A 55,098-nucleotide genomic window follows, 5' to 3' on the forward strand; every position below is an offset into this window, starting at 1 on the left:
CGCATTGCGTGGCCGCGATGCGCCGACCCTCCGTCACCTGGGGGTTCACCCGAGACGGACTGACCACTCCGTCACGAACCGACCGAAAGCGGTGACTCCTCTTGGCCCTCCCCCACAGCGCTCAGAGTGCCCCTCGAGTGCCCGGACAGGCAGTGTCCGCCGCCTCGCGGCACGCCACCGGAATGGCCACACTCGCCCCCGACCTCCATGTGGTGGCCGGGGACGAGGACTTCTTCCGACACTTCGGCGCCTCGTCCGCCGAGTTGTGCGGCCGCAGCCTGTTCGACCTGCTGCACCCCAGCACCCCCTCCGTCCTGCGGGAACACTTCTCGCGGCTGCACGACGGGCGGCGCACCCGCTTCACCGAGCGCGTCCTCGGCTACCACTCACGGGGCCAGGTGTTCTCGGGCAAGCTGACCGGCACGGCCATCCAGGGCCGGTCCGACCGACTCGCGGCCATCGTCGTGATGGTCAAACCTGATGCCGAACGACCAGAGGAGGAACCGACCCCCACCAGCCAGAAACTGCTGTCGCCGCTGGAGGCCCGCATACTCGAGGGCGTGGCCACCGGCGCGTCGACCGTGCAGATGGCCGCCAAGCTCTATCTCAGCAGACAGGGCGTCGAATACCACGTGGGATCCATGTTGCGGAAGATGAAGGCACCCAACCGGGCGGCCTTGGTCTCGCGCGCCTACGCGGCGGGCATGCTGACCGTCGGCACCTGGCCGGCCCGCGTTCGCCCGGAATTCATCAAGTGACACATATCATGTGACGCCACGTCACACCGAACAGGCCCGGGGCGGTGCCGCCCCGGGCCTGTTCGTCTTCGGCGCCCCGGCCGCCGCGTCATGACTCCCGCGGTCCGGCCGATACCTCACGGCTCCCACGGCCCGGCCGAACCTCACGGGTCCGGCGTGGCACGCCTCCGTCGCTCAGTAGGCTGAGACGGCCATGCGTTCACTCCCCACCGGATCGCGCACCGCGCGACGCCGCCCCCGCCCCAGGCCGCCCCGCGCCCTCCTGCCCGCCGTGGTGGCCGCGTGCGCCGCCGTGACCGCCGCGGGCTGCGCGGCCCAGGCGGGGGTGCGGGACGACGGCTCGGCGCCCTCGCTCTCGGCACCGGCCAGCGCGGTTCCGCTCTGGCCCCGGTACACCCCCTCGGCCGTGACCACGCCCCGCGAGAAGCCCGACTTCGCCCGCTATCTGCCGGTGGACAAGGTCAAGGTGCCCTCGGGCGGACTGGCCGCCCTGTCCGCCAAGAACCTGCTGCTCCACGACCCCAATGTGCCGGCGGTGGTGCAGAAGGAGGTCTCGCTGTGCCCGGACGGCGGCTACTGCCCGCTGCGGGACACCGTCCACCGCGATCTGACCGGTGACGGCCGGGACGAACTGGTGGTGGCGGCCGATCTGCCGGCGTTCGAGCGGACGCTGCTTCAGGTCTACACCGCCTCGGGCCGCACGGTCCGCCCCGTGCTGATCTACTGGGGCCCTCCCGGGCTCACCGGCGAAACCTTCGGCCGTGATCTGCTGATCTCCGCGATCGGCGGGGACGGCCGGGTCACCACCCGCTTCCGCTGGAACGGCACCGTCATGGCGGCCGTGACGCCCGATGGCGGCACGGCCACCCGGACCCCCGTCCCGGAGGACGGCGCGGCCACCCGGCCGCCGGTCCCGGGGGAGGGCGCGGCCGCCCGGACCGCCGACCCCGGCGCCGCACCGGAGCCCGTGCCGAGCAGCACCGGCACAGCCGCCGACACGGGTACCCGTACCGGTACCCGTACGGAGACGAGGACGACGCGATGACCACCGCCTTCACCCCGCCCGGCCCCGGCTCCCCGACCGAGGCGCATCTGCTGCTCGTCGAGGACGACGAGGTGATCCGCAATACGGTGCGGATGGCCCTGGAGCGGTACGGCTTCACCGTGTCCACCGCGGGCGACGGCCTCACCGGGCTGGAGATCTTCCGCGAGAGACAGCCCGATCTGCTGCTGCTTGATGTGATGCTGCCCGAGCTGGACGGCATCGGACTGTGCCGCAGGGTCCGCGAGTTCAGCCTGGCGCCGATCCTGATGATGTCCGCGCGCGGTGACTCCCTGGACGTGGTCTCCGGTCTCGAGGCGGGCGCCGACGACTATGTGGTCAAGCCGTGCGAGAGCGCGGTCCTGGTGGCCCGTATCCGCTCGCTGCTGCGCCGCGCCTCCTTCACCCCCGTGGCCCGCGCCTCGCGCGCCGAGGCGCGCGGCGGGGCACCGGAGGCGGACGGCGCGGCCGGTCCCGACACCCTCGTCTTCGGCGATCTGACCATCGACACCCGCGGCATGGAGGTGCGCCGCGCGGGAGAGCCGCTGGCCCTGACCCCCACCGAACTGCGGATGCTGCTGGAGTTCGCCGGCTCGCCCGGTGTGGTGCTGGAGCGCCGTACGCTGCTCAGCCGGGTCTGGGACCACGCGTGGCAGGGCGACACCCGTGTGGTCGACCTCCATGTGCAGCGGCTGCGGGCCAAGATAGGCGCCGAACGGATCGAGACGGTCCGCGGCTTCGGTTACAAGCTGCGGCGCTGACGATGACGCTGAGATGGCGGATAGTCGCCCTGGTGGCGGCGGCGACCTGTGCCGCCGCGGCCGCGGTGGGCGTCCTGGTGCACCACGCCTCGCGCGAGCGCGAACTGTCCCAGGCGCGCGACGGGGCGCGGACCACGCTCGACCGCGCCGCGGTCATCTACGCCCGCACCGGCGCCGTCCAGGGCTCCGGGGCGGTGCTGGACGCACCCGGGCTCCCCGGTGATCTGCGGCGCCTGGTGGGAAAGGGCCATCAGGGCACCGAGTTCACCACCGGCCCGGGCGGACCCGCGATGTGGGCGGCCCGGCCCGCCGACGACCAAGTCCTGTCCGTACGCCTCGACATGAGCACCGCGATGCGCGACATCGGCGCGCTGGACACCAACATCATCCTGGCCGGGCTGATGACCACCGCCGTGGTGCTGCCGCTGGGCGTGCTGACCGCCGAGCGGATGAGCCGGCGGCTGCGGCTGGCGGCGGCCACCGCGCGGCGGATCGCGGCCGGGGACCTGGACGCCCGGATCTCCCCCGCCACCCGCCCGCACGACGAGATCGCCGAGATCTCCGGGGCCGTGGACTCGATGGCCGCCGCGCTTCAGGAGCGGCTGCTCGACGAGCAGCGGTTCACCGCCGATGTGGCGCATGAGCTGCGTACCCCGCTGATGGGTCTGGTCACCGCCGCCGAGCTGCTCCCGCCGGGCGAGGCGGCAGGGTATGTGCGCGACCGGGTGCGGGTGCTGAGCACGCTGGTCGAGGAACTGCTGGAGATCTCCCGGCTGGACGCGGGGGCGGAGGAGGCCGATCTGTCCCCCTGCCCCCTGGGGCCGGTGCTCGAGGAGGCCATCGCGGGCACCGGGCTGTCGGCACGGCTGCGGACCGGCGCGGCGGAGGACACCGGGCAGCGGGACTGCGAGGACACCCGGCAGCAGGACGTCACGGACGGCCCGAAGGTGTGGACGGACCCCCGCAGGCTGACCCGTATCGTCGCCAATCTCGTGGTCAACGCCCATCGCCATGGCCGCGAACCGGTCGAGGTGACGGTGGCGGCGGACGGCCGGACCGTGACGGTCCGCGACCACGGCACCGGCTTTCCGGACGATCTGCTGGAGAAGGGCCCGCAGCGGTTCCGCACCGGGGTCCGGGAGCGGGGCCGGGGCCATGGTCTCGGGCTGACCATCGCGGCCGGCCAGGCCCAGGTCATCGGCGCCACGCTGGAGTTCGGCAACGCACCGGACGGCGGCGCGGTCGCCACGCTGCGCCTGCCCGAGCGGCCCGAGCAGCCCGAACCGCCGGAGCCCGGACCGATACACGGCTGATACACCGTCGAGCGGAAGTCGAGACCCGGCCGAGCCCCCGCCGAGACCGTCCGTTGCGGTTCCGAAGACCTTCGCTGAGGAGGATGGCGCCGACCCGCGCGAAACCTCGCGGCCGGGATCGACGGAGGAGCAATCGGCATGGCAGGTCCCCTGACGGCACTACGCGTACGGTTCACACCGGACTCGGAGCAGACGCCGCGGGACACCAGACCCCCGGGCCGGCGGCGCGGAGCCAGGGGACGCGGCAAGCGGAAGCGCACCGGCATCCGGCGGTTCTTCACCTGGCGGAAGCTGCTCGCCTATGTGGCCGCCCTCTGCGCCCTGCTGATCGGGGCGTTCACGGTGCTCTACTACTCGATCGACATCCCCAGGGCCAACGCGCAGGCGAAGGCGCAGAGCAACGTCTACAAGTTCAGCGACGGCACGATCCTCGCCCGCACCGGCGAGATCAACCGCGAGATGGTCACCCTCGACCGGGTGCCCACCGGTGTGCAGCACGCGTTCGTCGCGGCCGAGAACAAGTCCTTCTACAAGGACTCCGGCGTGGACCCGATGGGCATCCTGCGGGGGCTGGTCAACACCGTGACGGGCAAGGGCACTCAGGGCGGCTCGACCATCACCCAGCAATACGTCAAGAACTACTACCTGAGCCAGGAGCAGACCGCCACCCGCAAGATCAAGGAGCTGGTGATCTCCCTCAAGGTCGACCAGCGCAACTCCAAGGAGGACATCCTCGCGGGGTATCTGAACACCAGCTACTTCGGCCGCGTCGCCTACGGCGTCCAGGCCGCCGCCCGCGCGTACTACGACAAGGACGTGGACGACCTCACCGTCGAGGAGGGCGCGTACCTCGCCGCGCTGGTGCAGGCCCCCAGCCAGTACGACTGGGCCGTCGCGAGCCCCAAGGCGAAGCGCCTGGTCATCCGGCGCTGGAACTACGTGCTGGACAACATGGTGGACATGCACTGGCTGGACCCCGCGGAGCGGAAGCGGATGCGCTTCCCCGTGCCGGTGGCCCCCGAGCCCGCCCCCGGCCTCGGCGGACAGGCCGGGTACCTCGTGGACGCGGCCCGCAATGAGCTGATCGCCTCGGGCGTCAGCGAGCAGGAACTCGCCGCGGGCGGCTGGACCATCACCCTCAACGTCGATCCGGCCAAACAGCGGGCGCTGGAGGAGACGATGCACCAGGGCCTCGACGGCTCCGCCAAGGGCAAGCGGGCCCGTGCGGACGCGGCCGCCACCCAGGGCGGCGCGGTCTCGGTGGACCCCAGGAACGGGCGGATCGTCGCGCTCTACGGCGGCCGGGACTACACCCGGCACTATCTGTCCAACGCGACCCGCGGCGACTACCAGGTGGGCCCCGTCTTCGAACCGGTCAGCGCCGCCGCGTCCCTGGACGCCAAGATGCGGGACGGGGCCACCGCCGGCGGACTGCCGGAGGTCAAGCACACCGCCGGGGCGCTGGGCATGGACACCGACGGCGGCGGCTTCGCCACCAAGGAGTCGGTCGGGCTGGGGCTGATGGGTTCGAGCCCGCTGAGGATGGCCGGTGTCTACGCCTCGTTCGACCACCAGGGCAAGCGGGTCACCCCGAGCATCGTGAGGTCCGCCCGGCGCGGCGACGAGACGGCCGGGCCGCCCAAGGCGGTGGGCGACCAGGCGATCGCCCCCGCGGCCGCCCAGCTGATCACCCAGAGCCTCGTCGAGGACGGCGGAGCGACCGCGGTACGCGCCGTCAAACGGCCCTCGGCGGGCAAGGGCGGGGTCTCCGACGACAAGAGGGCGGCCTGGTACGTCGGTTACACCCCGGACCTGGTCACCGCGGTCGCCCTCTTCGGCGAGGACGCCAAGAAGCGGAAGCAGATCCCCTTGACGGACGCCCGTGTCCAGCGGGTCGCCGGGCTCTGGAGCCACTACACCGGCCAGGCCCTGGGCGACGCGCCCCCGGCCTGGTTCGACTTCGGCCCCGCCGGGTCGGGGGTGGTTCCGGTCCCGACCGAGACGGGGCCTACCGCACGGTGAGGGCGGCGGCGAGGCCGCCGGAGAGGGCTCCGGCCCCGAGGAGACAGGCCAGCAGCAGCCGGCGGCGCAGCGTCCGGTAGACCTCCTGGTACTCCGCCCGCATCTCCTCGCAGCGCCGCACCACCGTGCGCAGGGTCTGCTCGGTGACGGCCAGCTGGTCCTGGAGGTAGACCCGCTCGACCTCCGCCCGCTGGGCGGAAGTCAGCCAGTCGAGCCGGCCGGTGAGGCGGCGGGCCCGCTCCCGGGCCGCGTCCCGCTCGCCCCGCAACAGCAGGTAGCCCTCGATCTGGTTGATTCCGGCGGCGATACCGGGGGGCTCGGCGGCTCTGGCCATACTCACGCCACACTCTCCTTCTGGCCGACATCGGGATGGTGCAGATCGAACGCGGGGGATTCGGAACGGATCTTCGGCAGGCTGACGAAGTTATGGCGCGGCGGCGGACAGGAGGTCGCCCATTCCAGCGAACGTCCATAGCCCCAGGGATCGTCGGTGACGACCTTCTCGCCGTACTTGGCAGTCTTCCAGACGTTGTAGAGGAACGGCAGGAACGACAGGCCGAGGACGAAGGAGCTGATGGTCGAGATGGTGTTCAGGGTGGTGAAGCCGTCGACCGCCAGGTAGTCGGGAATTCTGCGCAGCATTCCCTCGGCGCCGAGCCAGTGCTGCACCAGGAACGTGCCGTGGAAGCCGAGGAAGAGGGTCCAGAAGGTGATCTTTCCCAGCCGTTCGTCGAGCATCTTGCCGGTGAACTTGGGCCACCAGAAGTGGAATCCGGCGAACATGGCGAAGACCACGGTGCCGAAGATGACGTAGTGGAAGTGGGCGACCACGAAGTAGGTGTCCGAGACGTGGAAGTCCATCGGCGGCGAGGCCAGGATCACGCCGGTCAGACCGCCGAAGACGAACGTGATCAGGAAGCCGACCGCCCAGAGCATCGGGGTCTCGAAGCTCAGCGACCCCTTCCACATCGTGCCGATCCAGTTGAAGAACTTGATGCCGGTGGGCACGGCGATCAGGAACGTCATGAACGAGAAGAACGGCAGTAGCACTCCGCCGGTGACATACATGTGGTGCGCCCAGACGGTGACCGAAAGGCCCGCGATGGAAATCGTCGCCGCGATGAGCGAGACATAGCCGAACATCGGCTTCCGGGAGAACACCGGAATGACCTCGGAGATGATGCCGAAGAACGGCAGCGCGATGATATAGACCTCCGGATGACCGAAGAACCAGAAGAGATGCTGCCAGAGCAGCGCCCCGCCATTGGCCGCGTCGAAGACATGCGCCCCGAATTGGCGGTCCGCCTCCAGGGCGAACAGCGCCGCCGCGAGCACCGGAAAGGCCAGCAGCACCAGCACACCGGTCAGCAGCACGTTCCAGGTGAAGATGGGCATGCGGAACATCGTCATGCCCGGGGCGCGCATACAGATGATCGTGGTGATGAAGTTGACCGAGCCGAGGATGGTGCCGAACCCGGACAGGGCCAGACCCATGATCCACATGTCCGCGCCGACACCCGGCGAACGGACCGCGTCCGACAGCGGGGAGTAGGCGAACCAGCCGAAGTCGGCCGCGCCCTGCGGGGTCAGGAACCCGCCCACCGCGATCAGCGAGCCGAAGAGGTACAGCCAGTACGCCAGCATGTTCAGCCGAGGGAACGCCACATCGGGCGCACCGATCTGGAGTGGCATGATCCAGTTGGCGAACCCCGCGAACAGCGGGGTGGCGAACATCAGCAGCATGATCGTGCCATGCATGGTGAACGCCTGGTTGAACTGCTCGTTCGACATGATCTGGATACCCGGACGGGCCAGTTCGGCGCGCATCAGCAGCGCCATCACCCCGCCGATGCAGAAGAAGGCGAACGAGGTGATCAGGTAGAGCGTGCCGATCGTCTTGTGATCGGTGGTGGTCAGCCATTTCACGGCCGTGGCCCCCGGCCCGGGGCGGCGCGACGGCGGGGCGGCCGGCGCCGCCGCGACAACGGTGTTGTTCCTCATGACCGCTAGGTGTCCGGCGCCCCGTGGATCGTCACTCCGACGGCCGGTCAAGATTGCCCGGCGCGAGGTGTGATGATCTGCGGTGTGCCGGACACCTTCGGATCATGAGCACCGACGACGCCTTCGACGCCGCCTACCGTGAGCATTACTGGGCGGTCAGCCGTTTTGTGGCACGGCGGCTGGACGACCAGGCTTGGGACGTCGAGGAAGTGGTCGCCGAGGTCTTCGCGGTGGCCTGGCGGCGCCGGGACGAACTCCCCGAGTCACCGCTGCCGTGGCTGTACGGGGTGGCCCGGCACTGCCTGGCCAACACGGTGCGCGGCAAGGGCCGTTACCGCAGACTGCTGCTCAAACTGGGCCACCATGAGGTGACGCGCGGCGGGCGCACCGTGGCGAGCCCGGACGCGGAGCGGCCGGGCTCCTGGGTGCTGGAGGCGCTGGCCCGGCTCGCCGAGGCGGACCAGGAGGTGCTGCGGCTGACGGCGTGGGAGGAGCTGACCGTCGAGGAGCTCGGCACCGTGCTGGGGTGCGGCCGGTCCGCCGCGGCGATGCGGCTGCACCGGGCCCGGCGGCGGCTGCGGGAGCAGATAGAGACCCTGCGCCGGGACGACCGGGTCTCGCTGGGGTGCACGAGCGGCAAGAGCGACAGGTCCCAGAGGGCTGACAGGGCCGGCAAGGATGGACACGCATGACCGACGAACTGGATCTGCTCCGCGAGGCCGACCCCGTGTCCGCCGACACCGGCCCCTGGCGGGACCGGCCGCTGGACGCGCGGGCCGAGCTGCTGCTGCGGCGGCTGCCGTCCCGGGACCGGCGGCGCCGTACCGTCCGGCGGCGCGCGGTCTGGAGCCTGGGGGCCGCGGCTGCCGCGACGGTCGTCGCCCTGGCGCTGACCGTCTCGGGCACCGGCTCCTCCCCCGCCGTGGCCGCGCCCAGGCCACTGCCGCTGGTGGCGCATGTCTCCCGGGCAGACGTATCGATTTCCGAGATCGCCCGGCGGGCGCGGGCCGCGGCCGAGGAGTCCCCGGGGAAGAGCGAGCGGGGCAGCCATTTCCAGAGCTGGGCGCTGAGCATGAAATCGGGTGAGGACGCGGTGACACTGCCCCGGGAGTCGCTGACCCGCTGGAACGCGGACGGCAGCGGTTCCACGCTGGAGGTGGCCACCGACCCGCGCCATCCGGGCCGCCCGGTGATCGAGGACGGTCCCCCGCCGCGTACGGTCCACGACGGCAAGGTGCTGAGCGAGGAGCACTATCCACCCGGTATCAACGGCGCCAACCAGAGCTACTTCGAGGACCCCCCGGCCGGTGCCTCCGCGCTGCGCGAGTATCTCGCCGTCTGGTCCCCGGGCGCCGACCGCGACCCGGAAGAGCTGCTCTCGGCCATCGGGTCCTTCCGCACGGTGTGGACCCCGGGACCGCGCCAGAGGGCGGACATCGTCACACTGCTCTCCGGGCTCGAGGGGCTTCGCCCGGCGGGCAGGGTCACCGACCGGCTCGGCCGGGAGGGACAGGGATTCCGGTTCACCAGCACCCCCGGGAGCCGTTACCTGATCGTCCTCGACCCGGACGACGGCGGGGTGCTGGACATCGAGGAGACCTTCACCCGGGACGATCCCGAGTACCGGGTGAAGGCGGGCGATGTGATGTCCTACACGGCCTACCTCTCCTGACCACCGGCCACGGCGGGAGGGGCAGGCGGGACGCGGGGGCGCGGGTGGCCCGGTCGGGCGTCAGGCGTCCTCCCGCTGGCAGTGGGGGCACCAGAGGCTGGTCCGCCCGGAGATCCGGCCGCGGCGCAGCGGATTGCCGCAGCGGGGGCAGTGCGGATCCGGATCGTCGCGCCGCCCGGTGAGCCAGTCCGGGTCGTCCGGCACCCGCCCCGCCCGTACCGAGGCGCGCAGCACCTCGCGCAGCGCGCTGTGGAGCCCATGGCGCTCGTCGTCGGTCAGCGCGTTCACCGGCCGCCGCGGATGGATCCGGGCGTGCCACAGGATCTCGTCGCCGAGCAGATTGCCGAGTCCGGCGATCACGGCCTGGTCGGTCAGGGTGGCCTTGACGCGTCCGCGCCGCCCCTCCAGCAGCCGGTCCAGATCGGCCCGGCTCAGCGAGAGCGCGTCCGGGCCCTGATCGCCGATGATCCGGTCGATGTCGTCGTCGGTGGCGGCGAGCCAGATGCCCTTGAGTTTGCGCTGGTCCTCGTAGCCGAGGCGGTGGCCGTCGTCGAGATCGAAGGCGACGCGCTGGAACCGGCCGGCCGGTTCGGAGTCCGCCCCGCAGACCAGCCGCCCGGTCATACCGAAGTGGAGCACGACGGTGGGCCCGTCGGTGGGGGCGATCAGCCACTTGCCGTGGCGGCGCGGTGCCGCGAAGCGGCGGCCCTTGAGGTCGCGCTTCAGGCGCTGCGCGGTCACCCCGTGCAGCACCCCCGCATCGGCCACCTCCGCCCGTTCGACGCGGTGGCCCTGGGCGCAGGAGGCGAGCGTCCGCCGGAACCCCTCGACGTCCGGAAGCTCGGGCATAGCGTCAGGCTACGCCCGGGGCTTCCGTAGCGCGTTGTGGAGAGCACCCCCGTTCGGGAGCCTTCATCGGATAAAGTACCCAATTATGCGATTCATGCGCGCCGCCCCAGGGGTGAGCGGTCGCAGCCAGAAACTGTTCGCGATCACACGGTGTCTGCCGTTCCTGGTCCTGGCCGCGGTACTCAGCATCGAGCTCTCCCCCGCGCACACCCTCTACACCGGCCCCCTGCTCTCCCCGGCGCCGGCGCTGGCGGCGGTGACCATGGGGCCGGCCGGCACCGTCGGGGTGGCGGTGCTGGCGGGCGTGGTCAGCGCGATCACCGCCATCCACAACGACGCCTGGGGCACCCCGCAGGTGTACACGAATCTGCTGGCCCTGCTGGTGGTGACGGTGGCGAGCGTGGCGACCAGCGCGGTGCGGGTGCGCCGGGACCGCGAGCTGGCCCATATCCGCCGGATCGCCGAGGTGTCCCAGAACGTGGTGCTGCGGCCGCTGCCCGCCCGGATGGGCCTGGTGAACACCGCCAGCGTCTATCTGGCGGCCGAGCGCGGTGCGCAGATCGGCGGGGACCTCTACGAAGCGATGTGCACCCGCTACGGAGTGCGGCTGATCGTCGGCGATGTGCGGGGAAAGGGGCTGGCCGCGGTGCGGTCCGCCGCGGCCGTCGTGGGCGCCTTCCGGGAGGCGGTGCACTACGAGCAGGACCTCGCCGAGGTGATGCACCGCTGTGCGGCCGCGCTGGCGCGCGAGTACGAGCTGCTGGACCGCTCCCAGCTACAGGATCCGCAGGAGCTGGAGGAGCAGTTCGTCACCGTGCTCCTCGCCCAGGTGACGGACGAGTCGCTGATCCAGCTGATCAACCGCGGCCATCCGCCGCCCCTGGTGATGCGCGAGCGCCAGGTGCGCTCCCTGGACCCGGCGCGCCCGCTGCCGCCGCTCGGCCTCGAGGAGTTCCTCGGCCCGCCCGCGATCGGCGTCGAGACCTTTCCGTTCCTGCCCGGTGACCGGGTGTTGCTGCACACCGACGGGGTGATCGAGGCCCGCAACGACGACAACGAGTTCTTTCCGCTGCACCGGACCATGGAGACGCTGGACTGCGCCACCCCCTCCGAGTACCTGGACGGGCTGCGCCACGCCCTGGTCCGGCACACCGAGGGACGGCTGGCGGACGACGCGGCCATGGTCCTCATCGAGCGGGACACCGGCGGCCCGGACCGGCCGTTCCGCTGAGCCGGTCGCGCCACCGCCGAGCCGGTCGCGCCGGGGCGCCGTACATCCGCCGTACCGCCGGGCGGTGTTGACCGCTCCGGCATGGGTTGACGCCCTCGCGGAGCGCGACGACACTGTCAGGGACGGTCACGATTGTCAGCGCCCACCGTGCGGAACCCCCGCTCAGGTGGGTCATCGGCCCCGGCTCGTTGACAGGCAACCCTTCTCCCGCGACGGGGTGCCCCCGGGTGACGACCAGGTTCCGTCGGCGTGGACGGGACAAGCGCGGTCTCGCTGCCTCGCGAGCCCCCGATGATGGGATCGGTGGAGATGCCCAGGACCGACAGCCACGGGGACGGCGCCCGCCGGTGTCCCCGTCCGTTGTCCCCGCTCCACCGGCTCCACCTCCTGACCAGACGGCTGCACATCGATCTGCTGCGCATCTGCAGCGCCTCCAGTCCAGCTCTCTGAGTCGGCCCGAGCCGACACGGTCACCGAGCGCGGTCCCGCGCCGCCGGGGGTCGGGTGTGTCCCGGCACCGTCCAGGCGGGCGCCCCGCGCGGGCTTCCCTTCCGTCGTGCCATCGGCGCCGCCCTCGACCGGCGGTGGCCGGGGCCTTTCGTCACTGCCCTGGAGAGCCATGTCCGAGACGTTTCCGGTCAGTTCAGGTCCCGCCGCTCTTCTCGACCCCGACCCCTGCTCGCCCCGCCCCCGGATCGCCCCACCCGCGCCACCGCACCGCTTCCGCAGCCGCATCGGCGTCGACCTCGCCGGTGGCTTCTATCCGGTGCCGCACCGCTATCGGCTCTATCTCTCCGCGAGCTGTCCGCTCTCACTGCGCGTCTCCATCACCCTCGATCTGCTCGGGCTGCGGGACACCGTGGCCACCACCCTCGTCGGGCTCCCGGACGACACCCCCGAGGCGTACGCCGCACTGCGCGGGGCCTACGAGGCCACCTGGCACCGCTACGGCGGACCGGTGGACGCGCCCGCGCTGTGCGACCGCTGGACCGGACGCGTCGTCAGCAATCACACGCCCGACATTCTGCGCGACCTCGCCGGCCATCTGAGCGACGACAGCGGAACCGGACGCCCCCCGCTGCGTCCGGCGGCCCTCGCAACGGACATCGACGCCCTCCGCGACCTCATCGACGCGGACATCATCCACGCCGCCCGGCAGGCCGGGACGGCAGCCGAGGCGGAGTGCCGGCAGACGGCGCTGGAGCGGCTGCTGACCGCCCTCGGCCGGCTCGACCGCCGGCTGACGGCCGCGCCGTACGCCCTGGGCGAGGAGCTGACCGCCGCCGATGTGGACCTGTGGGTGGCCCTGGTCCAACTGGACACCGAGCACCGGCTCCTCCTGGACGCCCACGCGGCCGACCGGGTCTCCCGCCATGGGCGGCTGCGCGCCTACGTACGGCGGCTGCACGCCCACCCGGCCTTCCACACCACGCTTCCGGAGGCCCTCCAGGACGAGGTGTCCTGAGAGGGCGTCGAGGCGGCCCCGGCCCCGGCCCCGAGAGGACGTCCAGGTGTCCTGAGAGGGCGTCATGGTGCGCCGTCAGGCGGCGGTCCGGGGCCAGTCGTCCAGGCTCTGGTGGTGGCGCACCGCCTCTTCCAGCGCCCGTATCCCGAGGTCGATCAGCGGGTTCCGCAGGCTGCCCCGGCGTACGCAGGTGAGGATCCGCCGCGTCGGCATGTTCTCGCCCGCCACCGGCACCCGCGCCACCGCCTGGCCCGCCGGGCCCTCGGCCAGCCGCGGGATGAGCGAGACGCCCAGCCCGTTCCCGACCAGCGACCAGACCGCCGACCAGTGGGTGGCGGCGTGCACGATCCGCGGCGAGAACCCGGCCGCCGCGCACAGCATCCGCACCCGCTGGGCGTGGTCGCAGGTGCCCGCGTCGGCGACGATCCAGTCCTCGGCCGCCGCGTCCTCCAGCCGCACCGAAACCGCCCCCGCCAGCCGGTGGTCGGCCGGCACCAGCATGATGTGCGGCTCCTCCAACAGGGGGCTCTGCTCGAACCGCGCGTCATCCGGCGGCGGCCCGCCCTCGATGGGTTCCACGACCGCGAGATCCACCTCGCCCGCCACCAGCAGGTCCATGCTCTCCTCGGTGTCGCACTCGCGCACCCGCACCAGCAGGTCGGGGTGGCTGCGCCGCAGCCGCCCGGCCGCGGGGGCGATCAGGCCGCTGATCGCGGTGGTGAAGCCCGCGATGCGCAGCGGTCCCGTCATGCCCGCCCGGTAGGACTCCAGCTCCGCCCGCGCCTCCTCCCACCGGGCCAGCAGCGCGTCGGCGTGCTCGATGAGCAGGTGCCCGGCCGGGGTCAGCCGGACGCCGCGGCCGTGCGGCTCCAGCAGCGGGACCCTGAGCTCGCGCGCGAGCTCGCGCATGTGGTGGGAGACCGCGGACGGGGTGAGGTGCAGGGCCTCGGCGGCCGCGGTGACCGTGCCCTGCTGGCGCACCACGCGGAGCATATGAAGCCGACGGAGGTCAATCATGAAATCATTTTGCACACATGACCAGGAAAACGTGCAATGGACCTCAACGGTCGTCCGGCGTCATCCTGCTGCCATGAACACCGATACGCACACCATCGTTTCCCGGCACACCACCAGCGAGGGCGTCGTGGTCTGGAGCCGCTGCGCCTGCGGACGGCTCCAGATGGTCCTGGTTCCCTACGGCGCCGGCGGCAAGGGGATCGCCGCGGGCGGACATGACTTCCAGTGCCCCCGCTGCGGCCGTTAGGGCCGCTCGGCGGCGTGGCGAACGGCCCGGCGCTCAGGACAGCGCGGTCCGCGCGTCGCCGAACTCGCCCATCGCCCCGGCCACGATGGCCTCCAGACGGGCGTGGTGGGCACCGCGCCAGTAGACCCGCTCACAGACCGTACAGCGTGCGAAGACGTCGTACGTACGCTGGGTGCCGTGCCGCAGCTCCTCCCGGACCGTCTCCTTGTCGGCGTCCTCCAGCGGGCCGTTGCAGGCGGTGCAGCGGGTCCAGGGCGCCAGGTCCGGGGTGAACCGGCCGAGGACGTCGCGCAGTTGCTCATCGGGGCGGTCGCTGTAGACATATGCCCCGGCCCACAGCTCGCGGCGGCGCAGCAGCCCCCGGTCGCGGGAGAGCAGCACCCGGCGCTGGGCGGCGGAGCGCGCGGCCAGCTCGGGGTCGCCGATGTCCTCGCTCTCGTACGCGGCGTCCACGCCCAGCAGCCGCATCCGCCGCGCGAGCGTGCCCAGGTGCACATCGAGCAGGAAGCGCAGCGGCGCGCCCGGCACCCGCTGCGGGCGGACGACCGGCTGGACCTCCACGGTCTCCTCCGCGCCCGGCACATGCGAGACGGCGGCCTCCTCGCCGTTCACCAGCAGCCTGCCCACCTCGGTGAGCGGCACCCCCAGCGACTCGACCACATGGCCGAGAGTGGAGACGCCGTCGGTGGCGACCGCCGTCCAGGGGCGGCGCCGCTCGGGAACGGCGAAGAATCGCAGTTCAGGGGCGAGGCTGAGGTGGATCTCAGGTCCGTTCACACCGCCAGCATGCCAGGCGGCCCCGGCCCGGTGCGACGGCGTTTCGGGGGTCAGCGGCAACCCCGCGCCGACCACGTGGCCGTCTCGGGAAAGACCGCGCGGGCCGGGGCGTCACCCCGGCGGTTCGGCCGCCTTGGCCCGGTCGCGGCGCCGCTTGCGGCGCCAAGCCACCATCCGCAGATAGTCCTCGTGCAGCACCCGCCCGACGAGCGCACCGCCGAAGACCACGAAGCCGACGCCGACCAGCCAGGACTGGACGACCAGGACGGTGCCGACCGGGCCGTAGGAGACCGTGCTGGAGGCGATCAGCGGGGAGAACACCAGCTGGGAGAAGACCCGCAGCCCCAGCAGCCCGACGCTGGTGGCGAGCGCGCCGGGCAGCAGGGCGCCCCAGCTGATCCGCCCGCCGAGCAGCAGCCGCTGCGACCACCAGAAGAACAGCACCGTGCCCAGCACCGCCACCAGCACGCGGGAGAGGCCCGGCTCCAGATGGGCGGAGAGCAGCAGATAGCAGATCAGCACCACGAGCCACACCAGATGGCGCCAGACGGTGTGCCAGCGGCCGGCCGGCAGCTCCCACACCTTCTCGTAGCCGACCTGGAGCACCGTGCCGAAGCGCAGTCCGAAGACGGCCAGCGTGGCCAGGCCGAAGGCGGTGGTGGACTCCAGCGCCTGCTTGGGCGGGGCGAACAGCCGCTGCACCTCGTCCCGCGAGGTCGAGGTCAGCCCGAGGCCCTCGGCCAGCCACTGGGCGAAGCCGAGCCGGTTCACCGGATCGGCCGCGGCGACCACGATCAGCAGGGGCACCAGGGTGAGAAAGCCCAGGGCGGCGAAGCCCATCGAGCGGTGCAGCAGCTCGAATTCGCTGCCCCGGCGCCATCCGCGTCCGATCGCGGACCGGTCGAACGCGCCCTCCAGCCGCTGCCACCAGGGCCAGGACCGGGGCCCTCGGGAGCCGGACGCGGTCCGATTCTCGGACATACCCACTCCCCTACTCGCGCCACCGGCTCGACCTGGGCAGTGCCGTCCAGGCTACTCGGGGTGGTGACGTTCCGCCGGGAGTTCCGCCGGGACTCCCCCCGGAACACATGTGCGGCGCCCGGACCGCCGTCGGTGCCCGTTCGGCGGGCCTCACGCCGTGGCCATGACCGGGGCCCCGCTGTCCGCGTCGATGACGCTGACCCGGACGGCGGGCTCGCGCACCGTGTCCAGGCTGGCCCCGGCGTCCACCGCGAAGAGCACCAGCACGGGCCTCGCGGCCGGGCCGCCCCCGTACACCCCGGCGAACTGGAGGATGCGCCAGCCGCCGTCGTCCCAGTGGTCCAGCAGCGCGGAGCGCACCACACGGGAGACGCTCTGCCAGGCGCGCGAACGCTCCAGCAGTTCGACGGTCGCGGCTACCGGGACCGCCGTCCGCGCTCCGGTCGCGGCGAGCGGATGCCCGCTGATCCGCAGCCGCAGCCGACGTAGCGGCATCCGCCAGCGGCGGTCCGGATCGGCGGACAGGGCCGTCAGGGCCGCCGCGGCGGCCAGGACCACGCACAGCGCCGCGGCCGGACGGCGGCTCGCCACGGTCCACCAGGGCTGCTGGGCCAGGGCCGCCGTGACCCCGCCCGCGAGGACCGCGGCCGCACGGACGAAGGCGCGCCAGGTGAGGGGGGCGTCCCGCCGCGCCGTACAGCCGCACGAGGAGCCGGGCGCGGCGGCGCGGGCGTAGCCGAGGTAGCCGAGGAAGCCCGCGCCGAGGAGGGCGGCCGCCGTGCCCGGGAGCGGGGTGAGGGGCGGTGCCGGCAGCGCGGCGGCGAGGAGGAGCTCGACCGCGCCGAGGACGCGGAGGGCGAGTGCGGCCCGGCCGCCGTCGCGCAACAGCCGGGCGAGCGCGGTACGCGGCGCCTGCCGGGCGGCGCCCCGGCCGAACAGCTTGCCCGCACCGGCCGGTCCCAGCACCCCGGCGAGCACCAGCGGGGCGAGGTCGCGGACCAGGGCGCTCACCGCCGCCTCCCAACGCCGGGGGCGACCGCGACCCGGACCAGGTCCACGGAACCGTCGGACGGCCGCCACGCGCCCAGCACCTGGGCGCTCTGCCCGATGGTGAGCCGGGACAGGTCGGCGGTGGGCGAGGCGGTGCCGTACGCGGCGCTGGTGGTCTCCGCCATGAGGTTGCCGACGATCTCGTGCTGCCCGTGGGCGAGGTGCAGCCGGGTCTTCTCGATGCCGCGGATGGTGGCGTGGAGGTTCACGATGTTGACCCACACCGCGTCGGCGGCGAGGGACCCGTCGGGCAGGGGGACGCCGCGGGCGTAGAGGCCGTCGCCGGTCTCGATGTCGGCCGCGGTGGTGGCCCGGGCCTTCCAGACGCTGGTGGCGCCCGTGACCCGCACCCTGGAGTGGTCGCCGTAGGAACCCGCGACCGACAGGACGTCGTCGTTGATCGCGGTGATCCGCCCCTCGGCGAAGGCACTCTCGGCGACCGCGGGATCCAGGGGGCGTATGGGCGCCGCGAAGGCGGCGTCGGCGTCCACGGCGCCCAGGGCGGTCGCCCCGACGACGGTGGCGCCGTGGAGGGCGGCGGTGGTGAGGAAGCGACGGCGGTCGAGTCGGTCGCCGGTTCGGTACGCGCTCATGGCCGGGCCCGCCTCATTCGAAGATGGAGACCGGCAGGGTGCCGGAGCTCAGACTGCCGATGGCGGAGAAGGCGGCGGGGGTGAGGTCGATGACCCGGTTGGTGCGGCAGACCCCGTCGCAGCAGGTGGACTCGGAGCAGAAGCTACGGGTGCGCGGGCCGCAGTCGCTGACGGTGACGCAGACGCTCGCGCCCGAGCAGTCATGGCGCACCTTCATCACCGAGCCGCAGCCGCGACGGGGTATGGCCTCGCCGCACAGGTCCGGCCGGGTGATGTCCCAGCACGCCTTGGAGGCGTTGGGCCAGGCGGCCTGCAAGGCGCTGGACCGGCAGGTGCCGCACGCGCCGCCGCCCGCGGAGGCGCACGGACCCCAGGCGCTGCCACAACAGAACCAGGTGGCCTCGCCGTTCCAGAGCTTGGTCGATCCGCACGCCATGGCACTGTCCTCCCGGCCTCGGTCCCGCCCTCGGAGCAGCACCATCATCTGCGGGGCCGGGCGCGGTCGCCACGGGAAGGCGTCCGGTCGGAGTCCTCACAACCGCTCGACGATCGTGACGTTCGCCTGGCCGCCCCCCTCACACATCGACCCCCACCTCCACGGCCCCCTCGCACCGCTCGGCCCTGGGGGCCTCACGGGCTTCGGGCGGCTGCGCCGGACTCCGTCCGTCGAGGCGGTGGTCGCGGTTCTCACAACCGCTCGACGATCGTGACGTTCGCCTGGCCGCCCCCCTCACACATCGTCTGCAGGCCGTAGCGGCCGCCGGTGCGCTCCAGTTCGTGCAGGAGGGTCGTCATCAGCTTGGCGCCGGTGGCGCCGAGCGGGTGGCCCAGGGCGATGGCGCCGCCGTTGACGTTGACCCGCTCGGGGTCGGCGCCGGTCTCCTTCAGCCAGGCCAGGACGACGGGGGCGAACGCCTCGTTGATCTCGACCAGGTCGATGTCGCCGATGGTCAGCCCGGTCTTCTTCAGCGCGTGCGCCGTCGCCGGTATGGGCGCGGACAGCATCCGGATCGGGTCCTCGCCGCGCACCGACAGATGGTGCACCCGGGCGCGCGGGGTCAAGCCGTGTTCCCGTACGGCCTGTTCGGAGGCGAGCAGCAGGGCCGCGGCGCCGTCGGACACCTGGGAGGAGAGCGCGGCGGTGAGCCGCCCGCCCTCGATGAGCGGCTTGAGCGCGGCCATCTTCTCCAGGCTGGTGTCCCGGCGCGGCCCCTCGTCCACCGAGACGTCCCGGAACGGGACGGTCTCGCGGTCGAAGCGGCCCTCGTCGATGGCGCGCAGCGCCCGCTGGTGCGAGCCCAGGGCGAACTCCTCCATGGCCTCTCGGGTGATGCCCCACTTCTCGGCGATCAGCTCGGCGCCGTAGAACTGGCTGACCGGCCGGTCGCCGTAGCGCGCCCGCCATCCCTCCGAGCCCGCGAAGGGGCCTTCGGTCAGCCCCAGGGGCTCACCGGCCTTGCCGCTCGCGAAGCCGATGGGCACCATCGACATGTTCTGCACCCCGCCCGCGACCACCAGGTCCTGGGTGCCGGAGAGCACCGCCTGCGCGGCGAAGTGCAGGGCCTGCTGCGAGGAGCCGCACTGCCGGTCGACGGTCACGCCCGGCACCTCCTCCGGGAGCCCGGCGGCCAGCCAGCAGGTGCGCGCGATGTCCCCGGCCTGCGGGCCCACGGTGTCCAGACAGCCGAAGACGACGTCCTCGACGGCGGCCGGGTCGGCGCCCGAGCGCTCCATCAGCGTGCGCAGGACATGGGCGCCGAGGTCGGCGGGGTGGACGGAGGCGAACCCGCCCTTCCGCCGCCCCACCGGCGTCCTTACCGCTTCCACGATGTATGCCTCGGGCATGGCAGCTCCTTGAGGTCCCTCAGGTCATGACGGTCTTACGGTCGTTGTGTCTCGCGCTGGGTCTCGCGTGGTGTCTTTTGGCTGTGTCCGGTCTCGATGTGTCTGTTCTTCTCGCGGCGTGATGCCGTCCAGGACCATCGACAGATACTGCCGGGCGATCTCCTCGGCGCTGTGCTGTCCGCCCGGCCGGTACCAGGAGGCGGCGACCCACACCGTGTCGCGCAGAAAGCGGTACGCCAGCCGGATGTCGAGGTCGGCGCGGAAGGCCCCCTCGGCCACCCCGCGCTCCAGCGCGCCCAGCCATGCCCGCTCGAACCTCCCCTGTGATTCGGCGAGATAGCGGAAGCGCGGCTGGGTGGAGAGGTGTTTGGACTCCTTCTGGTAGATCGCGACGGCGGCGCGGTGCCGGTCGATCTCCCGGAAGGACTCGGTGACGAGTGCCTCGACGGTCTCCCGGGGGCCGAGTCCGGCGCCGAGCACCTCGTCATACCCGGCCCAGAGCTCGTTCAGGAAGGTGGAGAGGATCTCGTCGACCATCGACTCCTTGGAGTCGAAGTGGTAGTAGAGGCTGCCCGCGAGCATCCCCGCCTCGTCCGCGATCCGGCGGACGGTGGTCGCGTTGTACCCCTGGGCGGCGAAGACCTCCGCCGCGGTCGAGAGCAGTTCGCGCCGTCGCTCGGGGGACGGGGTCACGGTCGTCTTCTTCTCGCTGTTCTTCGCACTGTTTCCGGTGGAAGCGCGGTTCCTGGTGGAATTCGGCACGTTCTCATTCTCGCCTCATGGGTGCTGGCTGCTCACGGACACCGTCTCGCCCGTCATGTACGACGAGTAGCCGCTGGCCAGGAAGACGATGACGTTGGCCACCTCCCAGGGCTCGGCGTACCGGCCGAAGGCCTCGCGCTCGGTGAGCTCGGCCAGCAGTTCGGGGGTGGTGACCTTCACCAGATGCGGATGCATGGCCAGGCTCGGCGAGACCGCGTTGACCCGCACCCGGTACGCGGCGGCCTCCACCGCGGCGCAGCGGGTGAGCGCCATGACGCCCGCCTTGGCCGCCGCGTAGTGGGCCTGGCCGGCCTGGGCGCGCCAGCCGACGACCGAGGCGTTGTTCACCACGACGCCACCGTGGCCACCCGCCTTCATCCGGCGCAGCGCGGCGCGGGTGCAGCGGAAGGTGCCGTTCAGGGTGACGTCGATGACCTTGTCCCACTGTTCGTCGGTCATCTCGGTCAGCAGGGCGGTGCCACCGAGCCCGGCGTTGTTGACCACCGCGTCCAGCCGTCCGTGGCGCTCCTCGGCGAGGTCGTACAGCGCGGCGATCTGGGCCTCGTCGGTCACATCGCTGACGCGTCCGGCGACCCGCTCCTCGCCGAACTCCCCGGCGAGCGTGGCCACTGTCTCCTTCAGCCGGCGCTCATGGGCGTCACCGAGGACGACGCGCGCGCCCTCCTCGAGGAACCTGCGGGCCGTGGCGCCGCCGATTCCGGTGCCCGCGGCGGCGGTGATGACGGCCGTGCGACCGGTAAGGAGGCCATGGCCGGGGACGTACGGCGCCTTGTTGTCCATCACGACGCCACGGTAACCTACCAAACACTTGTTAGGGAACCGCCAGAGAGCCGATGGAGGAGGTGGTGCCCCGATGGACCTCGATCTCACCGAGCGGCAGTCGGCGTTCCGGGCCGAGGCCCGGCGGTGGCTGGCCGCGCACACACCCGCCGCTCCCCTCGCCTCCCTGGAGACCGCCGAGGGGTTCGCGGCGCATCGCGCCTGGGAGCGCACCCTCGCGGCCGACCGCTGGTCGGCGGTGACCTGGCCCGAGGAGTACGGCGGCCGGGGCGCGTCGGTGATCGAGTGGCTGCTGTTCGAGGAGGAGTACTACGCGGCGGGCGCGCCCGGCCGGGTGAGCCAGAACGGGATCAGCCTGCTCGCCCCCACTCTCTTCGAGCACGGCAGCGCCGAGCAGCGCGCCCGGATCCTGCCGCCGATGGCGCGCGGCGAGACGATCTGGGCCCAGGCGTGGTCCGAGCCCGAGTCGGGCTCCGACCTCGCCTCGCTGCGCTCCACCGCCCGCCGCACCGACGGCGGCTGGCGCTTGAGCGGACAGAAGACCTGGTCGTCCCGGGCCGCCTTCGCGGACCGGGCCTTCGGCCTGTTCCGCAGCGACCCGGCGGCGGACGCACCGCACCGGGGGCTGACGTATCTGATGTTCGCCCTGGACGCGCCCGGTGTGACCGTGCGCCCCATCGGCCGCCTCGACGGCAAGCCCGCCTTCGCCGAGCTCTTCCTGGACGAGGTGTTCGTCCCCGACGAGGACGTCATCGGCGAGCCGGGGCAGGGCTGGCGCATCGCGATGAGCACGGCGGGCAACGAGCGCGGGCTGACCCTGCGCAGCCCCGGCCGGTTCACCGCGGCGGCGCGGCGCCTGGTGGCGCTGTGGCGGGAGCGGGCGGACAAGGCCGGGAGCGATGCGGGGACCGAGGCGGCCGCGCTGCGCGACCGGGTCGCGGACGCCGTGATCGGCGCCCGCGCGTATGAGCTCTTCGCCTACGCGGGCGCCTCCCGGCTGGCCGCCGGGGACTCGCTCGGGGCCGAGTCCAGCCTGAACAAGGTTTTCTGGTCGGAGCTGGACATCGCCCTCCACGAGACGGCCCTGGACCTGCTGGGCCCCCACGGCGAACTGTCGGACGCCGCCGGCGACCCGGACGCCCCCGGCCCGTGGTCCGACGGCTACACCTTCGCCCTGGCGGGCCCCATCTACGCGGGCACGAACGAGATCCAGCGCGACATCATCGCCGAGCGGCTGCTGGGCCTGCCGAAGGGACGCCGGTGAGGGTGAGGGGCCCGTGGCCGCGGCCGGGGCGGTGCGTCCCGTGGCAGGTGACGGGCCCATTGGTTGACGAGGGGGCGCTCGGATGAGGTTCCTGCTGGATCAGGAGCAGACGGACTTCGGCCGCACCGTGGACCGGATGCTCGGCGGGGCCGACACACCGCACGCCATCCGGGCCTGGGGGCGCGGCGAGCACGCGCCGGGGCGCGCGGTGTGGAGGCGGCTCGCCGACGCCGGGGTGACCGGGCTGGCCGTACCGGAGGCGTACGAGGGCGTCGGGCCGCTGTCCGTCGAGCTGGGCGTGGCCTTTGTCGCGGCCGGTCGGCACGCCGTGCCGGGGCCCCTGGCCGAGACGGCCGCCGCCGCGGTGCTGCTGGGGGCGCTCGCCGAGGGCGGCACGGCACGGAGTGGGCAGGTGGCCAAGGACTGGCTGCCCCGGATCGCCGACGGACGGGCGCTGGTGACGCTCGCGGCGGCCGACGGCGGGCCGTACGCGCTGGACGCGGACGCCGCCGACGCCGTCTTCGCCGTCGCGGGCGAGGAACTGTGGCTGGCCCCGGGGCATGGGCCGGTCCAGCCCTCGTTCGACCCGGCCCGGCGGCTGGCCCGGCCGCTGCCCGGCGGTGAGTTGCTCGCCCGGGGCCCGGCCGTGGCCGCGGCCGCCGCGCGCGCCGCGGACTGGGCCGCCTTCGCCACGGCCGCGCTGTCGCTCGGCACCGGGCTCGCGCTGGTGGAGCGCACCGCGGCGTACGTCGGGCAGCGCACCCAGTTCGGCCGCCCGATCGGCTCGTTCCAGGCGGTGAAGCACCGGCTGGCGGACGCGCTCATCGGCCTGGAGTTGGCCCGGCCACTGCTGTACGGGGCCGCGGTGGCGCTCGCGTGGGGGCCCACAGGCGGCACCCACACGCCTGGGCCCACAGGCGGCACCCACGCGCCTGGGCCCACGAGCGGCGCGCACGCGTCGGAGCCCACGGGTAACGTCCGGGCGGAGGTCGCCGCGGCGAAGGTGGCCACCGGCGAGGCCGCGTACACGGCGGCGCGCACCGCCCTCCAACTGCACGGCGCGCTCGGCTACACCGACGAGTACGACCTCTCGCTGTGGATCCGCAAGGCCCGCGCCCTGCGCTCCGCCTGGGGCTCCCCGTCGGTTTGCCGCGCCCGCGTCCTCGCGCCCTGACCGGTCTTGATCCATGCTGTATCGACCCGTCAGTGAGCGAACAGCGAGGTATGCGCGGATGCACCGGCCCCGGCCCACCCTGGAGAGCGTGGCGCGGCGCGCGGGTGTCTCGCGCGCCACCGTCTCCCGCGTCGTCAACGGCTCGACCAAGGTCGGTGAGGACAGCCGTGAGGCGGTTCTGAGCGCCATCCAGGAGCTGGGCTACATCCCCAACCAGGCGGCCCGCAGCCTGGTCACCCAGCGCACCGACTCCTTCGCGCTGGTACTCCCCGAGGAGCCGGGCCGGGTCTTCTCCGACGACCGGTTCTTCCCGGGCGTGGTGCGCGGGGTGAGCCAGGAGCTGGAGGCCGCGGACAAGCAGCTGGTGCTGATGATGGCCCGCTCCGCCGCCAGCCGTGACCGCATCGAGCGCTTCGCGCTGGCCCGCCATGTGGACGGGGTCATGGTCGCGTCGATGCACGGCGCCGATCCGCTGCCCGCCGCGCTGACCCGGATGGGCATCCCGGTGGTCTGCAACGAGCGGGTGCCGGGCCCGGCGTCGCCGCCGTACGTGGGGGTGGACAACGCGGCGGGCGCGGCACTGGCCGTGGAGCATCTGATCCGCTCCGGGCGCACCCGCATCGCCACGGTCGCGGGCCCGCAGGACATGGTGGCCGGAATGGACCGGCTGGCGGGCTACCGGGCGGCGCTGGACGGGGCGCGGCTGGCGGCGCGTGTCGCGGTCGGGGACTTCACCCAGGAGTCGGGGGCGGTCGCGATGCGGGAGCTGCTTGACCGGGAGCCCCGGCTGGACGGGGTGTTCGTGGCCTCCGACCTGATGGCGATCGGGGTGCTGCGGGCGCTGCGCCGCGCGGGCCGACGGGTGCCGGACGATGTGGCGGTGGTGGGCTTCGACGACATAGAGCCCGCGCGCTACACCGAACCCCCGCTGACCACTGTCCGCCAGCCGATAGGCGGCATCGGCCGCCGTCTGGCCCGCCAACTGCTGCGCCTGACCGCCGGTGAGAGCATCGAACCGGCGCTGGTCCTCCCCACGGAGCTGGTGATCCGCGATTCGGCGTAGCCGGGCGCGGGGCGGCGTCCCGCCCCCAGGGGCCACCGCCGTGGTCAGCCGCCCGCGTATCGGGGCAGCCACGCCCGGAAGTCGCGTTCGAAGGCGTCGTAGCGGCGGCGCAGCTCCGCACCCGGCCAGTCCTCCGGCAGGAGCCGGTCGGGGAGGACGGGATCGGCGAGGAGGTGGCGGAGGGCGGCCGCCGCGACGGTGAAGCGGTCGGCCGGTTCCTCCGCGTCGTCAAGCGCCGCGCCGAGCAGCCGGGCCTGGTGGGCCCAGCCATCCAGGTCCCACAGGCGCGCGGCGAGCTCGGCCGGATCGCCCTCCGGCCCGCCGGTGAACCAGCCGCACTGCTCGGCGGCGACGTCCGGGCGCGGGTGGACGAGATTGGCGGGGCGCATCCAGGTGCCCTCGCGCAGTTCGGCCAGGCGAAGGGTGGCCATGGCCTGGCGGAGGGCGGCGCGCTCGGCCGCCTCGCGCCGGTCGGAGGTGACGATCGCGATCTCCCAGGCGCCGTCCCAGCGGCGGGTGCGGGGGGCGCGGCTCTCGTCCTGTCGCGCCTGGCGGGCCAGCAGCCGGTCGGTGAGCCGGTAGGTGCCACCGCTCTGCTCCAGGTCACCGGCGGCGACCATACGGGTGAGCGCGACCCGGATGGTGCCCTCGGCGGTGCCGAAGAGCGCGCCGACGCGCACCAGAGCGCGGGCGGGCAGCTGGGGCGGGTGCAGGCCCAGCAGGGTGCTGAGCACGACCGAGCGCGCGGTCAGCGGCCGCAGGGTGAGGGTTCCGGTGTCGTCCATGGTTACGCGAAACCCTATCCATTACAGTTCTTCGTCGCACATACTGGAAGTGTAAGGCCCCGGAAGTGTGAGACCCGGTCGGACCCGGGAGACCACCGCGAACGAGGAGATGTCTGCCATGAGCGCTACGCACGAGGTCCTCAACCAGGCCCCGCCGCTCCTCGGCTTCAGCACCGCGGACGACCCCGCCCTGCTGGAGGCCCTGCGGCGGCACGGCGGCGGCTGGGGCGAACAGGAGGTGCGGGACCTGGGCGCGCGGGCCGGATCCGCCGAGGTGCAGGACTGGGCGCGGATGGCCGAGGAGCACCCCCCGGTGCTGCACACCCACGACCGCTACGGTCACCGCGTCGACGAGGTCGAGTACCACCCCGCCTACCACCAGTTGATGCACGTCGCCGTGGAGAGCGGCCAGCACGCGGCGGCGTGGCGCGAGACCCGCCCCGGCGCCCATCTGGTGCGCGCGGCCAAGTTCTACGCCTTCGCACAGGCCGAGCCCGGCCATGGCTGCCCGATCTCCATGACGTACGCCGCGGTCCCGGCGCTGCGCGCCGAGCCGGAGCTCGCCGCCGTGTACGAACCGCTGCTGGCCGCCCGCACCTACGACTTCGGGCTGCGCCCGCCGCTGGGCAAGCGGGGCCTGATCGCGGGCATGTCGATGACGGAGAAGCAGGGCGGCTCGGACGTCCGCGCCAACACCACCCGGGCCGTACCGGACGGTGCGGGCCGATACGTGCTCACCGGCCACAAGTGGTTCACCTCCGCGCCGATGAGCGATGTCTTCCTGACGCTGGCCCAGACGGAGGAGGGGGTCACCTGCTTCCTGGTGCCCCGGGTGCTGCCGGACGGCAGCCGCAACCCGCTGCGGCTGATGCGCCTCAAGAACAAGCTGGGCAACCGCTCCAACGCGTCGGCCGAGATCGAGTACGAGTCCGCCCTCGCCTGGCGGGTCGGCGAACCGGGCCGCGGAGTGCGGACCATCGTGGAGATGGTCAACGTCACCCGGCTGGACTGCGTCATCGGCTCGGCGGCGGGCATGCGGGCCGGGCTGCGGCAGGCGCTGCACCACGCCGAGCACCGCCGGGCGTTCGGCGCCGAGCTGGTCGACCAGCCGCTGATGCGCAATGTGCTCGCCGACCTGGCGGTCGAGTCGGAGGCGGCCACCACGCTCGCGATGCGGCTCGCGTCCGCTCTGGACCGCGCCGAGGACGGGGACGAGAGCGAGGCGGCGCTGCGCAGGCTGGGGCTCGCGGTGAGCAAGTACTGGGTGTGCAAGCGCGGCGCCACCCACGCCGCCGAGGCCCTGGAGTGCCTGGGTGGCAACGGCTATGTGGAGGAGTCCGGGATGCCGCGCCTGTATCGCGAGGCTCCCCTGCTCTCGATCTGGGAGGGCTCGGGGAACGTCGCCGCGCTCGACGTGCTGCGCGCGCTGGGCCGGGAGAACGGCGCCCTGGAGGCGTTCCTGGCCGAGGTCGACGCCGCGGCCGGGGCGGACGCCCGGCTGGACGCGGCCGTGGACCGGCTGCGCGGGCTGCTGCCGCAGCTCACCGACCCCGAGCGGGCGCAGCTGCTGGCGCGCCGGCTGGCCGAGCAGATGACGCTGGTGCTCCAGGGCAGCCTGCTGGTGCGGTACAGCCATCCGGCGGTCGCCGACGCGTTCTGCGCCTCGCGGCTCGACGGGGACTGGGGGCACGCCTTCGGCACCCTGCCGCCCGGCACCGACACCGGCCCGATCCTGGAGCGGGCCCGCCCGAAGGACGCGCGATGACGCCCACGGGCGGTGCGGCCGACGCGGGGGCAGCGGAAGACGCGGCCGGTGCGCGCCTTACGGTTCGCACGGAGCGGGAGGGCCCGGTCACCACGGTCGTGCTCTCCCGCCCCGAGGTGCGCAACGCCGTCGACGGCGCGACCGCCATGGCGCTGGCCGACGCCTTCCGCGCCTTCGACGCCGATCCCGACGCGCGGGTCGCGGTGTTGTGGGGCGAGGGCGGCACCTTCTGCTCCGGCGCCGATCTGAAGGCGGTCGGCACACCGCGCGGCAACCGGGTCGCCGACGACGGGGACGGCCCGATGGGGCCCACCCGGCTGCGGCTGTCCAAGCCGGTGATCGCGGCGGTCAGCGGCCACGCGGTGGCGGGCGGGCTGGAGTTGGCGCTCTGGTGCGATCTGCGCGTCGCCGAGGAGGACGCGGTCTTCGGGGTGTTCTGCCGCCGCTGGGGCGTCCCGCTGATCGACGGCGGAACGGTAAGGCTGCCACGGCTGATCGGCGCCGGCCGGGCGATGGACCTGGTGCTGACGGGACGGGCGGTGCCGGCCGACGAGGCATACGCCATCGGGCTCGCCAACCGCGTCGTACCGCCGGGGCGGGCGCGCGCGGAGGCGGAGCGGCTGGCGGCCGAGATCGCCCGCTTTCCGCAGACGTGTCTGCGCTCGGACCGGGCCTCGCTGCTGGAGCAGGAGGGGCTGCCCGAGGACGAGGCCATGGCGCGGGAGCTGCGCCACGGTCGGGCGGCGCCGGCCGAGGGGCTGGACGGCGCGGCGCGGTTCGCCGCGGGCGCGGGACGGCATGGGAGCTTCGGCGAGCCGTGACCGGCGTGCTCGGCTGAACGGGGCGAGCCGCCCCGTTCAGCCGAGCACGCATGAGGGAAATGTCCTTGGCTGAAGCTCGATGCGCCAATGTCAGCACCGCCCATTCCCCTATTCGGGGGAATTCCTGTGGTCACACGGCTGGCGGGCGCCCGTTCGGCCGAATATTTCCTCGTGAAGCGATGGCAGCGCGTATGGCGTGCGGGGGTCCTGGCCACTGCCCTCGTCCTCACCTCGGCGGGGGCGACAGCCCTGGCCGAGGAGGACGGTGACGGTCCGGCCGCCGCGCCCGCCTCCCCTCGGCCGACGGCCGACACCCGGTCCTGGGCCGGGGGCCCGGACGACGGACCGCTCACCTCGGTGCGGATCCGGATCGGTCCGGGCCTGTGTGTGTGCGTCGCCGTCTCGGCGGGCCCGGTCGGCCTCGTCGCCCGATACGGCTGGTGTCCCAAACCGCCCAAGCCGACACCGACCCCTACGCCCACGCCGACCCCTACGCCCACGCCGACGCCCACACCCACGCCGTCGCCGACTCCTACGCCCACCCCGACTCCTACGCCCACCCCGACGCCGTCGCCGTCCTCGACGCCCACCCCCAGTCCGTCCGCCACTCCGAGCCGTACGCCCACGCCGACCCCCACTCCTCCCCCCACCCCGACGCCGCGTACCCCCTCCCCCACGCACGCCCCGCGGCTCCCCGCACCGGGGCCCACACGCGCACCCGCACTCCCGCCGCCGCCCCCGCCCTCGCGTACCCAGCCTCCGGCATCACCCCCCGCACCGGCTCCCGCACCGACCAGGACCCGTGCCGTCGAGATGCACGCGTATGAGAAACCCGCGCACAAGAAGCCCGACAACGAGATCTCCTTGGTCACCTTCACTCTGCTGCTCACCGCGCCCGCGGTCCTCGCGGCCGCCGCTCTCCGTCCGCGTTCGCGCTCCGGCGCGCGCGGCGGGCGGCGCGGCTGACGGCCCACCGCCGAACCGCTTGGAAGGTTCATCCATGCCCGAATGGCTGATTATGACCCTGGTGATGGCCGGGACCTGCGCGGTCGTGGTGACCGGGGCGGTCCTCAACTCCCGCAGACTCGGGGAGGAGGACGATCCGGACGAGACCCCCGATGTCCTCGACTACATGATCATGATGATCGGCGTGGTCTACGCGATCGTGCTGGGCCTGGCCATCGCCGGTGTCTGGGAGGCGCGCTCCGCCGCGCAGGACGGGGTCCGTACGGAGGCGCAGGCGCTGCACGAGGTGACCGAGCGGGCGAGCGTCTACCCCGGCCCGGTGCGCGATCGCATCCGCGACGACGTGGACGCGTATGTGGACCACGTGGTGCACACCGAGTGGAAGGTGATGATCGACAAGGGTGAGCTCACCGACCGCGGCACCGAGCTGCTGACCACCCTGCGCCACGATGTCACCCTCGCGGCCCCGCACAACGACCTCCAGTCGCAGGCGTACCAGCCGATGGTGGATCAGGTGGCCGCCGTGGACGACGCGCGCGGCGCCCGGCAGCAGAGCGCGGGGCCCACCATGCCCCCGCTGGTCTGGTTCGGCCTGGTGCTCGGCGCGGCGCTGGTGATCGGGCTGGTCTTCACCCTGCAGATCCGCCGCTCGCCCCGGGAGCTGATGCTCGCGGTGATGTTCACCGCGCTCATCGTCTTCCTGCTCTTCCTGGTGTGGGACTTCGACGAGCCCTTCGGACGGTCGGTCGGCGACTCGACCACGGCCTTCACCGATCTGTTCCCCAGCGCACGGGGAGAGTCTTGAGCCCGTTCTGGGAGTTGGAGATGAGCCGCACCGGCTTACCGGCTGACCATCGTGGCCGGGGCCGCTGAGGCGGATGTCCCGCGCAACGCGCGCTATGGAGGAACTTGTATCCTGCCCGCCCAGCCCCAACCGCCCGTCGGCTGAGCGATTGGGCAGCGCACACCGGTCCGGCGCTGACCTCAGGCTGGGTGGTGAGGAACCTGAGGTAGGCGTCGGCGTCGCGCAGGACACGTTCGGTGGTGTGCGCCTCGATCAAGGGCATCAGCTGGGCGAAGACTGCGGGCCGGGCCTCTTCTCCGATGTGTGGCTACCGCGCAGCCGGACTCGGTCAGTGCGGCGAACCTGCGCAAGGAGCGAATTCGGCACCGTGCGCCGTACGGAGTGGACATCAGGTGCCGCGCCTGTGCAGTCCGGCGAGTGCCGCGTCAAGGATCGGCTGTCGGTATTCCGGGGTTCCGGGGATCTTCGCGATGGCTACCACGAGGTCGAGGATCTGGTCGAGGTCGAGGTCGCCGGCGATCTGGTGTGCGTCCTGGGCGGCGGAGAGCAGTGGCCGGCCGGCTGCGAGCATCCGGCCCCGGCTGTCGAAGACGGGATCGGTTCTGTCCGTATGCTCAAGCAGCCCGAGGACGACCGGCCGCTTGGCGGTGACGTACTGAAAGAACCGGCGCAGCCAGGTCGTGAGCCGGTCCCCCGGGCTGTCACCCTCGGCCGTCGCGGCGGCGGCGCAGACCTCATCGACCTCATCGGCAAGTAGTGCCTCCAGGAGTTCGCGGCGGGTCGCGAAGTTGCGGTACAGGGTTGCCGGGCCGACCCCGGATCTCCGGGCGATCTCGGCCATGGACGTCTCGGCTCCGGTGGCGGCGAAAGCGGTGCGTGCCGCTTCGAGAATCCGCTGGCGGTTGCGGACCGCGTCGGCCCTTTTGGAGGGCGGATGGTCAGTCATTCACGTGTCCTTGCCTAAGTGGATAGGGTCTCCGTATAGTGATGCGGACACCCTCTCCGTTTTCACCGGAGACTCTATCGAATCTGTCCAAGGATCCGCCATGAGCACCGGAAACACCCCCGGGCCGGCTGCGACGACCGGCCCACCACATCCCGTTCACCGCCGGCTGGTGCTGGCGATCTGCTGTCTCAGCGTGGGCGTGACCGGCATCGACCTCAGCATCGTCAACGTGGCGCTCCCGTCCATAAGCAAGGACCTGCACGCCTCGGTCAGCAGCCTGCAGTGGACGGCCGACGCCTACTCCCTGGTCATGGCCTGCCTGCTCCTGCTGTCCGGCTCCATGGCCGACCGCTTCGGCCGCAAGCGGATCTTCCAGCTCGGGCTGTCGCTGTTCTCCGTCAGTTCCCTCCTGTGCGCACTGGCGCCCAGCGTCGGGTGGCTGATCGCCTTCCGCGGCCTGCAAGCGGTGGGCGGCTCGATGCTCAACCCGGTCGCGATGTCGATCATCGTCAGCGTATTCACCGACCGCCGGGAACGGGCACGAGCGATCGGCGTGTGGGGATCGGTGATCGGGATCACCATCGCGGCCGGGCCCGTGCTCGGCGGCCTGCTGGTCAGCGGTATCGACTGGCGATCTGTGTTCTGGGTCAATGTCCCGATCGGGATCGCCGCCATCCTGCTCACCCAGAGATTCGTCCCCGAGTCCAAGGCCGCCCGGGCCCGCGCGTTCGACCCGCCCGGCCAGGTGCTGATCATCGTCCTGTTCGCGTCGATCATCGCCGCGACGATCGAGGGCCCCCGCCGCGGATGGGCAGACCCCTGGATCGTCGGGCTGTTCGTACTCGCCGTCCTGGGCCTCATCGGGATGCTCATCGTCGAGCCCCGGCGATCCGAGCCGCTCATCGACCTGCGATTCTTCCGCAGCCCTCCGTTCTCCGGCGCGAACACGATCTCCGTCGTGATGTCGGCCGGTCTCGGCGGGTTCCTGTTCCTCAACACCCTCTACCTCCAGGACATCCGCCACCTCAGCCCGCTGCACGCCGGATTGATGATCATCCCGATGGCCGTGGGCCAGGCCGTCGCCGCCAACCTCTCCGGGCGGCTTCTCGCCTCCCAGGGCGCCCGCCTCCCCCTCACGCTGGGCGGCGCGCTGCTCGCCATCGGCGCCTTCCTTCTCGTCCCCCTGACCGCGCACACCGAGAGCGTCTACCTGCTGGCCGCCTACGCCACCTTCGGCCTCGGCGCGGGCATGTTCACCCCGCCGATCACCAACACCGCCGTCTCCGGACTACCGCCCGACCAGGTCGGTGTCGCCGGCGCGCTCGCCGCCAGCGCACGCCAGTTCGGCTCCGCCATCGGCATCGCCGTCACCGGCTCGATCGTGGCCGGCACCGGCGCCGGGTTCATCAACTCAAGCCGCGCCGCCTGGGCCCTCCTCGGAAGCTGCGGACTCGTCGCGCTCGCGCTCGGCGTCATCTCCACCAGCAACTGGGCCAAGGCCGCCGCCGCCCGTAACGGCCGGCGCCTCGCCACCGCACCGATCCCCGAAACTCAGGGCCGCCCTCTGCCCAGCCCATCCACAGACCCCGCATGAGCCAGGAACGAGCAACGCGGTGCCACTCACGACCAATGACCCTATTCCGCTTGGATTCGCTCTTGACGATGGAGGCTCCCCGATGACCGCTCCCGCCCTGCGGACCACCCGCCGCTGCCCGTACGCGCCCCCGGAGCAGCACACCCGCATCCGGGACACCGATTCCGGGATCTCCCAGGTCACCCTGCCCAGTGGGCAGGTCGCCTGGGCCCTGAGCCGGCTCGAGCACATCCGGGCCATGCTCACGGACCCGCGGTTCAGCTCCGACCGCCGGAATCCGGACTTCCCCCAGTTCACCCGCGAGCGGCGCGCCTTCCTCCCGCGCCGGTCGCTCATCCACTTGGACCCGCCCGAGCACGGTCCCGCTCGCAAGGCCGTGGTCGGCGAGTTCACCGTGCGCCGCATGGCCGAGCTGCGCCCGCGCATCCAGGAGATCGTCGATGAGCACATCGACGCGATGCTGGCCGGGCCGCGCCCCGCCGACCTCGTACAGGCCCTCTCCCTGCCGGTGCCGTCGCTGGTCATCTGTGAGCAGCTCGGCGTGCCATACCACGACCACGACTTCTTCCAGACCCGCAGCAAGGCCCTGCTGAGTCGCGACCTCACCGCCGAGGGCAGGAAGCAGGCCCTCACGGAGCTGCGCGACTACCTCAGGGACCTGATCGCCAAGAAGGCCGCCGAGCCGACCGACGACCTGCTGAGCCGTCAGCTCGCCGAGGGCAACGACCCCGAGGACGTGGTGTCGCTGGCCTTCACGCTGCTGCTCGCCGGGCATGAGACCACCGCCAACATGATCTCGCTCGGCGTGGTGACGCTGCTGGAGCGCCCGGAGGAACTGGCGGCGCTGCGCGAGGACCCGGCGCGCACCCTGCCCGCGATCGAGGAGTTGCTGCGGGTCTACACCATCGCCGAATTCGCCAACTCCCGCGTCGCCGTCGAGGACGTGGAGATCGGCGGCGTGACCATCCGGGCCGGGGACCCCGTCGTGGCGCTGAGCAACGCGGCGAACCACGACCCTGCGGCCTTCGGCGAGGCGGACGAGATCAAGCTCGACCGGGGCGCCCGCAACCACGTCGCCTTCGGTTTCGGCATCCACCAGTGCCTCGGCCAGAACCTGGCCCGGATGGAGCTGCAGATCGTCTTCGACACGCTCTTCCGCCGGATTCCGACGCTGCGGCTCGCCACTCCCGCCGACAAGCTGCCCTACAAGGACGACGCCCTCATCTACGGCATCCACGAGGTACCCGTGACGTGGGAGGAGCCGGCATGACCAAAATCGTGGCGGATCCCGACCGGTGCGTCGGAGCGGGCCAGTGCGTCCTGACCGACCCCGGCGCGTTCGATCAGAGCGAGGAGGACGGCACGGTCGTCGTCCTCCGGGACACCCCCGCGGACGACGAGGCGCTGAAGCGGGCCCGGGTCGCCGTCGAGATCTGCCCGAGCCGGGCCCTGTCCCTGACGGAGTAGCCGTCGGCGCGTCGCGCAGACCCGGCTTCCCTTCTGGGAATCCGGATGGACCTCGTCGGTGGGCCGCGGCCGACTGGCGCCGGCTTCGGCCGCCACGCGGTCGGCGGTGGCGAGGTCGGTCACGGCGAGGTCGAGGTGCGTCTGCTGGGAGAGGCCGTCCGGCCAGTTCGGGGCGTGCAGCTGCTGCTCAGACCACCGGGATGATGCCGCCGTCGACGCGGAACTCCGCTCCCGTGAGCCACTTCGCGCGCCCGGATGCGAGGAACGCGATCATCTCGGCGATGTCCTCGGGATCCCCCGGGCGACCCATGGGCACCTTCAGGTGGTCCACGATCTGCTGCTTGACCTCGTCCGTGCTGACGCCCTGCTGGTCGGCGATGTGCTGGAGGTGGGCGGTGGCGCCTTCGGTGACGATGAAGCCCGGGAGGACGCACACCACGCGCACCCCGTGCTCGCCCACCTCGGTCGCCAGTTCGCGGCTGTAGGCGTTGAGCGCCGCCTTGGCGGCGGCGTAGGACGCCTCCGTGCGCTGCGGAAGACGGCTCGCGATCGAGGAGACGTGCACGACGACGCCAGACCCCCGTTCGACCATCCCCGGCACGAGGGCCCGGTCCAGGCGCACGGCGCTGAGGAGGTTCATCTCCAGATCCGCGCGCCAGGATGCGTCGGACCGGCTCAGGGTCGGCGCCGGGGCGCTCGCCGCGCCCGCGTTGTTCACGAGCACGTCCACCCCGCCCACCCGGTCGATGACCTGCCGGCCGAGCTCCGCCACACCCTGCTCCGTCGAGAGGTCCGCCGGGATGAACGTGGCCGGCAGACCCTCTCTCGGCTTGCTCCGAGAGGCTGTCAGCACGGTCGCGCCCGCTGCGGCGAAGCGGCGGGCAGTCGCTTCGCCCAGGCCGCGGCTGCCACCGGTGACCAACACACGAAGCCCGGCCAGTCCTTCTCCAGGAACCGTCATGGGAGCCCTCCTCCGTAAGATGAACCTGACTCCGGAAACTACCATAACCGGAATCGGACTCACCTTATGGAGACTCTGTTGCCATCATCACGTCCGCTGCGCGCCGACGCGCGGCGTAACCGCGAGGCGCTCCTGTCCGCGGCACGGGACGCGTTCCTCGGTGACGACGCCGACGCGCACGTCGAGGAGATCGCCCGCAGGGCCGGGGTGGCCGTCGGAACGCTCTACCGCCACTTCGAGACGCGCGAAGCCCTCGTCGAGGAGGTCTACCGCAAGGAAGTCGACGAACTGTGCGCCGCTCCCGGAAAGCTTCTGGAGCAACACGCCCCGGATGAGGCTCTGCGACGCTTCCTGCTGCTGCTCGTGGACCACGCGGCCGTGGGCAAAGGGATGGCCTCCGCCCTGGAAAGCATCATGGCAACGGACTCACCGGTCTTCGACAACGCCCGCACCCAGATGGCGAACGCCCTCACCCAGCTACTCGACGCGGGCACCACGGCCGGCACCATCCGTGACGGCGTCACCGGCCCCACACTGTTGCGTGCCCTGGGCGGCATCTGCGGAATGCACGCCACGGAGGGCTGGCAGAGCGAAGCAAGACAGATCACCGCCATCCTCTTCGACGGCCTACGCTTCGGCGCTCCATCGGCAACCTGAGCTGCCGCCTCTGGTGGGAGCCGGGTGCCATGGCCTCGCGTCGGTACGGAGAATCAGCCCCGACCCCTGATCGAACAGCAGGCAGTGCAAGTGCTGGAACCCGCCAGCGGACGGCCATGGTTGCGCACGATCAGGCATGGACCCGCAACGCTCCGCTCGCCCGGCGTCGGGCGTGTCGGGGTCGCGGATCCGGGTGGCACCGAGGTGGGAGGAGAAGACCTCGGGGGTGCGCAGGACGTGTTTGACGTCGGCGGGCCGGAACACCGCCCAGAGGAGGCCGGGGCCGGCCGGCCAGGCCCCGACCGCGGGCTCGTCGGTCCGGCAGCCGGGGCGGGGGGCCCGCAATTCGCCGCACAGGGCGTACGGGACACCGGCGGTGCAGGTCTCGGGGAGGAACGCCTCGACAGGGTTCACGGCCGAGACCGTACGGCGCCGCCCTCCGGCCCCGTCAAGACACCCTGCGCGTCAGGACGCGCTGCCCCACAAGACCCAAGGCCACCCCCGGGCGCCGTCGCGGTGCCCCCCGAGCCCACCGGACACCGCGCGGCCCCCTACGGCACCGGCACCGGGAGGATCCGGCGCAGCGGGTCCTCGGGCAGCCGGCCGTGGGCCTTCCACTCCCTGGGGTAGCCGACCGAGACCTCCTGGAACTTCACCCCGTCCTCCACCGTCGTACGGGGGATGTGCAGATGGCCGTAGACGACCGTCTCGGCCCGGAACCGCATATGCCAGTCGGCGGTCAGCTCGGTGCCGCACCACAGGGCGAAGTCGGGGTAGCGCAGCACCCGGGTGGGCAGCCGGGTCATCGGCCAGTGGTTGATGAGCACGGTCCGCAGCTCCGGGTCGACGGCCGCCAGCCGCGCCTCGGTCTCGGCGACCCGGGCCCGGCACCACGCGTCGCGGGTGGGGTACGGGTCGGGGTGCAGGAAGTGCTCGTCGGTGCAGACCACCCCCGCCTCATGGGCGTGGGCCAGCGCGGCCTCCTTGGTGGCCAGGCCGTCGAGGCGGAAGGTGTAGTCGTAGAGCAGGAACAGCGGGGCGATGACCAGCGGCCCGCCGATGCCCTCCCAGAGCGGGTAGGGGTCCTCGGGCGTGACGATGCCCTTCGCCCGGCACATCTCCACCAGCGCCTCGTAGCGCGCCACTCCCCTGACTTCCAAGGGGTCCTTGGGATGGGTCCACAGCTCGTGGTTCCCGGGTGACCAGATGACTTTGGCGAAGCGCTCGCTCAGCAGGCCGAGAACCTCCTCGATCTCGGAGAACACCTCGCCGACGTCCCCCGCGACGATCAGCCAGTCGTCGTCGGAGCCGGGCCGCAGCCGCTCGACGATCGCCCGGTTCTCCGGATAGGCCACATGAAGGTCGCTGATGGCGAGGAGTTCGCCCCCGTGGGTGCCGCTCATTGTCTCTCCTGTCGTACGGTGGCGCTCATGACGCGGTCGCGGTGCGCGAGCACCGCGGGACGGGCCGGGTGATCACCGGACCGTCCCTGGCGCTAGCCTCGCAGATGTGGTGGACAAACTCCCTCCGTCTTTTGAACGGGGAACCGACGGACCGAAGGTCATCGTGGCCGGACTGGATGGCTCCGAATCCTCCTGGCGCGCCACGGCCTACGCCGCCGGGCTGGCCAGACGCCAGAAGGCGCTGCTGGTCGTGGTCTACATCCAGCCGGTGCTGGCCGCGGGGGCGGCGCTCGGTGCCTCGGTGTCCGACACCACGGGTGAGGTGGCCGAGGAGCTGATGCGGGAGATGCGGGAGGCCACCGAGCGGCTGCGCGGGGTCTTCGAGGTGCGCTGGGAGTTCCACACCTTCCGGGGCGATCCGTACAACGGTCTGGCCCAGGCGGCCGATGAGCTGAAGGCCGACGCCGTGGTGGTGGGCGCGTCCGAGCAGGCCGGGCACCGCTTCATCGGCTCGGTGGCCGTACGGCTGGTCAAGGCCGGGCGCTGGCCGGTCACCGTGGTGCCGTAAGGCCGCCCGCCCGTCCGGCTCGCGGAGCCCGGCGCGGTGAGGCACCGTGGGAGAAGCGAACGGACCACCCCACGGACCGGGGAGACTGCGATGGCCCACACCTACCGGGTGACCGAGATCGTCGGCTCGTCCTCCGAGAGCGTCGACGACGCGATCCGCTCCGCCATCGGCCGTGCCTCGAAGACGCTCCGAAATCTGGACTGGTTCGAGGTCGGCCAAGTGCGCGGGCATATCGAGAACGGCCGGATCGCGCACTACCAGGTGGGACTGAAGGTCGGATTCCGGCTCGAGGACCCCGACGCCGGCTCCGGGGACCGGGCCGGCTGACCCCGGCTCAGCCACGGGACACGACGGTGGACAGCACGGACGGCAGCGGATACCAGTCGGCGGTCGCGAAGCTGGCGTGCCGCGCGGCGAGTTCGGACACCCGGTTCCGCGCCTGGGTCTCGGTGGGGTTGGTGCCGTCGATCGGGGGCGCCACGTTGTGCGCGTCCGTCATGATCAGCAGGTAGTGGCGGTCGTCGTACCAGGCGGTGTCGGTACCGCTGGTGACATACGTGGACGCGTCACCGTCGAAGAGCACGAACCAGGGCCGGAGGGCGGCGTCGGTGTAGCGGGTGCGCGGGTCCCCCGAGGCGGCGCCGTGGACGGCGGGGAAGGCGGCGGCCTGGCCGAGCTTCCCGGCGGCGGACAGGTCCCGCAGATGGGTGGCGTACTCGCGGTCGGTCCACAGCGTGTCGAGGGGGTTGTTCTCCTCGACCGTGCCCGGTATCAGCTCGACGATGAACTTGCCCGCGAGCGCCGAGCGGGATGGCCAGCCGCCCGCCTGAACCGCCTCGTCGAGGGTGGCATGGCCGCCCACCACATCCGCCGGGCGCAGCACCGCGTCGCCCAGGGTGGCGCCGAGGAGGGCGTCGAGGTCGGCCGGGCCACGCCCCTTCTTGCCGTTGAAGCCGTCCTTCATCTCCACCTTGACGAGGATGGGACGGTGCCCCGGATGGGCCTGGTGCCAGGCCCGCATGTCGGCGAGGCAGCCGGCCAGGCTCTGGTCGCGGGGCTTGGTGCGCAGCTCGTCCGGGCCCGCGGCGTTCTCGCAGTTGTTGTCGTTGCCGAGCGGGTTGGAGTGCGAGACCCGCCAGCCGGCGCCGAAGGCGTTGGTCCACACGTCGAGTTCCAGGAGTGAGGCTCCGGAGTCCAGCGCGTCGGCGAAGTAGGGGTACTTGGCCTTCTCGTAGGCGTTGTGCACCCCCACCGAGGTGGTGGCGGAGTAGGACGGGTCGTCCGCGGTGGCGGGCCGGGCCTCGGCCGGTGCCGTCAGACACAGTGCGGCGGCCGCCGCTGCGACCGCCACCGTTCCCGTGCGCCGGGCATGACCGCGCGCCGGACTCCCCACCCTGCCCATGTGTCCCCACCCTTGTCGACGTCCCGACCAACTGGGCAGAAGCGTACGGGAGTCGTGTCATGCGTTACGAGTGGCCATGGGTCACAGCGGTACGGGCCCGGCGGCGTGCTGCCGCTGAGCCCGTCTCATGTGCCGCGTCTCACACGGCTGGGGGTCTGGGGTCGTTCAGGGGACAGGACCCCGTCAGGGCCGCTCCCCCATACCGGTCGTCGCGGCCTCGCGCGCCCGTCCGCCGGGCAGCTTGGGGGCCAGGGGTGCGGTCTGGTCCATACCGGTGCCGCGCCGCAGCCCGGTGAGGAACTCGTGGAGCGTCTCGACGGCGGTGTGCCGGGGCCGCCAGCCCAGTTCCTCCTGGGCGCGGGTGGTGTCCATCAGCGGGAGCCGCAGGGCGGCGTCGAGCAGCTGGGGCGAGGGCGGCAGCAGATGCAGATGCCAGGCCGTGGCCATGGCCGAGCGGGCGGCGAAGCGCGGAATCCGCACCGTCCGCGCGTCGAGCAGCCCGGCCAGCGTCTCGCCGTCCACCGGCGGTTCGGCCGCGAGGTTGAAGGCGCCGCGCACCTGACGGCCGAGCGCCAGCCGGTACGCCTCGGCGGCGTCGTCGGTGTGCAGCACCTGGAGCCGCAGTCCTGGCAGGTCGAAGACGGCGGGCAGGAAGGTGGAGCGGACCAGCCGCCGGGGCAGGAACGGGCCCATGAACAGCCGGCGCTGCTCGGCCGCCGCCTCCTCCTTGAAGAGGAAGCCGGGCCGCATCCGCACCACCCGGACCTGCGGATGCTCCCGTTCGAAGGCGTCCAGCATCCGCTCCACATACGCCTTCTCACGGCAGTACGCGGCCTCCGGCCAGCCGTCGGTGGGCCAGGACTCGTCCACCGGGCGGCCGTCCTCGGGGCCGGGCGAGTAGGCGCCCACCGAGGAGGCGTACACCAGCACCGGCACCTCGGCCCGTGCCACCGCCTCGAAGACCCGCTTGCTGCCGAGGACATTGGTGTCCCAGGTGACGGCGGGCCGGTGGCTGGGCTGGATCAGCCAGGCGAGGTGGATGACCGCGTCGGCGCCCTCGAAGTGCCGTACGAGGTCGGCCTCCTCACCCGCGTCCCGCCCGATGTCCGCGCGTACCCAGGTGGTCTTCGGCGGCGACCAGCTGGGCACCCTGCGGGCGACGCCCACGATCGACTCGATGTCCGGGGCCTCGCCGAGCGCGCGAACGACGCTCGTACCGGCGTTGCCGGTGGCCCCGACCACCACCACGCGCATTCCGTGCTTGACACCCATGTGTCCGCTCCTTCCGGCAGCGTCGTCCCTCGGCCGTCCCGGTCCCAGCCCTGGTTCCGGCCCTGGTTTCAGCCCTTGCCGATCAGCTGTCGCGCGGCCGTGACGATCGCGTCCGCGTCGATTCCCGCGTCGCTCAGCTGCTCCTCGGGGGTCGAGGAGGCCGGCATCATGCGCACCGCGAGCCGGATCATCCGGGGCACCGGACGGCCGTCGCCGAACGCCTTGAGCACCGCGTCGCCCAGTCCGCCCTCGGGGTGGTGGTCCTCCACGGTGACCAGCCGGCCCGTCGCCTCGGCGGCGGCGCGCAGCGTCTCGGCGTCCACCGGCTTGAGCGAGTACAGGTCGATGACGCGGGCCGGGATGCCCTCCTGGGCGAGCCGGTCGGCGGCCTCGATGGCCTCGTGCAGGGTGACCCCGGCGCCGACCAGGGTGACCCGGTCGTCGTCGCCGGCGCGCACCACCTTCGAGCCGCCGATGGGGAAGCTCTCGGTGGGCGGGTAGATGACCGGCGTTCCGCCGCGGGTGGTGCGCAGATAGCGGATGCCGGACCGCTCCGCCATGGCCGCGGTCAGCTGGGCGGTCTGGTTGGCGTCGCACGGGTAGAGCACCGTGCTGCCGTGCACCGCCCGCATGGCGGCCAGATCCTCCAGGCCCATCTGCGAGGGTCCGTCCTCACCGATGGCCACCCCGGCGTGGGAGCCGATGAGGTTGAGGTCGGCGTCGCTGATGGAGGCCATCCGGATGAAGTCGTAGGCCCGGCTGAAGAAGGCCGCGAAGGTGGCGACGTACGGGTTCCAGCCGCGGGTCTGCATGCCGACGGCCGCGGCCACCAGCTGCTGCTCGGCGATGAAGAACTCGAAGTACCGCTCCGGGTGCTCCTTGTGGAAGTACTCCAGCCGGGTGGAGTCGCCCACCTCGCCGTCGAGCGCCACCACATCGCCGCGGGCGGTGCCGACGGCGGCCACCGCCTCGCCGAACGCGTCACGGCTGGGCACCGAGTCGCCGGTGTTGTAGCGCGGCAGCGTGAGCGGGCCCTCGGACGCGGGCCGGGTGGGGGTCACCGAGGGCGGGCCGAGCACCGGTACGGCCATGTTGCGTACGCCGCCGAGCTCGGCGATGGCCTCGTCCGCGTTCTTCAGCGGCTTGCCGTGCATGCCCTCGCGGTTCTCCACCGAGGCCACACCACGGCCCTTCATGGTGCGGGCGATGATCGCGGTGGGACGGCCGACGGTGGACAGCGCCTCGGCGTAGGCGCGGTCGATGGCCTCGATGTCATGGCCGTCGATCTCGACGGTGTGCCAGTCGAAGGCGCGGATGCGCCGGGCGTAGGCGTCCAGGTCCCATTCGTGGCGGGTGGGCCCGCGCTGGCCGAGCCGGTTCACATCGATGATGGCGGTGAGGTTGTCCAGCCGCTCGTAGCCCGCGTGCTCGAACGCCTCCCACATCGAGCCCTCGGCCATCTCGCTGTCGCCGCACAGCACCCAGACGCGGTAGGGCACATGGTCCAGCCGCTTGCCGCTCATCGCCGTGCCCACGCCGTACGGCAGGCCCTGCCCGAGCGATCCGGTGGCCACGTCCACCCACGGCAGCCGGGGGGTGGGGTGGCCCTCCAGCCTGCTGCCGCGCTTGCGGAAGGTGAGGAACTCCTCGTCGCGGAGGGCCCCGGCCGCCTTGTACACCGAGTAGAGCAGCGGGGAGGCATGGCCCTTGGAGAAGATCAGGTGGTCGTTTCCCGGGTGGTCGGGCTGCTCGAAGTCATAGCGCAGATGGTTTCCCATCAGGACGGCCAACAGGTCCGCCGCCGACATCGACGACGTGGGATGGCCGGACCCGGCGGCCGCGGCGGCACGCACCGAATCCACACGGAGCTGCTGCCCGAGCTCGCTGAGCTGTTCGTGTCGCATTGTTCTCCTTCCAGGTTTCACCGGCGGTCGGCCGCCGCCTGGGCGGTCTGCGCGACTTCGGGCGATTCGGTGTCCAGCGGCACCGCCCAGGGCGGGACCATCCCGAGCTGTACCCCCTGGCGTGGCAGCACGGCGTCGAGCAGCCAGTCGGCGGCGACCCGGACCCGGTTCCCCGGCATCGCCATCAGGTGGTAGCCGCGGGTGACCGCGTTGGCGATCGGCCCGGACAGCGGGATGTGCAGCGGGTCCGCCGCGGCCTGCACCCCGCCGAGGTCGACGGTGAACCCGAGGTCGTGGTGTTTGTACGGCTTGGCGGTGCCGCGCCCGAGGGACGCCAGGACGTTGTGGCCCGCGATCTTCCCCTGCCGCTGGGCGTGCTGCGCGGTCATCGGGGTGAACTGGCCCGGCCGGGTCAGATCGGGCACCGCGGCGGCGTCCCCGCAGGCCAGCACGTCGGGATAGCCGGGCACGGCGAGATACTGGTCGACCCTCAGCCGGCCGCGTTCGGTCGGCATCCCGAGCTGCTCCACCAGCGGGTCGGGGCGCACCCCGACGCACCAGATCAGCGACCGGGTTTCGACGAACTCGCCGTTGTCCAGCAGTACGCCCTCCGAGGTGGCCTCCTTGACCGTGGTGCCGGTGCGGACCTCCACACCCCGTTTGCGCAGCACCCGGTCGGCCGTGCTGGACAGCTTCTTGTCCAGCTCGGGGAGGACCCGGGGGGCGATGTCGAGCAGCATCCAGCGGGGCCGGGGCGCGTCGCGCAGCGAGGTGTTCTTCCGCGCGAGCGAGTCGGTGACGAGCACCCCGTGGGCGGCCACCTCGGTGCCGGTGTAGCCGGCGCCGACCACCACGAAGGTGCGGCGGGCCTCCCGCTCCCGGGGGTCGGCGGCGGTGTCGGACATCTCCATCTGCCGGGTGATGTGGTCGCGCAGGTAGAGCGCCTCGGGCATGCCGCGGAAGCCATGGGCGTGCTCGGCGACACCGGGGATCGGCAGCAGCTTGTTGACACTGCCCACCGAGAGCACGAGCCGGTCGTAGTCCATCTCGCCGGACCGTCCGTCCGGGTCCCGCCAGGAGACCTTGCGGGCGTCCAGGTCGACGCCGTGGACCTCGCCCAGCACCAGCCGGACGTGCGGCAGGGTGCCGGTGAGGGAGACCGAGACACGCCGGGGTTCCAGGACCCCGGCCGCCACTTCGGGCAGCAGGGGCAGATACAGGAAGTAGTCGTTGGGATTGATCAGGACGATGTCCGCCGCGCCGCGCAGGGTGCGGGAGAGCGTACGGGCGGCCTGATAACCGGCGAAACCGGCACCGACGATCACTATGCGTACTGGGCTCACACGAATCTCCCGGGCATACGGGGCCAGGGAGCTCCAAGTGCCCGTGAGAGTCCGGACCAAACGTGGGGCCCGGTCGGCCCCGCCCCCGGGGGCCGTGTTCCGGGGGCGGTTCCCGGTCGCGGTCCCGGGGCCGGGACCGGGTGCGGGGCGCGTTACGTCAGCGGCGTCGGCGGGCCGTCTGCGCGTCGATCCGCTCGTCCCAGTCGATGCGGTAGCCGGTCAGCCAGTCCGAGGAGCCGTTGCCCGCCCGGTCCAGCTTGCGCGGCATGGTGACATCGCGCAGGGCGCGTGCCACGGGCCCCGGCGCCGTGCGGCGGGCCATGCCCGCGCTGGCCGCGGCGACCTTCTCGACCCGCTCCCGGCGCAGCGCCTCGTACGCGGCGAAGGCCGACTGGGGCGTACGCAGATCGCGCAGGCATTTGGCGAGTACGACACCGTCCTCGATGGCCATCGAGGCGCCCTGTGCGGCGTTGGGCGCGCAGGCGTGCGCGGCGTCGCCGACGATGACCATGGCCTCCTCGGACCAGGTGGGGGTGGAGACGATGTCGTAGGCGGCGGTGGCCACGATGGTGTCGCCAGTGGCGCGCACCAGGTCGGCGGCGGGGGTGTTGTCCTCGGCGAAGAGCGTCAGCAGCCGCTCCCGCCACTGTTCGGAGGTGACGGCGGCGAGCTCGGCCTTGGACATCTCCTCGGCCGGGGCGTTGCAGAACCACCAGACCTCGCCGTCCGGGGCGGTGGTGCAGCCGAAGAACGCCTGCTTGCCGAAGATCATCGTGTAGGCGTCGGGGTCCGGGGGCGAGCCGGCGTCGCGGGTGTAGCCGCAGACGGTGTGCTGACCGGTGTAGCGGGGCCGGGGCGCGGCCGCGTCGATGAGCCTGCGGACGAGCGAGTGGATGCCGTCGGCGCCGATCAGCATGTCGCCCACGGCGCGGCCGCCGTCGGCGAAGGAGCCGACGATCCGGCCGTCGGGGCTGGTGTGGGCGGCGAGCAGCCGCTTGCCGCCCTCGACGCGCACTCCGCGGCGCACCGCCTCCTCGCGCAGCACCCGGGCGAGGGTGGCGCGTTTGAGTGTCACGGAGCCGAGGCCACCGTCCTGCGATCCGGACATGGGGCGGTTGCCGAGCCGCTTGCCGGTGTTGCTGATGAAGTCGACGCGGCCGGCCGGGAAGGAGTTCTTCAGCACGGGTTCATGGGCGTCGATGGTGCGCAGTGCCTCCAGGCCGTTGGCGGCGACGACGAGGAACGCACCGGCGTCGATGGAGTCCGTGGGGTACGTCTCGTAGACGACCGCGTCGATGCCGGCTTTCCGCAGGGCCATCGCGGTCACCGTGCCGGCGATGCCGCCACCGATGATCAGGGCTGTGGTCATGGTGCTCCGTGACGTGGCGTGGGGTGTCGTGTCGTGTGTTCGCGACAGCACCATATGGCGGCCCGGAGCTCCCCGGGTCAAGAGCGGCACTTCAACTAACGGGCGCTGGGCGGCATTTGGGGCGGAACCCGGCAGGTACGCCACTTGAGCAGCTACTTGGGCAGCTACTTGAGCAGGCGGGACAGCCGCCGGTCGGCGAGCGGCTTGCCGCCGGTCTGGCAGGTGGGGCAGTACTGCAGCGCGGAGTCGCGGAAGGACACCTCGCGAACGGTGTCCCCGCACACCGGGCACGGCTGCCCGGCGCGGCCGTGCACCCGCATACCGCCGCGCTTCTCCCCCTTGAGGTCGGTGGCGGCCAGGCCGCGGGAGCGCTCGACGGCGGAGCGCAGCGTGGTGCCCATCGCCTCGTACACCCCGGCGATCTCCGCTTCGGTGAGGTCCGAGGCGAGCCGGTAGGGCGACATCCGGGCGGCGTGCAGGATCTCGTCGGAGTAGGCGTTGCCGATCCCGGCGATGACGCTCTGGTCGCGCAGCACCCCCTTGATCCGGTGGCGCACGCCGCGCAGCAGCCCGGCGAACGCCTCCAGGGTGAAGGAGTCGTCCAGCGGGTCCGGGCCCAGCCGGGCGATTCCGGGGACCTCCTGGGGGTCATCGACCACGTACACCGCGAGCCCCTTGCGCGTCCCGGCCTCGGTGAGGTCGAAGCCGGAGCGCTCCGGCCCGGCCAGGAGCAGCCGCAGCGCGAGCGGGCCCTTGCCGGGCCGGGGCGGGGCCTCGGGGAGTCCGTCCCGCCAGCGCAGCCAGCCCGCCTTGGCGAGGTGGACCACCAGATGGGGGCCGTCGGTGGCCAGGTCGAGGAACTTGCCGTGGCGGGCCGCGGCCGTGACGGTGCGGCCCTCGAGCGCGCTCAGCGGCGGGTCGTAGGTCTTCAGGACGCTCACCGCGACGGGGAGGACGCGGGCGATCTCCCGGCCGGCGGCGCGCTCGGCCAGGATCGCGCTGAGGGCCTCCACCTCGGGCAGCTCCGGCATGCCACCAGTGTGCCGCAGACCGGAGCGGAACCACCCGGGGCGGCCCGGGTGACCGATTCCCCCCGGTGCACCGCTCCGGGCTGCGGGCCCGCACACCCTCCCTTAGCGTCTCATTTGTTCCCTATCGTCCCTGCTTGCCTCGTACGGAGCGTTTCCCATGGTCGACACCGGACAGCAGTCCGTACGCAGCGAGGCGGCACGCGGCGGTGAGGCACGCCTGGGCGAGACGGCACGGCAGGAGGTGGCGGGCGGGACGGCAGGCGCGGCGGACGAGGGCTATGAGGCGTACGAGGGCGGCAGCCCCGAGGCCGAGTGGCTGCGCTTCCAGAAGCTGACACACGAGCTGATGCGGATGCCGCGGTACTCCGACTGCACGGACGGCTCGGGCGCCCCGCCGCCGCTGCGCGCCTTCCGCGGCGAGGCGGCGCTGGGCGTGGAGAACGCCCGGCTGCGGTTCCGTTGCGACCTTCCGCCGGAGCTGTGCGTGGGATACGCCCGGCCGGGCGCCGAGTACCCGGCCGTGGTGCGGCTGTCCAGCGCGAGCGGCTCCGAGGGGTACGGCGCCACGCCCGATCTGCGCCGGCTGGCGGTACGGGTCCAGGCCGGTCCGGAGGAGACCCACGATCTGTTGGCCACCAGCTTCCCGGTGTCCCATGCCGCCGACGCGCACGAGTTCGTCGCCTTCGCCAAGGCCACGGCGGGCGCGGGGAGCACCGTGGAGAAGGCGTTCGGGCTCTTCGTCCGGCTGCCGCTGGCCGTCGGCTGGGCCACCGCCGACCGGATGCGCCGCAATATGCGGATCGCCACCCGCCACACCGTGGGCTCGCTGGCCCGCGAGACCTTCTGGAGCCGGGGCGCGATCCTGTGGGGCCCGGCCGGTCCGGTGCGCTACCAGCTGCGTCCGGCGCCCGGCGGCACCCCCGCTCCGCCGCCCGACGGCGGCGACCCCGACTATCTCCACCGTGAGCTGGCGATGCGGCTGGCCACCGGCGACATCGCCTTCGAGCTGTGCGTACAGCGCTATCTGGACGACCGCCGCACCCCCGTCGAGGACGGTTCGGTGGAGTGGAGGGAGAGCGACGCGCCGGTCGTCCCGGTCGCGGTGCTCACCGTGCCGTGCCAGGACCTGGACAGCGCCCGGGCCCGGTCGGCGGCCCGCCGGGTCGAGCAGCTGACGTTCAACCCCTGGCACACCACCGGGGAGTTCCGTCCGCTCGGCAACCTCAACCGGGCCCGCAAGGCCGCGTACGAGGCCGCCGCGGCGCACCGGCTCGGCCTGCGCTTCCCCGCCGCCGAGCAGCGGCCCACCGCGCTGCTTCCCGCCCCGGTGCGCGCCGCCTTCGACCTGCCGGTGCGGGCGGTCTTCGGCCTGGTCGACCGCTGTGTGCCCTGGCATCGGCTGCCGGCGCCGCTGGGGCTGCTCAACCCGGCCGCGCTGGGCCGGACGCTGCGCCGGTTCGGCCTCGTCGAGGGGGACGGCGCACCCGAGGCACCGCGGCGCCCGGCACCGGCCGGGGAGAGACCGCGGGTGGCGCGCCCGTACGACGGCTCGATGGGCGATCCGGCCGTGGCGCGGAGGGACGTGGCCGGGGCCGCCTCCGGCCGTGGTCTCGCACCGCTCCACCGGCCCGATCTGATCCATGTGCCCCACCCCGCCACGGTCGCCGGAGAGCTGCTGCACCGGGCGCGCTTCCGGCCCGCCACCTCGCTCAATGTCCTGTCCGCCGCCTGGCTCCACTTCCAGTCCCCCGACTGGGTGGACGGCGCCTGCCACCGGTGGGAGGGCTTGCGGAGGTACGGCGGCGGGCTGCGCCTGGAGGACGGCCATCTGCCGCTGGGCCCGGGCGGGGTGCCGCCGATCGGCCCGGCCGACACCTGGTGGCTGGGGCTCGGCGCCATGCACACGCTCTTCGCCCGTGAGCACGACGCGGTCCGCGAGGCGCTGTGCCGCACCCATCCGACGATGAGCGAGGAGTCGGCGCACCACACGGCCCGGCTGGTGGTCTCCGCGCTCATCGCCAAGATCCATACGGTCGAGTGGATCCCGGCGATCCTCGCCACCGAGATGAGCGACATCGGCTCGAAGACCAACTGGCAGGGCCCGCCCGCCCATTGGCTGTCCCGGCTCGGCCTGTGGCTGTTCGAGGCGGGCGCGTCGGCGGGCCTCCCCCGTGGCGTACCGGACCATCCCGAGATGCCGTTCGCGCTCGCCGAGGAGTTCATGGCGGTCTACCGGACGCATCCGCTGCTCCCGGACGGCATCGAGCTGTGCGACCACCGCTTCGGGCGGCGGACCCGGGCGCTCGGCTTCGACGAGGTGCGGGGCCCGGCGGCCGAGGCGGTGCTGCGCAAGACGGGGCTCGCCGACACCCTGTACTCCTTCGGCATCGCCCATCCGGGCGCGATCACCCTCAACAACTACCCGCGCGCACTGCGGCGTTTCGCGCGGGACGGCGAGACCGTCGATCTGCCGGTGGTGGATCTGGCGCGGGCCCGGCGGCGGGGCGTACCCCGGTACAACGACTTCCGGGCCCGGCTGGGCATCCCCCGGATCCGCTCCTTCGAGGAGTTGTCCCCCGATCCGGACACGGTCGCGCGGCTCGAAGCGGTCTATGGCTCGGTCCACCAGATCGACACCGTGGTGGGGCTGTACGCGGAGAACGAACCCGAGGGGTTCGGCTTCAGCGAGACGGCGTTCCGTGTGCTGCTGCTCATGGCCACCCGGCGGATCCGGGACGACCGCCTCCTGACCGTGGACTTCCGGCCCGAGGTCTATACCCGGCTGGGGCTGGACTGGGTGGCGAAGTCCGGCATGACCTCGGTGATCCTGCGGCACTGCCCGGAGCTGGCCGGGGCCCTGCCGCGCGGGGCGAGTCCGTTCGCGCCCTGGCGGCCGGTGGGCACCCCGGCGCTCACTCCTCGGGGCAGCACGGCCCCGCCGCGCCGGGGCGAGCCGTGACGCCTGTTGAACCGGTTCAGTTCTGCCGGAAGCGGTTGATGGCCGGGAGATGGCGCTCGCGCAGCTCCGGGTCGCGTACCCCCAGCCCCGCCTCCGGGGCCAGGCACAGCACGCCGACCTTCCCGGAGTGGCGGTTGCGGTGGACGTCCTGGGTGGCCGTGCCGACCGCCTCGAGCGGATAGACCTTGGAGAGCGTGGGGTGCACCATCCCCTTCTCGATCAGCCGGTTGGCCGCCCACGCCTCCCGGTAGTTGGCGAAGTGGGTGCCGATGACGCGCTTGAGTGCCATCCACAGATAGCGGTTGTCGAACTCATGGCGGTAGCCGGACGTCGAGGCGCAGGTGACGATCGTTCCGCCGCGCCGCGCCACGTACACACTGGCGCCGAAGGTCTCCCGGCCGGGGTGCTCCACGACGATGTCCGGGTCCTCGCCGCCGGTCAGTTCGCGGATCCGGGACCCGAAGCGCTTCCACTCCTTGGGGTCGGGCGTGGTCGCGTCCTTCCAGAAGCGATAGCCCTCCTCGGCCCGGTCGATGACCAGCTCGGCTCCCATGGAGCGGACGAGTTCGGCCTTGCGCCGGCCGGAGACCACGCACACCGGGATCGCCCCGCCGTTGACGGCCAGCTGGGTCGCGTACGAGCCGAGGCCACCGGCCGCGCCCCAGATGAGGGTCACATCGCCCTGTTTCATCTGGGCACCGTTGCGCGAGACGAGCTGCCGGTACGCGGTGGAGTTGACCAGTCCGGAGGACGCGGCCTCCTCCCAGGTGAGGTGGGCGGGCATAGGCATCAGCTGGTTGGCCTTGACCAGCGAGAGCTCGGCGAGCCCGCCGTAGTTGGTCTCGAAGCCCCAGATGCGCTGCTCGGGGTCGAGCATGGAGTCGTCATGGCCGTCCGGTGAGCGCAGTTCGATGGACAGGCAGTGGGCCACCACCCGGTCGCCCGGCTTCCAGTGGCGCACCCCCGGCCCGGTGCGCAGCACCACACCGGCCAGGTCGGAACCGAGCACATGGTAGGGCTGGTCGTGGCGGGCCGCTCCGGGGTCGTCGGTGCGTGCGTAGCGCTCCAGGAAGCCGAAGGTCGGCAGCGGCTCGAAGATGGCGCTCCAGACGGTGTTGTAGTTGATCGCGCTGGCCATGACCGCGATCACCGCCTCGCCCGGCCCCGGTTCGGGCGTGGGCACCTCGCGGATGTGGAGCGACTTCTGGGGGTCCTTGTCCTTGGTGGCCATGCCCTCGAACATCTCGGACTCCTCTTTGAGGATCACCGCGCCCCGATAGGACTCGGGAAGGTCCAAGGCGGCGAAGTCCGCGGCGACCGCGTTTTCTGCCAGCACGGCGCTGATGATGTCCTGCATGACATGTCCTCCGATGTACCGCTCCGGGCACTCTGTGTCCCGGAGGCTATGGCAGCGGCCACGATCCGAATAACCCCTAGCTCCGCCCGGGTCGCGCCCCCTAGGCGCCCCCCTATACGGCCAGGGAGTGCAGACAGGCGATGAGCGTGCGGGCCTCGACGTTGACGTAATGGCTGTGGCGGATCAGGTCGAGCAGCTGACGCACGGCCATCCAGCGGTAGTGCGGCGGCTCCTCGGGGACGGCGCTCATCTCCGTCTCCACGACCAGATAGCGGTTGAAGGCATGGAAGAAGCGGCCGCCCTCCTCGGAGAGCACGGTGTCGAACCGCACCCGCTCGGCCGGTGCCTCCACCACCTCCTTGAGGAACGGCGGCGTGGCCGCCTCGGGCAGATGGGTGTAGTTGCGCGGGGTGCACTGCACGGTGGGGGCGAGCTCCACCACGTCCGTATAGCCGGGTTCGGCGCGGGCCTGCACCAGTACATGCGGCACCTTGTCGGCATGGGCCAGCAGAAAGGCCGCCACGCCCGGTCCATGGGGCTCGATCATGGGCTGGGTCCAGCCGCCCACCTCGCGGCCGCCCGCCGTCACGTCCACGGCCATCACGCTGAAGAAGCGCCCGCTCTCATGGGAGATGCGGTGGGCGTTGCGATGCCAGCCGGTGGTCTCCCGCAGCGGTATCCGCTCGGTGAAGACCTCGCGCTCGGTGCGCAGTCCGGTGATCCAGCTGAGGATGTCGGCGTCGCGGTGGAGCGTGTGCCGCCCCTGCCGTTCCGGCTCGACGCTCCCGTGTGATCCGGCGGCCGGGAAGGTCTCCCCGGGGTCCAGCGGGGAGTGCGGCAGACAGGCCAGGACGCTGCGCGCGTCCATGTTCACCAGGTCCTCCACGGCCAGCAGATGGTGCAGCTGGCCCAGCGTCAGCCAGCGGAAGCCGTCGCGCACCTCGACGTCCGTCTCCGGCGCCACCTCGACCAGCATGTTGCGGTTGCGCTTGCGGAAGAACCAGCTGCCCTGCTCCGACTGGCGGACGTCGGCGAGCACCCGGTGCCGTTCCGTCCGCTGGAAGTACTCCAGATACGGCACCGCCCGGCCCTTGTGCACCCGGGTGTAGTTGCTGCGGGTGGCCTGGACGGTGGGCGACAGCTGGAGCCCGCCGTGGTTGCCCGGCTCCATCTTGGCCTGCATCAGGAAGTGCGGTACGCCGTCGAAGTCCTTGACCAGGATGCCCAGGATGCCGATCTCCGGCTGGTGGAGGATCGGCTGGCGCCACTCCTCCACGGGCGCCCCGGGCATCCGTACCCGGATGCCCTCGACGGTGAAGAACCGGCCGGTCTCATGGACGAGGTTGTGGCTGTCCGGCGCGAAGCCCCAGCCGCGCATCGCCTCGAACGGGATGATCTCGATCCGGGACTCGTCGGCGTCGACGCGCTCGCGGAACCAGCGCTGGAAGTCGGCGAGCAGGGTCACCGAGCTGTCGACGGTGGCGGCGGAGCGGACCAGCCGCTCCTGGAGCGTGCTCACCACGCCCACGCCTCGGGTCCGGGGCCGCCGTTGCCGATCGGCGGGAACAGCAGGTCCAGTTCGGCCAGCACCTCGTCGGACAGCGTCAGCTCCATGGCCTTGAAGGCCCCTGTCAGCTGGTCCAGGCTGCGCGGCCCGATGACCGGGGCGGTGATGCCGGGGCGTCCCATCACCCAGGCAAGACCCACCTCGGCGGGGTCGGCGCCGAGGCCGTCGCACAGCTTCTCGTACGCCGCGACGGCGTCCCGGTGGACCTCCAGCGCCTGGGCGGCCCGGCCCTGCGCGGTCTTCATCGCGGTGCCCTCGGCCAGCTTGCGCAGCGCCCCGCCGAGCAGCCCGCCGTGCAGCGGCGACCAGGCGAGCACCCCGACCCCGTACCGCTGGGCGGCGGGGATCAGCTCCAGCTCGATATGGCGGGTGACGAGGTTGTACACGCTCTGCTCGGAGACGATGCCGAGGAAGTGGCGGCGGGCCGCGGCCTCCTGGGCCTCGGCGATGTGCCAGCCGGCGAAGTTGGACGAGCCGGCGTAGCGCACCTTGCCCTGCCGGGTCAGCGTCTCCATCGCCTGCCACACCTCCTCCCACGGGGCGTGGCGGTCGATGTGGTGCATCTGGAACAGGTCGATCCAGTCGGTGCCCATCCGGCGCAACGAGTCCTCGCAGGAGGCGATGATGTGCCGGGCGGACAGCCCCGAGTCATTGGGCCAGTCGGTCATCGGGTTGAAGACCTTGGTGCCCAGCACGACCTTCTCGCGCCGGCCGCCGCCTTGGGCGAACCAGCCGCCGAGGAATTCCTCGGTGTAGCCCTTGTGCTTCTGCCAGCCGTACTGGTTGGCGGTGTCGATGAAGTTGACCCCGCGGTCCAGGGCGGTGTCCAGGATCGCGTGGCTCTCCTCGTCGCTCGCCCTGACCCCGAGGTTCAGGGTGCCCAGGCACAGTCGGCTCACCTTGAGGGCGGTGCGGCCGAGATAGGTGTACTGCATCAGTGTCCTTCGGTACGGGCCGCCGCGGCGGCCGGTCGGCTCGAGGTGGCGGAGGCGGCCCACAGGTCGTGGAGGGATTCCTTGAGGGCCACCTTCGGCGACCAGCCCATGAGCCGCCGGGCGAGGCGGATGTCGGCCTGGGTCCAGCTGCCGCCCTTGCTGTGCACGGCGCCGCTCTCCTCGCGCACCAGACGGTCGGGGACCTGGGAGGCGGCGATCAGCAGCCAGGCCAGTTCGCGCATGCTGAAGGCGTCGCCCTGCCCGATGTTGAGCACCCGGCCGGTCACCGGGCTGCTCGCGGCCAGCACCACGGCCTCGGCGACATCGCGGACGTCGATGAAGTCGCGCCGGTCGTCGACGAGGGTGACGGCGAGCGGAGCGTCCTCGGTGGTGTGGCGCAGCCGGTGGGCGAGCCCGCCGAGGAAGCTGCCCCGTGGGGTGCCAGGTCCGCAGACGTTGGTGACGCGCAGGACGCAGCCGTCGATACGGCCCGCGTCGGCGGCGCCGAGGACGATCCGGCTCCCGACGAGCTTGGTGCGGGCGTAGGGGGTGCGGGGGGCGGTGGGGTGGTCCTCGGCGATGGCCGTGCCGTCGGGGACGGGGCCGTACTCGTGCACCGAGCCCAGATGGACCAGCCGCGGCCGTCTGGGGAGGGTCGCCACGGCGTCCACCAGCCGGTCCACGAGCGGGATGTGCGAGGCCGTCATGCTCGCCTCGTCGCCCTCCCAGCTGTCGCCCGCGGCGTTGACGACGAGATCGGCGGACTGTGCTGCCCGGACGATGTCCTCACTCGGCGCGGATACCGCGTCAAGTTCCAGAAAGTCGACTCCGGGAATGGGTTCGGCGGGTTTTCTCGCGATTGCCAGGGCTTGATATCCGCGCTTGGAGAGAGCCCTGCAGATATGTCGCCCAATGAATCCGGTGCCGCCGATGACAACGGCCTGCCGATCTCGGATGTGGCCCATATCGCCACCGTATTGGCGCCGCTTCGAGCGGAACAACCCCTACCCTCGTCCACCCCTATCGGGCACCCCTATAACGGCCCCGACCTGCGGTGTCATTCGAATAGATGTCGTTTATGGGCCTCGCTGACCGCTGCCGCGCGATCCTTCACCCCGAGTTTCTCGTAGACATGCAGAAGATGCGTCTTGACGGTCGCCTGGCTGATGAACAATGCCGCCGCGGCCTGTCGATTCGTGGCCCCGTCCGCGATAAGCCGGAGCACTTGGAGTTCACGGTCGCTCAGCGGGCCCTGGGTGGGTTTGCGGACCTGGCCGAGAACGCGTCCGGTGACCGCGGGCGAGAGGACGGACTGGCCCGAGGAGGCGGACCGCACGGCGCGGGTCAGCTCCTCGCGCGGGGTGTCCTTGAGCAGATAGCCGGTCGCCCCGGCGGCCAGGGCGCCCATGACGTCGCTGTCGGTGTCATAGGTGGTCAGCACCAGGATCCGGGCCTCCGGGTCGCCGCGCAGCAGCCGTTTGATGGCCTCCACCCCGCCCATCCGGGGCATGCGCAGATCCATCAGGACCACATCGGCCGGCTGCCGCTCGTACAGTTCCACGGCCTCGGCGCCGTCACCGGCCTCGCCGATCACCGTGAAGTCGGGGTCCCGCTCCAGCACCCCGCGCAGCCCGTCGCGGACCACCGGGTGGTCGTCGACGATGAGGATGCGGATGGGGCCGGGGGTGTCGCCGCCATGGGTGTTTCCGCTCATGCACCGGCTTCCTGGGGGATCGCGGGGACGGCCGCGCTGATGGCGGTGCCCTCGCCACGGGCGCTTTCGATGTCCAACGTACCGGCGACCCGGCCCAGCCGGCGCCGCATCGCCACCAGCCCGAGGCCGTGGCCGCCGGAGGTGCCGGCCTCGGCCTCAGCGGTCGCGGGGTCGAATCCGACGCCGTCGTCGAGTACGTCGAGGACCACCACGTCCTCCATGTACGACAGGGTGATGCCCACCTTCGACGCCCGGGCGTGCTTGGCGATGTTGGCGAGGGCCTCCTGCGCCACCCGGTAGAGGGTGGCCTCCAGTTCGGCGTGGAGCGGGATGGCGGTCCCGGTCGTCGCGAACGCCACCTTCGGCTCCCGCTCCTGTGACCAGCCCTCGACCAGCGACTCCAGGGCGTCCGGCAGGGTCCGGGACTCCAGTTGCTCGGGGCGGAGCGCCTGGACCGAGCGGCGCGCCTCGGCGAGGCTGTCGCGGGCCAGATCCCTGGCGGCGACGAGATGGCGGCGCCACACCTCGCGGTCGCCGTCGGCGTGTTCGGCGGCCTCCAGCTGCCGGATGATGCCGGCCAGCCCCTGGGCGAGGGTGTCATGGATCTCCCCCGCCATCCGCTGGCGCTCGTCGAGCACCCCCGCCTCACGCGCCTGGGTGATCAGCTGGGCGTGGAGTCCGGCGTTCTCGGCGAGCGCGGAGCGGAGTTCGGCCACGGTCCGTTTGCGCCGCTGGTGCTGTTCGTTGAGCCGGCTCGACAGCAGGTTGATCCAGCCGATCACCACGGTCTGGAAGACGATGGCGGCGAGATAGCCGACC

General features: G+C 72.3%; 52 protein-coding genes, 2 pseudogenes and 1 riboswitch (1 of these 55 only partly in view). Of the genes and pseudogenes, 25 read left to right on the forward strand and 29 right to left on the reverse strand.

Going from position 1 to position 55,098, the window contains the following annotated elements:
• Positions 1–182: 182 nt before the first annotated feature.
• The 5 genes from ACMTAK_RS07610 (at position 183) to ACMTAK_RS07630 (ending at position 5,896) form a co-directional block, all read left to right on the forward strand.
• Entirely contained in the window at positions 183–758 is a 576-nt protein-coding gene (locus ACMTAK_RS07610) for a LuxR C-terminal-related transcriptional regulator (RefSeq protein ID WP_262702376.1), read from the forward strand.
• 193 nt (positions 759–951) lie between these two features.
• Complete coding sequence (locus tag ACMTAK_RS07615) at positions 952–1,803, forward strand: hypothetical protein (protein ID WP_413805470.1); 852 nt, start codon at positions 952–954, stop codon at positions 1,801–1,803.
• Positions 1,800–2,561, forward strand: coding sequence for a two-component system response regulator CseB (gene cseB / locus ACMTAK_RS07620; protein ID WP_413805471.1), 762 nt, complete (start codon positions 1,800–1,802; stop codon positions 2,559–2,561). Before ACMTAK_RS07615 ends, cseB begins: the two co-directional genes overlap by 4 nt.
• A gap of 2 nt (positions 2,562–2,563) precedes the next feature.
• Positions 2,564–3,874: a sensor histidine kinase gene (locus ACMTAK_RS07625; protein ID WP_413805472.1), complete on the forward strand. Its 1,311-nt coding sequence runs from the start codon at positions 2,564–2,566 to the stop codon at positions 3,872–3,874.
• A 138-nt stretch (positions 3,875–4,012) separates the two neighbouring features.
• Complete coding sequence (locus ACMTAK_RS07630) at positions 4,013–5,896, forward strand: transglycosylase domain-containing protein (RefSeq protein WP_413805473.1); 1,884 nt, start codon at positions 4,013–4,015, stop codon at positions 5,894–5,896.
• On the opposite strand, the gene ACMTAK_RS07635 is transcribed toward ACMTAK_RS07630, so the two are convergent.
• A complete protein-coding gene (locus tag ACMTAK_RS07635) occupies positions 5,883–6,230 on the reverse strand; it encodes a hypothetical protein (RefSeq protein WP_413812819.1) in 348 nt (115 codons plus the stop codon). The two genes, ACMTAK_RS07630 and ACMTAK_RS07635, sit on opposite strands and share 14 nt — an antisense overlap.
• A gap of 2 nt (positions 6,231–6,232) precedes the next feature.
• The gene (gene ctaD / locus ACMTAK_RS07640) at positions 6,233–7,897 is read right to left on the reverse strand and encodes an aa3-type cytochrome oxidase subunit I (RefSeq protein ID WP_413805474.1); all 1,665 of its coding nucleotides are present in this window, start codon (positions 7,895–7,897) and stop codon (positions 6,233–6,235) included.
• Between the two features lie 104 nt (positions 7,898–8,001).
• Here ctaD and ACMTAK_RS07645 point away from each other — a divergent pair, with 104 nt between their 5' ends.
• Positions 8,002–8,589, forward strand: coding sequence for an RNA polymerase sigma factor (locus ACMTAK_RS07645; protein WP_413805475.1), 588 nt, complete (start codon positions 8,002–8,004; stop codon positions 8,587–8,589).
• A complete protein-coding gene (locus ACMTAK_RS07650) occupies positions 8,586–9,569 on the forward strand; it encodes a CU044_5270 family protein (RefSeq protein WP_413805476.1) in 984 nt (327 codons plus the stop codon). Before ACMTAK_RS07645 ends, ACMTAK_RS07650 begins: the two co-directional genes overlap by 4 nt.
• Positions 9,570–9,629: 60 nt before the next feature.
• Here the strand turns inward: ACMTAK_RS07650 and ACMTAK_RS07655 are convergent, their stop codons facing one another.
• Positions 9,630–10,418 (reverse strand): Fpg/Nei family DNA glycosylase, encoded by a 789-nt coding sequence (locus ACMTAK_RS07655; RefSeq protein WP_413805477.1) that lies wholly within the window; start codon positions 10,416–10,418, stop codon positions 9,630–9,632.
• A gap of 85 nt (positions 10,419–10,503) precedes the next feature.
• On the opposite strand from ACMTAK_RS07655, the gene ACMTAK_RS07660 reads away from it, so the two are divergent.
• Positions 10,504–11,649 (forward strand): PP2C family protein-serine/threonine phosphatase, encoded by a 1,146-nt coding sequence (locus tag ACMTAK_RS07660; RefSeq protein ID WP_413805478.1) that lies wholly within the window; start codon positions 10,504–10,506, stop codon positions 11,647–11,649.
• A 124-nt stretch (positions 11,650–11,773) separates the two neighbouring features.
• A riboswitch (SAM riboswitch) is annotated at positions 11,774–11,920 on the forward strand.
• A 348-nt stretch (positions 11,921–12,268) separates the two neighbouring features.
• Positions 12,269–13,114, forward strand: coding sequence for a glutathione S-transferase C-terminal domain-containing protein (locus tag ACMTAK_RS07665; protein ID WP_413805479.1), 846 nt, complete (start codon positions 12,269–12,271; stop codon positions 13,112–13,114).
• A gap of 75 nt (positions 13,115–13,189) precedes the next feature.
• Here ACMTAK_RS07665 and ACMTAK_RS07670 read toward each other — a convergent pair whose 3' ends face one another.
• Entirely contained in the window at positions 13,190–14,131 is a 942-nt protein-coding gene (locus ACMTAK_RS07670) for a LysR family transcriptional regulator (protein WP_413805480.1), read from the reverse strand.
• Between the two features lie 73 nt (positions 14,132–14,204).
• Between ACMTAK_RS07670 and ACMTAK_RS07675 the strand changes: the two genes are divergently transcribed.
• A complete protein-coding gene (locus ACMTAK_RS07675) occupies positions 14,205–14,378 on the forward strand; it encodes a hypothetical protein (RefSeq protein ID WP_209468677.1) in 174 nt (57 codons plus the stop codon).
• 33 nt (positions 14,379–14,411) lie between these two features.
• Here ACMTAK_RS07675 and ACMTAK_RS07680 read toward each other — a convergent pair whose 3' ends face one another.
• The 8 genes and pseudogenes from ACMTAK_RS07680 to ACMTAK_RS07715 all read right to left on the reverse strand — a co-directional run bounded on the left by ACMTAK_RS07680 (position 14,412) and on the right by ACMTAK_RS07715 (position 21,187).
• The gene (locus tag ACMTAK_RS07680; RefSeq protein WP_413805481.1) at positions 14,412–15,155 is read right to left on the reverse strand and encodes a Mut7-C RNAse domain-containing protein; all 744 of its coding nucleotides are present in this window, start codon (positions 15,153–15,155) and stop codon (positions 14,412–14,414) included.
• A gap of 111 nt (positions 15,156–15,266) precedes the next feature.
• Entirely contained in the window at positions 15,267–16,136 is an 870-nt protein-coding gene (locus ACMTAK_RS07685; protein ID WP_413805482.1) for a ribonuclease BN, read from the reverse strand.
• A 150-nt stretch (positions 16,137–16,286) separates the two neighbouring features.
• Positions 16,287–17,147, reverse strand: a complete 861-nt coding sequence (locus tag ACMTAK_RS07690) for a MauE/DoxX family redox-associated membrane protein (protein WP_413805483.1) — start codon at positions 17,145–17,147, stop codon at positions 16,287–16,289.
• Positions 17,144–17,779 carry a cell wall protein gene (locus tag ACMTAK_RS07695; RefSeq protein WP_413805484.1) on the reverse strand — a complete coding sequence of 212 codons (636 nt, stop codon included), beginning with the start codon at positions 17,777–17,779 and terminating at the stop codon, positions 17,144–17,146. The genes ACMTAK_RS07690 and ACMTAK_RS07695 overlap by 4 nt, the downstream gene beginning before the upstream one ends.
• Before the next feature lie 13 nt (positions 17,780–17,792).
• Positions 17,793–18,215 carry a septal ring lytic transglycosylase RlpA family protein gene (locus tag ACMTAK_RS07700; protein WP_413104620.1) on the reverse strand — a complete coding sequence of 141 codons (423 nt, stop codon included), beginning with the start codon at positions 18,213–18,215 and terminating at the stop codon, positions 17,793–17,795.
• 251 nt (positions 18,216–18,466) lie between these two features.
• Positions 18,467–19,624, reverse strand: a complete 1,158-nt coding sequence (locus ACMTAK_RS07705) for an acetyl-CoA C-acetyltransferase (RefSeq protein WP_413805485.1) — start codon at positions 19,622–19,624, stop codon at positions 18,467–18,469.
• 111 nt (positions 19,625–19,735) lie between these two features.
• Positions 19,736–20,317: pseudogene (locus ACMTAK_RS07710) on the reverse strand (TetR/AcrR family transcriptional regulator); the annotation flags it as partial.
• 84 nt (positions 20,318–20,401) lie between these two features.
• Positions 20,402–21,187 carry an SDR family oxidoreductase gene (locus ACMTAK_RS07715; protein WP_413812820.1) on the reverse strand — a complete coding sequence of 262 codons (786 nt, stop codon included), beginning with the start codon at positions 21,185–21,187 and terminating at the stop codon, positions 20,402–20,404.
• A 73-nt stretch (positions 21,188–21,260) separates the two neighbouring features.
• Here ACMTAK_RS07715 and ACMTAK_RS07720 point away from each other — a divergent pair, with 73 nt between their 5' ends.
• From ACMTAK_RS07720 to ACMTAK_RS07730, 3 genes are all read left to right on the forward strand, one after another.
• Complete coding sequence (locus tag ACMTAK_RS07720; protein WP_413805486.1) at positions 21,261–22,451, forward strand: acyl-CoA dehydrogenase family protein; 1,191 nt, start codon at positions 21,261–21,263, stop codon at positions 22,449–22,451.
• A gap of 82 nt (positions 22,452–22,533) precedes the next feature.
• Positions 22,534–23,625 carry an acyl-CoA dehydrogenase family protein gene (locus tag ACMTAK_RS07725; protein WP_413805487.1) on the forward strand — a complete coding sequence of 364 codons (1,092 nt, stop codon included), beginning with the start codon at positions 22,534–22,536 and terminating at the stop codon, positions 23,623–23,625.
• Positions 23,626–23,683: 58 nt separating this feature from the next.
• Positions 23,684–24,688, forward strand: a complete 1,005-nt coding sequence (locus tag ACMTAK_RS07730; RefSeq protein WP_413805488.1) for a LacI family DNA-binding transcriptional regulator — start codon at positions 23,684–23,686, stop codon at positions 24,686–24,688.
• Positions 24,689–24,732: 44 nt separating this feature from the next.
• On the opposite strand, the gene ACMTAK_RS07735 is transcribed toward ACMTAK_RS07730, so the two are convergent.
• The gene (locus tag ACMTAK_RS07735) at positions 24,733–25,473 is read right to left on the reverse strand and encodes a PaaX family transcriptional regulator C-terminal domain-containing protein (RefSeq protein ID WP_413805489.1); all 741 of its coding nucleotides are present in this window, start codon (positions 25,471–25,473) and stop codon (positions 24,733–24,735) included.
• A gap of 118 nt (positions 25,474–25,591) precedes the next feature.
• Between ACMTAK_RS07735 and ACMTAK_RS07740 the strand changes: the two genes are divergently transcribed.
• From ACMTAK_RS07740 to ACMTAK_RS07760, 5 genes are all read left to right on the forward strand, one after another.
• Positions 25,592–27,238: an acyl-CoA dehydrogenase family protein gene (locus tag ACMTAK_RS07740; protein WP_413805490.1), complete on the forward strand. Its 1,647-nt coding sequence runs from the start codon at positions 25,592–25,594 to the stop codon at positions 27,236–27,238.
• Positions 27,235–28,059 (forward strand): crotonase/enoyl-CoA hydratase family protein, encoded by an 825-nt coding sequence (locus ACMTAK_RS07745; RefSeq protein ID WP_413805491.1) that lies wholly within the window; start codon positions 27,235–27,237, stop codon positions 28,057–28,059. The genes ACMTAK_RS07740 and ACMTAK_RS07745 overlap by 4 nt, the downstream gene beginning before the upstream one ends.
• 440 nt (positions 28,060–28,499) lie before the next feature.
• Positions 28,500–28,886, forward strand: coding sequence for a hypothetical protein (locus ACMTAK_RS07750; protein ID WP_413805492.1), 387 nt, complete (start codon positions 28,500–28,502; stop codon positions 28,884–28,886).
• Positions 28,873–29,025 (forward strand): hypothetical protein, encoded by a 153-nt coding sequence (locus ACMTAK_RS07755; RefSeq protein ID WP_413805493.1) that lies wholly within the window; start codon positions 28,873–28,875, stop codon positions 29,023–29,025. The genes ACMTAK_RS07750 and ACMTAK_RS07755 overlap by 14 nt, the downstream gene beginning before the upstream one ends.
• 34 nt (positions 29,026–29,059) lie before the next feature.
• Positions 29,060–29,830: a bestrophin-like domain gene (locus tag ACMTAK_RS07760; RefSeq protein WP_413805494.1), complete on the forward strand. Its 771-nt coding sequence runs from the start codon at positions 29,060–29,062 to the stop codon at positions 29,828–29,830.
• A 121-nt stretch (positions 29,831–29,951) separates the two neighbouring features.
• On the opposite strand, the pseudogene ACMTAK_RS07765 reads toward ACMTAK_RS07760, so the two are convergent.
• Positions 29,952–30,134, reverse strand: a pseudogene (locus tag ACMTAK_RS07765) (dienelactone hydrolase family protein); the annotation flags it as partial.
• 84 nt (positions 30,135–30,218) lie between these two features.
• Positions 30,219–30,776: a TetR/AcrR family transcriptional regulator gene (locus ACMTAK_RS07770; protein WP_413805495.1), complete on the reverse strand. Its 558-nt coding sequence runs from the start codon at positions 30,774–30,776 to the stop codon at positions 30,219–30,221.
• A gap of 100 nt (positions 30,777–30,876) precedes the next feature.
• Here ACMTAK_RS07770 and ACMTAK_RS07775 point away from each other — a divergent pair, with 100 nt between their 5' ends.
• From ACMTAK_RS07775 to ACMTAK_RS07785, 3 genes are all read left to right on the forward strand, one after another.
• Positions 30,877–32,370: an MFS transporter gene (locus tag ACMTAK_RS07775; protein ID WP_413805496.1), complete on the forward strand. Its 1,494-nt coding sequence runs from the start codon at positions 30,877–30,879 to the stop codon at positions 32,368–32,370.
• 82 nt (positions 32,371–32,452) lie between these two features.
• On the forward strand, positions 32,453–33,640 hold the full coding sequence (locus ACMTAK_RS07780; RefSeq protein ID WP_413805497.1) for a cytochrome P450: 1,188 nt from the start codon (positions 32,453–32,455) through the stop codon (positions 33,638–33,640).
• Complete coding sequence (locus ACMTAK_RS07785; RefSeq protein ID WP_413805498.1) at positions 33,637–33,837, forward strand: ferredoxin; 201 nt, start codon at positions 33,637–33,639, stop codon at positions 33,835–33,837. Before ACMTAK_RS07780 ends, ACMTAK_RS07785 begins: the two co-directional genes overlap by 4 nt.
• 187 nt (positions 33,838–34,024) lie before the next feature.
• On the opposite strand, the gene ACMTAK_RS07790 is transcribed toward ACMTAK_RS07785, so the two are convergent.
• Positions 34,025–34,798, reverse strand: a complete 774-nt coding sequence (locus ACMTAK_RS07790) for an oxidoreductase (protein WP_413805499.1) — start codon at positions 34,796–34,798, stop codon at positions 34,025–34,027.
• A gap of 78 nt (positions 34,799–34,876) precedes the next feature.
• Between ACMTAK_RS07790 and ACMTAK_RS07795 the strand changes: the two genes are divergently transcribed.
• On the forward strand, positions 34,877–35,455 hold the full coding sequence (locus ACMTAK_RS07795; protein ID WP_413805500.1) for a TetR/AcrR family transcriptional regulator: 579 nt from the start codon (positions 34,877–34,879) through the stop codon (positions 35,453–35,455).
• A gap of 551 nt (positions 35,456–36,006) precedes the next feature.
• Here ACMTAK_RS07795 and ACMTAK_RS07800 read toward each other — a convergent pair.
• Complete coding sequence (locus ACMTAK_RS07800; protein WP_413805501.1) at positions 36,007–36,858, reverse strand: metallophosphoesterase family protein; 852 nt, start codon at positions 36,856–36,858, stop codon at positions 36,007–36,009.
• A 106-nt stretch (positions 36,859–36,964) separates the two neighbouring features.
• Between ACMTAK_RS07800 and ACMTAK_RS07805 the strand changes: the two genes are divergently transcribed.
• Positions 36,965–37,426 (forward strand): universal stress protein, encoded by a 462-nt coding sequence (locus ACMTAK_RS07805; RefSeq protein WP_413104609.1) that lies wholly within the window; start codon positions 36,965–36,967, stop codon positions 37,424–37,426.
• A 90-nt stretch (positions 37,427–37,516) separates the two neighbouring features.
• Complete coding sequence (locus ACMTAK_RS07810; protein WP_191066600.1) at positions 37,517–37,753, forward strand: dodecin; 237 nt, start codon at positions 37,517–37,519, stop codon at positions 37,751–37,753.
• 7 nt (positions 37,754–37,760) lie between these two features.
• On the opposite strand, the gene ACMTAK_RS07815 is transcribed toward ACMTAK_RS07810, so the two are convergent.
• From ACMTAK_RS07815 to ACMTAK_RS07840, 6 genes are all read right to left on the reverse strand, one after another.
• Positions 37,761–38,828 carry a phosphatidylinositol-specific phospholipase C domain-containing protein gene (locus tag ACMTAK_RS07815; RefSeq protein ID WP_413805502.1) on the reverse strand — a complete coding sequence of 356 codons (1,068 nt, stop codon included), beginning with the start codon at positions 38,826–38,828 and terminating at the stop codon, positions 37,761–37,763.
• Between the two features lie 183 nt (positions 38,829–39,011).
• The gene (locus ACMTAK_RS07820) at positions 39,012–40,100 is read right to left on the reverse strand and encodes an NAD-dependent epimerase/dehydratase family protein (protein ID WP_413805503.1); all 1,089 of its coding nucleotides are present in this window, start codon (positions 40,098–40,100) and stop codon (positions 39,012–39,014) included.
• 68 nt (positions 40,101–40,168) lie between these two features.
• A complete protein-coding gene (locus ACMTAK_RS07825; RefSeq protein ID WP_413805504.1) occupies positions 40,169–42,004 on the reverse strand; it encodes a transketolase in 1,836 nt (611 codons plus the stop codon).
• A 17-nt stretch (positions 42,005–42,021) separates the two neighbouring features.
• Positions 42,022–43,347, reverse strand: a complete 1,326-nt coding sequence (locus tag ACMTAK_RS07830; RefSeq protein WP_413805505.1) for an NAD(P)/FAD-dependent oxidoreductase — start codon at positions 43,345–43,347, stop codon at positions 42,022–42,024.
• A 157-nt stretch (positions 43,348–43,504) separates the two neighbouring features.
• The gene (locus ACMTAK_RS07835) at positions 43,505–44,716 is read right to left on the reverse strand and encodes an FAD-dependent monooxygenase (protein WP_413805506.1); all 1,212 of its coding nucleotides are present in this window, start codon (positions 44,714–44,716) and stop codon (positions 43,505–43,507) included.
• Between the two features lie 164 nt (positions 44,717–44,880).
• Positions 44,881–45,747: an Fpg/Nei family DNA glycosylase gene (locus ACMTAK_RS07840; RefSeq protein ID WP_413805507.1), complete on the reverse strand. Its 867-nt coding sequence runs from the start codon at positions 45,745–45,747 to the stop codon at positions 44,881–44,883.
• Between the two features lie 157 nt (positions 45,748–45,904).
• Between ACMTAK_RS07840 and ACMTAK_RS07845 the strand changes: the two genes are divergently transcribed.
• Positions 45,905–48,706, forward strand: coding sequence for a peroxidase family protein (locus tag ACMTAK_RS07845; RefSeq protein WP_413805508.1), 2,802 nt, complete (start codon positions 45,905–45,907; stop codon positions 48,704–48,706).
• A gap of 16 nt (positions 48,707–48,722) precedes the next feature.
• Here the strand turns inward: ACMTAK_RS07845 and ccrA are convergent, their stop codons facing one another.
• From ccrA to ACMTAK_RS07875, 6 genes are all read right to left on the reverse strand, one after another.
• The gene (ccrA, locus tag ACMTAK_RS07850; RefSeq protein ID WP_413805509.1) at positions 48,723–50,063 is read right to left on the reverse strand and encodes a crotonyl-CoA carboxylase/reductase; all 1,341 of its coding nucleotides are present in this window, start codon (positions 50,061–50,063) and stop codon (positions 48,723–48,725) included.
• Between the two features lie 112 nt (positions 50,064–50,175).
• Positions 50,176–51,585 carry an NDP-hexose 2,3-dehydratase family protein gene (locus ACMTAK_RS07855; protein WP_413805510.1) on the reverse strand — a complete coding sequence of 470 codons (1,410 nt, stop codon included), beginning with the start codon at positions 51,583–51,585 and terminating at the stop codon, positions 50,176–50,178.
• Positions 51,579–52,565 carry an aldo/keto reductase gene (locus tag ACMTAK_RS07860; RefSeq protein ID WP_413805511.1) on the reverse strand — a complete coding sequence of 329 codons (987 nt, stop codon included), beginning with the start codon at positions 52,563–52,565 and terminating at the stop codon, positions 51,579–51,581. The genes ACMTAK_RS07855 and ACMTAK_RS07860 overlap by 7 nt, the downstream gene beginning before the upstream one ends.
• Positions 52,565–53,530 (reverse strand): NAD-dependent epimerase/dehydratase family protein, encoded by a 966-nt coding sequence (locus tag ACMTAK_RS07865; RefSeq protein ID WP_413805512.1) that lies wholly within the window; start codon positions 53,528–53,530, stop codon positions 52,565–52,567. Before ACMTAK_RS07865 ends, ACMTAK_RS07860 begins: the two co-directional genes overlap by 1 nt.
• A gap of 92 nt (positions 53,531–53,622) precedes the next feature.
• The gene (locus tag ACMTAK_RS07870) at positions 53,623–54,279 is read right to left on the reverse strand and encodes a response regulator (protein WP_413805513.1); all 657 of its coding nucleotides are present in this window, start codon (positions 54,277–54,279) and stop codon (positions 53,623–53,625) included.
• Positions 54,276–55,098: the 3' portion of a sensor histidine kinase gene (locus tag ACMTAK_RS07875; RefSeq protein WP_413805514.1), read on the reverse strand. Its footprint extends 440 nt past the window's final position; the window shows 823 of its 1,263 coding nt (coding positions 441–1,263); its start codon lies off the right edge, out of view; the stop codon is at positions 54,276–54,278. The genes ACMTAK_RS07870 and ACMTAK_RS07875 overlap by 4 nt, the downstream gene beginning before the upstream one ends.

Origin of the sequence: Streptomyces lacaronensis (genome assembly GCF_047337785.1) — a bacterium.
GTDB classification, from domain to species: Bacteria; Actinomycetota; Actinomycetes; order Streptomycetales; family Streptomycetaceae; genus Streptomyces; species Streptomyces lycopersici.

Excerpts from the sequence above, each read along its gene's own strand:
- ACMTAK_RS07610 (WP_262702376.1), top strand. The coding sequence starts at position 183 with ATGGCCACACTCGCCCCCGACCTCCATGTGGTGGCCGGGGACGAGGAC.
- ACMTAK_RS07615 (WP_413805470.1), top strand. The coding sequence starts at position 952 with ATGCGTTCACTCCCCACCGGATCGCGCACCGCGCGACGCCGCCCCCGC.
- cseB (WP_413805471.1), top strand. The coding sequence starts at position 1,800 with ATGACCACCGCCTTCACCCCGCCCGGCCCCGGCTCCCCGACCGAGGCG.
- ACMTAK_RS07625 (WP_413805472.1), top strand. The coding sequence starts at position 2,564 with ATGACGCTGAGATGGCGGATAGTCGCCCTGGTGGCGGCGGCGACCTGT.
- ACMTAK_RS07630 (WP_413805473.1), top strand. The coding sequence starts at position 4,013 with ATGGCAGGTCCCCTGACGGCACTACGCGTACGGTTCACACCGGACTCG.
- ACMTAK_RS07635 (WP_413812819.1), bottom strand. The coding sequence starts at position 6,230 with ATGGCCAGAGCCGCCGAGCCCCCCGGTATCGCCGCCGGAATCAACCAG.
- ctaD (WP_413805474.1), bottom strand. The coding sequence starts at position 7,897 with ATGAGGAACAACACCGTTGTCGCGGCGGCGCCGGCCGCCCCGCCGTCG.
- ACMTAK_RS07645 (WP_413805475.1), top strand. The coding sequence starts at position 8,002 with ATGAGCACCGACGACGCCTTCGACGCCGCCTACCGTGAGCATTACTGG.
- ACMTAK_RS07650 (WP_413805476.1), top strand. The coding sequence starts at position 8,586 with ATGACCGACGAACTGGATCTGCTCCGCGAGGCCGACCCCGTGTCCGCC.
- ACMTAK_RS07655 (WP_413805477.1), bottom strand. The coding sequence starts at position 10,418 with ATGCCCGAGCTTCCGGACGTCGAGGGGTTCCGGCGGACGCTCGCCTCC.
- ACMTAK_RS07660 (WP_413805478.1), top strand. The coding sequence starts at position 10,504 with ATGCGATTCATGCGCGCCGCCCCAGGGGTGAGCGGTCGCAGCCAGAAA.
- ACMTAK_RS07665 (WP_413805479.1), top strand. The coding sequence starts at position 12,269 with ATGTCCGAGACGTTTCCGGTCAGTTCAGGTCCCGCCGCTCTTCTCGAC.
- ACMTAK_RS07670 (WP_413805480.1), bottom strand. The coding sequence starts at position 14,131 with ATGATTGACCTCCGTCGGCTTCATATGCTCCGCGTGGTGCGCCAGCAG.
- ACMTAK_RS07675 (WP_209468677.1), top strand. The coding sequence starts at position 14,205 with ATGAACACCGATACGCACACCATCGTTTCCCGGCACACCACCAGCGAG.
- ACMTAK_RS07685 (WP_413805482.1), bottom strand. The coding sequence starts at position 16,136 with ATGTCCGAGAATCGGACCGCGTCCGGCTCCCGAGGGCCCCGGTCCTGG.
- ACMTAK_RS07695 (WP_413805484.1), bottom strand. The coding sequence starts at position 17,779 with ATGAGCGCGTACCGAACCGGCGACCGACTCGACCGCCGTCGCTTCCTC.
- ACMTAK_RS07700 (WP_413104620.1), bottom strand. The coding sequence starts at position 18,215 with ATGGCGTGCGGATCGACCAAGCTCTGGAACGGCGAGGCCACCTGGTTC.
- ACMTAK_RS07705 (WP_413805485.1), bottom strand. The coding sequence starts at position 19,624 with ATGCCCGAGGCATACATCGTGGAAGCGGTAAGGACGCCGGTGGGGCGG.
- ACMTAK_RS07715 (WP_413812820.1), bottom strand. The coding sequence starts at position 21,187 with ATGGACAACAAGGCGCCGTACGTCCCCGGCCATGGCCTCCTTACCGGT.
- ACMTAK_RS07720 (WP_413805486.1), top strand. The coding sequence starts at position 21,261 with ATGGACCTCGATCTCACCGAGCGGCAGTCGGCGTTCCGGGCCGAGGCC.
- ACMTAK_RS07725 (WP_413805487.1), top strand. The coding sequence starts at position 22,534 with ATGAGGTTCCTGCTGGATCAGGAGCAGACGGACTTCGGCCGCACCGTG.
- ACMTAK_RS07730 (WP_413805488.1), top strand. The coding sequence starts at position 23,684 with ATGCACCGGCCCCGGCCCACCCTGGAGAGCGTGGCGCGGCGCGCGGGT.
- ACMTAK_RS07735 (WP_413805489.1), bottom strand. The coding sequence starts at position 25,473 with ATGGACGACACCGGAACCCTCACCCTGCGGCCGCTGACCGCGCGCTCG.
- ACMTAK_RS07740 (WP_413805490.1), top strand. The coding sequence starts at position 25,592 with ATGAGCGCTACGCACGAGGTCCTCAACCAGGCCCCGCCGCTCCTCGGC.
- ACMTAK_RS07745 (WP_413805491.1), top strand. The coding sequence starts at position 27,235 with ATGACGCCCACGGGCGGTGCGGCCGACGCGGGGGCAGCGGAAGACGCG.
- ACMTAK_RS07755 (WP_413805493.1), top strand. The coding sequence starts at position 28,873 with ATGCACGCGTATGAGAAACCCGCGCACAAGAAGCCCGACAACGAGATC.
- ACMTAK_RS07760 (WP_413805494.1), top strand. The coding sequence starts at position 29,060 with ATGCCCGAATGGCTGATTATGACCCTGGTGATGGCCGGGACCTGCGCG.
- ACMTAK_RS07770 (WP_413805495.1), bottom strand. The coding sequence starts at position 30,776 with ATGACTGACCATCCGCCCTCCAAAAGGGCCGACGCGGTCCGCAACCGC.
- ACMTAK_RS07775 (WP_413805496.1), top strand. The coding sequence starts at position 30,877 with ATGAGCACCGGAAACACCCCCGGGCCGGCTGCGACGACCGGCCCACCA.
- ACMTAK_RS07780 (WP_413805497.1), top strand. The coding sequence starts at position 32,453 with ATGACCGCTCCCGCCCTGCGGACCACCCGCCGCTGCCCGTACGCGCCC.
- ACMTAK_RS07785 (WP_413805498.1), top strand. The coding sequence starts at position 33,637 with ATGACCAAAATCGTGGCGGATCCCGACCGGTGCGTCGGAGCGGGCCAG.
- ACMTAK_RS07790 (WP_413805499.1), bottom strand. The coding sequence starts at position 34,798 with ATGACGGTTCCTGGAGAAGGACTGGCCGGGCTTCGTGTGTTGGTCACC.
- ACMTAK_RS07800 (WP_413805501.1), bottom strand. The coding sequence starts at position 36,858 with ATGAGCGGCACCCACGGGGGCGAACTCCTCGCCATCAGCGACCTTCAT.
- ACMTAK_RS07810 (WP_191066600.1), top strand. The coding sequence starts at position 37,517 with ATGGCCCACACCTACCGGGTGACCGAGATCGTCGGCTCGTCCTCCGAG.
- ACMTAK_RS07815 (WP_413805502.1), bottom strand. The coding sequence starts at position 38,828 with ATGGGCAGGGTGGGGAGTCCGGCGCGCGGTCATGCCCGGCGCACGGGA.
- ACMTAK_RS07820 (WP_413805503.1), bottom strand. The coding sequence starts at position 40,100 with ATGGGTGTCAAGCACGGAATGCGCGTGGTGGTGGTCGGGGCCACCGGC.
- ACMTAK_RS07825 (WP_413805504.1), bottom strand. The coding sequence starts at position 42,004 with ATGCGACACGAACAGCTCAGCGAGCTCGGGCAGCAGCTCCGTGTGGAT.
- ACMTAK_RS07835 (WP_413805506.1), bottom strand. The coding sequence starts at position 44,716 with ATGACCACAGCCCTGATCATCGGTGGCGGCATCGCCGGCACGGTGACC.
- ACMTAK_RS07840 (WP_413805507.1), bottom strand. The coding sequence starts at position 45,747 with ATGCCGGAGCTGCCCGAGGTGGAGGCCCTCAGCGCGATCCTGGCCGAG.
- ACMTAK_RS07845 (WP_413805508.1), top strand. The coding sequence starts at position 45,905 with ATGGTCGACACCGGACAGCAGTCCGTACGCAGCGAGGCGGCACGCGGC.
- ccrA (WP_413805509.1), bottom strand. The coding sequence starts at position 50,063 with ATGCAGGACATCATCAGCGCCGTGCTGGCAGAAAACGCGGTCGCCGCG.
- ACMTAK_RS07860 (WP_413805511.1), bottom strand. The coding sequence starts at position 52,565 with ATGCAGTACACCTATCTCGGCCGCACCGCCCTCAAGGTGAGCCGACTG.
- ACMTAK_RS07865 (WP_413805512.1), bottom strand. The coding sequence starts at position 53,530 with ATGGGCCACATCCGAGATCGGCAGGCCGTTGTCATCGGCGGCACCGGA.
- ACMTAK_RS07870 (WP_413805513.1), bottom strand. The coding sequence starts at position 54,279 with ATGAGCGGAAACACCCATGGCGGCGACACCCCCGGCCCCATCCGCATC.